Here is a 57,014-nt window from a genome sequence, read left to right as displayed (position 1 = left end):
ACACTGGCGAACTCAATACTCGCTCGATGCGGGTCGAAAGGACGCTGAATTCGTTGGCGTGGCCTCGCAGCCGTGAATCAAGAAAATCCAGCGCCTGCTTGCCGAATCTGCCTTCGGCTTTACTGCCTGATGTCAGGGGTTTCGGTACGAAGGTGGTGATGCCAGCCTGTTCACAGGCAAGGATTTCCAGACCTTTGTAATAGCCTCGGTCGGCTACCACCGTTAGCGACTCAGCCTCGATTTCTTCACACGCCCGGTTCGCCATATTGCTCAGCTGCCCACGATCATTGCCTACGTTAGTCACCTCGTGGGCGATGATCAGATGGTGTTTGTCGTCGACCGCTGTTTGGACGTTGTAGCCAACCGTTCCAGTGCCTCGGCCGCTCGTGGCCATTGAGCCGGTGGTGATAGTCAAAGAACGGCCAGAAGCAGTCATGGGGCAGACTCGGGGGGTAAGGTAGATTCGGCCCCTGCAAAGTGTGGAGACTTTCCGAAGTACTCGATCAGGAGTTCGGTGAGGACACGGATCTTCCGCGCGGGATGCTGACCTGGAGGGCGGACCAAATACGCTCCCGCGGGAGGCGGTGGATAACTCGTCATGATTGGCACCAGTGCCTCCGAGGCGAGGCTGTCATGGGTGAGGCTATCGGGCAGGTAAGCGACCCCCAGCCCTGCTAAGGCGGCGGCGACAAGCGCGACGCCGTTGTCGGCCTTGAATCGCCCCTGAGGGCGAACCGAAATAACCTTGCCGCCATCCATAAACTGCCAGGCCTCAGTGCTCTGCATCAGGGCTTGATGGGAGGCCAGTTCCTCCGGCCGTTGCGGTGATCCAAAGGCCTTGATATAGCTTGGGCTCGCGACCAGCTGGACTCCGATCGGGCCCACACGTCTGCCGATAAGGTTGGAGTCAGGAAGGTAGCCAACCCGTATGCCACAGTCGTATCCCTCGGCAATGAGATCTACAAAGCGATCGCTATAGCAGGTCTGGATATTCAGCTGTGGGTGTCGGCGCGCCATCTCTGCCACCACCGGGGCAAAATGCGTCGGTCCGAAAGACAGCGGTGCGGCAACGCGCAGACGACCACGCAGGGGACCCGCGGGCAGAATTGCTTCCCGTGCTAATTCAATCTCGGCACACACCTTGGCGGCATGTTCGCGAAACGTAGCACCGGCTTCTGTAAGCGCTGCGCCACGGGTGGACCGTGTCAGCAGCTGCACACCAAGCTCCGTTTCCAGGCGCGCCAGCCTGCGACTGACGATCGACTTGGATATTCCAAGCCGAAGCGCAGCAGGCGAAACGCCTCCGGCATCGGCAACCTCGACAAATGTCCGTAGCTCTTCGATATCCAACTCGGCGTTCCTCTATTCGCGACACAGCTAGTCGAGCGATGCTACTACCGGTGCGCTTAAGGGAACAGCAAAATGCCGCTCACAGGCAACGACGCCTCTGACGCATGGCTTGTTAACGGCCCGCCCCTTACTCGCAGCAGTGTCAGGTTCGTGATCGTCGCCTGAGCGCGCGCGATATCCAGCCCTACTGCACGCGTGGATCACATTCATAACGAGGACCAGCTATGACGAGCGAAACGATCCGTAACCCCCACACCGACCAACTCCTGACGCCCGATAACTCGGTTTTTATCATCATCGACTACCAGCCAGTCCAGGTGTCCTCGATCCGCTCGATGCCGCGCGAGGAGCTTGTGTTCAACATCACAAGCGTCGCCAAGGCGGCGGTTAACTTCAATCTCCCCATCATCCACTCGACCGTCAACGTCGGCACCGGTCGCAACAAGCCGCCTGTTCAGGAACTGCAAGACGTGCTCGGCCACTTGCCTACCTACGACCGCACCTCGATCAATAGCTGGGAGGACAGCGAATTCAAGCAGGCGGTTAAAGCCTGCGGGCGCCGCAAACTGATCATGACCGCGCTGTGGACCGAAGCCTGTCTGGCCTTCCCGGTACTCGACGCGATCCAAGAAGGTTATGAGGTCTATATTCCGGTCGATGCGGTCGGTGGAACCTCCCTTGCCGCGCACGAAGCAGCATTGCGCCGCATGGAGCAGGCGGGTGCGAAACTGATCAGCCGCGTACAGATGTACTGCGAACTGCAGCGCGACTGGGCGCGTGAAGCGAGCGTTCCGGGCTTTATGGGCGTGTTCGATAATTTCGACGGCTTCAACGCCGAAAAAAAGGCCATCTAAACAAGAGCGCAGGCTCCAGCATCGCTAACGAATGAAGGTGACACTCAACGCGACCGTCACCTTCATTGCAGCAAGACATGCGCTTTCCACCCTTGGGGTTGTATGCCTGGCGAGTTCGAGATCTGATTGGCTGGCCGTCCACTGTTCGATCAAGCCGGCCCGGATGCGATGCGTCGCCTGGATATCCTGTTGTTCGATCGTCTTGATGGCGACGAAGCGCATGCTGGGACGGCTCAACGCTTCGCAGATCGCCTCGGCATCGTTCGCGTCGTTCTTGTTGCTTTTGACATAAGGTTTAACGAACTGAGGGCGATCAGCTTGACTCGAAATCCGAGAGCTTCGAGTTGCCGCGCCCAATGATGGGCCCAACCGCAACTCTCCATGCCGATCTCACAACCAGGTTCGACCTTTTCCAGCACCGTTTGAAGCCAGAGATCACGTGGTAGCCGCTGCCGCCAGATCGGCTTCTCATGACAATCCACGCCATGGATCTGAAACACGTTCTTGGTCAGGTCGACCCCAATTCGCATAAGCTTCATGTGTGGACTCCTTCTCACTGTTGACTGTGGTTCACACTTTCAGTCTGGCACTCAAGATGCCGAAGTGAGGAGGAGTCCATCCCATTGCTTTTGGCCGAGGCTGTGCAAAAACGTTTTTGAGCGCGACAGCTACTCAAAACCGGACTGGAAATCGCGCTTCTACGCGTAATCCACATCTGCTGACGTGCCGATAAATTTCAGATTTAACGTAGACGCGCACACTTCAATTTTGGCGAAGCGTTTTTACACACTCTGGGCCGATTGCTGCCGGCCGCAAACGGACCTGGGCGACCCTCAAACAGGCCTTTCGGGCGCGACATGTTGTTGAACAAAAGCCATTTTCTCCAGAATTTCGTACAGAACCTAAAGATTAAAAAATTGGTTTCTACCCCGTTCTTTAGCTATGTAGAGAGCTTTATCGGCTCGGGCCAGTAGTACGTTATACGGGTGCAGTGGAGCAAATGTATGCACTGAAAAACCAACGCTTATAGTTAAGTATCCCGTGCTGGAAGCGGAGTGCGGTATTCTCAAGTCTCGCACTAGTTGGCATAGAGTTTCGACGTGCCGAGCTGATTGGTCTATCGTCATGCCGCTGGAAAGAATTACAAACTCTTCACCGCCATACCTGGCTGCAAAATCAGAGCCTCGCTGGAAAGACTTATTCAAACTATCAGCGACACGTATTAATGCTTCGTCGCCAGCTTGATGCCCATAAATATCATTGAACGCTTTGAAGTTATCAACATCAATTATGGCAAGAGTCAATGAGTCGCTGTTGCGGCATGCAATTTTACATTGAATTTCGAACTGTGTATCAAAAAAGCGACGGTTGTAAATTCCTGTCAGTCCATCTTTTATGGATAATTGTTCGAAGTGTGCTTTCATTTCCTCGAGGGACTGATGCTCATCGCGAAGTTGCTGTTGTATTAGCATGCGAGATGTTACATCTTTTTGTATACCCAAAAAATTGGTTACAACTCCATTTTCATCATGAATTGGAGATATGCTTAGCTCATTCCAAAACATCGTTCCATCCTTGCGGTAGTTTCGCAAGGTTACGAGGCAGTACTCACCTTCTTTAACGGCTTTGTGAACAATTTCAAGTTCAGGCTGTTCTTGATCGTTTTTTTGTAGGTATCGGCAGTTAATGTTGGTGATTTCTTCAAACGAGTAACCGGTCATGCGCTCAAAAGCAGGATTTACAAAAATCAGCGGATTGTCGTCAATACAATTATCGGAGATGGTGATGCCGTCTCGCGAATCCATAACTGCCTGTTTAAGAATTTCAATCTTCATGCAAATTCCGTTAGTAGGATTGAATGGAGGAGCGCTGCTTTAAAAGGGTATAACATCTAGATAGTGCAGTTAACTAACTTGCTTATGTGTAAGTGTAGTCGTTAGAGAAATACAACGGTTGTTTTTTTATGCTTTCGATAGCCGTTGCGATTGATTTCAGTCAAAAGCTCCGCAGAAATAGCCTTGGCTGGCTGATTGCGTCAGAAATGACCTGCGTCAGGGCATAAGTATTAAAGGCTTAACTGGTCACTTCTTTTTCGCGCGACTGCTTGGTGACCGGTAGCTTTTGGCCGGTTGTTGCCTGTCGCGAAGGGCTGAGTGGCTAAGAATCGTCTGCAACAATGACTTAGACTCATTCAGCGCCAGCAGAATACTTTGTTACAAAGCTGTTGGTGTCTTTTTGATATGCGCCTGCTGCGCTGATCTATACCCACTTCAGCGCATGGCTCTTGTTGGCTCTTCATCGCAAGAGTCGCATTGGTTGCAGCCCGCTAGCTGTTCGAACACCCTAAATGGCCGATTCAGCTTGTCCATCGCGCATACACTCACCAAACACTTTTATAACAACGCCCCTAACTCCACCGGGAGGCATCATGAGTGCATTGCAGAAGCTACAAGACCGAATCAAACAAAAAGGCCTGCGTCGCACCGTCAATACTCTGTGGGAGCGCTATGTGTTTTTCCACTGGGAGTTACTGTGGATGGAGCGTGACTTGGTCACGTCGGTTCCACCTCACAAGCTCAGGCCCTATTCGGGATTACGGTTGGTCGACATCGATACCCATAACGCGGATGCGTTCGCCAAGCACTTTGGCGACCGAGTGGAAACCATGCGTGAACTGGCAGCCGAAGGGCATACCGGACATATGTACCTGGACGACAAGGGCGATGCCGTGGCCTTTATTTGGGGTAGCAAACGCAATTACCATGATCGTCACTATTACGGCTGCTGGTTCCCGGTCAAAGAAGGTGAGTTCTTCGAGTTCGGGGGCGAGATGACGCGACCGTACTTCGGTACGGCACTTTCAGTCGATGCCCAAATCTGTCTGTGGCAGGCCATGCAAGCACAAGGCTGTAACAAAGTGGTGGACGTCTGTGAGACGCACAACATTCCAGCCCTCAAATTGCACATTCGCATGGGGTATCACGAGCAGGGTCGGGTCATGCATGTCTACGGTTTATTCGGGCGCTGGCGTTTATTCCGCGAATCCCGCTACAGCGGCTCGCGACTCGATATCCTGTGCAAACCCGGGTGTCCCACGGTGGCCGCGCCAGCGTGAGATGCGAAAGCTGAGACCGATTGCTTCCACATGATCACCTCCTTGTCGATCCCGCCACCGGTTGTTGTTTTTTAAGATCTAACAACCGGTGGTTGAATTCGACCCTCCCTCGACGACTCTGAAGTTTCCGCACCGAGGATTCCGCTTGTTTGATGCTGTCAGGGCGTCATGCACCAGTACATAGAAAACTCAGCTCAGACCGATGTGGTGCTTAAGTGTCCGGAAAAATCAAGGTTGGATCTGCCGTAAAATTTTTACGCTTTCTTTACGGTAGATGATTTTGCCCGCAACGATACTGGCCGCGATTTTGTCGATAGTCCATGCGCCTTGCTTTTCCGATGGCTCCTGGAAATGTATTGCCCAAGGATGGCGTGCAGTAACTCCCCGTGAATTGAGAGAAGCGCCCTTTGAGTCAGACAGCTACCGTTGCAAACGAAGAGTCCCAATCCAAAACCTCAGGAGTGGGCTTGCTCGTCGCTGCTGTCGGCGTGGTCTACGGGGACATCGGCACTAGCCCCCTCTACACGCTGAAAGAAGTATTTTCCGGTCACTACGGCGTCCAGGTGAATCACGACGGCGTGCTAGGCATTCTGTCGTTGATCTTTTGGTCACTGATCTGGGTCGTTTCGATCAAATACGTGCTTTTCATTCTTCGTGCCAACAACCAGGGTGAAGGCGGGATCATGGCGCTGACGGCGTTAGCCCGCCGCGCGGCCACTCCTTATCCGCACATGAGCAAGGTACTGGTGCTGCTCGGCCTGTTCGGCGCGGCACTCTTTTACGGCGACAGCATGATCACCCCGGCGATTTCGGTGCTCTCTGCGGTTGAAGGGCTACAGCTGGCGTTTGACGGAATCGAGCACTGGGTCGTGCCCTTGTCAGTGATCGTGCTGGTGGCGCTGTTCTTGATACAGAAACATGGCACAGCTCGCATTGGCATTCTGTTTGGCCCGGTCATGGTGCTGTGGTTTGTGGTGTTGGGTGCGCTCGGGGTCTACGGCATCTTGCAGCGCCCCGAAGTGCTGCAAGCACTTAACCCTGCTTGGGCAGTGCAATTCTTTGTGGTTCATCCGGGAATGGGTGTGGCGATTTTGGGCGCCGTCGTGTTGGCCTTGACCGGTGCTGAAGCGCTGTATGCCGACATGGGCCACTTTGGTCGCAAACCGATTTCCCGTGCCTGGTTCATTCTGGTGTTGCCAGGGCTGGTGCTCAATTATTTTGGCCAGGGTGCCCTGATCCTGGAGAATCCGGAGGCTGTGCGCAATCCGTTCTATCTGCTCGCGCCGAGTTGGGCACTGCTGCCGATGGTCGCGCTTTCCACACTTGCGACCATCATTGCTTCTCAAGCCGTGATCTCCGGTGCTTTCTCCCTGACACGCCAGGCGATCCAGCTAGGGTACGTCCCTCGCATGTTTATCCAGCACACCTCCAGCCAGGAGCAGGGGCAGATTTACATCGGTACGGTTAACTGGGCATTGATGGTCGGTGTCGTGCTGCTGGTGATCGGTTTCGAGTCGTCCAGTGCCTTGGCTGCTGCCTATGGGGTCGCGGTGACGGGCACTATGTTGATCACCACCATCTTGTCTTCGGCTGTCGTCCTACTGCTTTGGAAAACCCCGCGCTGGCTGGCCATCCCGATGTTGCTTGGTTTTCTGCTGGTCGACAGTCTGTATTTCGCCGCCAATGCGCCGAAGATTTTCCAAGGTGGTGCGTTCCCTGTGATCGCTGGCATTGGCCTGTTCATCTTGATGACCACCTGGAAGCGGGGCAGGAAAATCATTGTTGAACGACTGGATGAAACCGCGCTGCCTTTGCCTCTGTTCATCAGTAGTATCCGTTCACTGCCACCCCATCGTGTGCAGGGCACCGCAGTGTTTCTGACGGCCAGAGCCGACGCTGTACCGCATGCTTTGCTGCACAACTTGCTGCATAACCAGGTCTTGCATGAGCAAGTCGTGCTGCTCACCGTGGTGTCTGAAGACAGCCCTCGCGTTGATGCTGACAAGCGGTTTGAGGTTGAAGCTTATGGCGAAGGGTTTTTCCGGGTAAGTCTCCACTTTGGTTTTATGGAGGAGCCTGACGTACCCATGGCGCTGAGTCTCTGCCACTTGAATGAGCTGGATTTCAGTCCGATGCGCACGACCTATTTCCTCAGCCGGGAGACAGTGATTCCCACCAAGCGTATTGGGATGGCGCGCTGGCGGGAGAGTCTTTTCGCGTTTCTGCTGAAGAACGCCAACAGCAACCTGAAGTACTTCAAATTGCCACTGAACAGAGTGATTGAACTGGGAACTCAGGTAGAGATGTAACAGATAAACAAGGCCGCCTCTGCGGCCTTTTCATCCAACGGCTTATGGTCAGATCACTTTAACGGCCCGTCCAATGAACTGCACCGGTCCTGTGGGTTTGCCGGTCTGCGATCCATTGGGATTCTCCAGAGTCAATTCAAAGAGCTGGTTGGGTTCCAGCGGAGGTAATTTATCCAGAGGGACTGAAAGCGTCTGCCCAGGTTTGACCAATCCAAGGGACACCGGTCCTTGCCAGCCGTCCGCTTTTGTCCAGAACTCAAGTGCTTTGTCGGTTGGGACTTGCGCTACCCCCAAAGGTATCAGTTGGATTTCCTTTGGGTTGCTCGCTTGAATGACCCAGCCGGGTGCCTGGTTCTGCGGAGCCACTAGAACGACCAGGTAGGTGGTCGGATTCACCGGCGCGGTTCGTGTCAGCATTACTGTTCCGAGCAAAAGCGTTGCGACGAGACCTGCTCCCGCGAGCCCACGCCATAGTGGAAGTAGGTTCCACCACGAGATTGGCTGCGCGGCGGCCATCGCTCGTGGTGCTCGCTGTTCATTGCTACTCAAGCTGCGCTCGATTCGCCCCCATAGCAGCGGAGTAGGGGGTTGCGGTTCAGCCAGTTCGGTCAACGCAAACAATCGCTGTTCCCACGCATCTACAGCAGCTCGCAAATCGCCCTCCTGAGCGAGGCGCTTTTGTATCTCGATGCGTTGCTCGGCCGGCAACGTGCCTAACACATACTCACTCGCCAGTTCGTCAATATTGTCGGGGTTGTCCCCCTCTGGGCCTAAGGTCATCCCATGCACTCCCGCAATGCCACCAGACTGCGCTTGATCCAAGCTTTGACGGTTCCCAGCGGGGCGCCCAGTTTCTGCGATATTTCTGAATGCGAATAGCCGTCTACATACGCATAAAGTATGCAGTTGCGACGAACCGGTTCCAGTTGCTCAAGGCACAGATAAATACGTCCTGAACGGGCTCGACAATCGAAGGAGTCCGAACTCTCTGCCGATGTCTCTATGGACGCTAAAGCTTGCAGTGCCATTTCGCTGTGCTCGCTAACTTGAGCCTCCCGGGCGTTATCTCGTATGAAGTTGAGCGCCAAATGCCGCGTAACGCTGAAGATCCAGCCACGCGCAGAGCCTCGTGCCGGATCGAAACTGGCGGCACGGGTCCATATCTTGATATAGACATCGTGCACGATGTCTTCAGCCAAGGCGTTATCGCGGGCGATTCGCTTGGCAACTCCCAAAAGACGAGCACTTTCCTGCTCATACAAGTCCCGCAATGCTTGCCGATCGCCTCGGGCGCACGCAAGCAGGCAGGCTTCATAGTCAAAACAGAGCTCTGGTAAGGACAAGGTTTTCAGCCGCCAGCAGGTGGTAAATACCCCAGCCATAAGGCTGGGGTTCCCATCGGAGCAGAGTAGACGACTTTGTGCGCTAACAACCTGTTCTGAATCGTCGGCTTAATTGACGGCCCAAAAAATATAGTCGGCCTGATATTTGACTACCTCACGTTTGCCTTTGTTTGCGGCGGTGCATTCGGTCATGGGCGCTACGCCGCCTTTAACGGCCACCCGCTGGATGTAGCTGACGCCGTTCATCGCGCCTTTGCCTTCAGCAGGGTTGGCCTTGACCAACTGATAAGGGAGGTCGCCGGTACCTGAGGGTGCAACCGCCAGTTGCGTCCCGGTGATTTTAGAGCCGTCTTTGGCTAGCCAGGTGGCAGGCGGTCCGAAGTAGGTGCCGACCTGTTTGCCACTGCGATCATTCAGCACCGCTTTAGGTCCGACAAAAACCCATTCAGTCTGGCCGGCGGAGTTAGCCTTGGCGCGACACTCATACGTGATTTCGCCCACGCCCACGGTCTCCAGCGCGACCTTATGACCATCCGGGACCTTGATGCTGTCGGGCAGATCTGTTTGCGCATAGGCAGTTGGCACTGTGACCAACAAGCAGGTGGCGGTTAGCGTAGTACTGACAATGCTCAGGAATCGTTTAGCGTTCATGCAAATCTCTCCAGAAAGGTAATCAGTTCAGCAGCTGTGGCTACTACCTGTACTACCCGCTGGAGGACGAACTGGATGCAGCTGATTGAAAAAATATCAGTACTGGAAGGGTTGCAGCGTTTTCGTTAAATCATTTGACTGTGCGAGTGTCAGCTGATGGCCGATATCCGCCGTCCGAGAAAGGCAGCAATGCGTGGTTCTCCGCCAGTCTCTTATTCGGCATGCAGCGGTCAACCCAGGTAATAACGGCTGTCAGCACAAAATCAATTGGATGTTGGTCGCCCGCCCCGAGTGGGCTATGCCTTAGACAGGTCGCTTGGTGATGGTCTACGCGCGCGCGTACTGCTCCGAAAACTATCAAATCCCCTCGCCCGTTAGGGCTTTCCTAAATCGTCAATTTCTTTTTGGCGACTGCTGAAAACAGCTCAATGGTTCTGAATTCGAACCACGGTGCCAGTTTCTTTTTGTCGGTGATCAGCACGGCGGCGCCCATATTCGGGAACCCACATAGCACCGGCTCCGGAGTGCGAGCGAATCACTCACAACTCCCAGAGCGACGAATGGGTTGACTCCATTCGTGTGTTGTCATGTTCCTAATGAGGTGTTTCTTTTAAGGTGCACCTAAGGTGCTACACGTAACCGGATTTAACCCGCAAAATATACCGTAACAAGGAGTGGGGGTAGGTGTAGGGCCTCCACCGGTACAGCCGTCAGCATTACAGGGGGGGAATTTTGGCCCCTCTGGTGGTGTTGGTGTTGGTGGCGGAGTCGGATCTGGAAATTCAGCTTTAGAGGCTGAGGGCTTTTTCAGGACAGTCGGGAGCGGCTACTCATCGAGGGTCGAGCGTTGTTACAGCAACGCTCACAACGAGCCCGGATACATTAGCGCAAGCCAGCTTTACCGAAAACAGCCAATGAGGTTGCAGGAGATGGGCTGACCATACATTTTTGTTGCCGGTCACCCGACGATCTACATTGGAAACTCTGTCATAGCTGTGCCTTACTCCACGGACATCTCATGGAGCGAAGTCGATGCGACGCCGAGGCGCAAAATTCTGGTTATGGACCAACACACGGCTGCCTCTTCACATCCACGATGAAGTGCTGAGTAATGGTGTACAGATCGACGTTCAGACGCGTGTCAGTCAGGAGGGCGTTACCCAGGTATTTGTGGGTGTTTACGGGACGGATGGCTGGGCGATTTGCGAGGAGTTTCATGACCGGCATGTCGGTGAGCATTACTGCATGGCGTTGAAGTGGGGAGCTCAGAGGGCGAGGGAGGTTGTGGCGGATAGTCAGACGTTCGTTGCGCCACATCGGGTGCAATTGACCTTGAGTACGGTCATCACCGATGAGTCGGTGCTGGCGCTGCGACGGATGGAAATGACTGAGCGCGAGTCGTTGAAACTCAGGACTGAAGACGCTTGGGCGGAGTACCAGGCCGCCAAGGCGGCCATGCTCGCTCTGATGCGCTCAACCAAAGTCGATCCCAAGGCCTGGACAGACCACAAGGATCGTCTGAGGCAGGCAATTGATCGGCGAGCCAGCGTGCAACGTGCCTATCTGTGCTGACGCTGTCTCAGCTCTGCGTGCGCCGTAGGGCCTCGATGGTCTCGATCAAATCATCGTAGGAAACCGGCTTTCCAATATGCTGATCAAAGCCTGATTGCCGCGATTTTTGAATGTCGCTATGGGCGCCATAACCGGTCAGCGCGATGGCCGGGACATCTTTGACGTGCGGTAGCTGACGCAATGCGCTCATCAACTCGTGACCGTTCATGACCGGCATGCCCAGGTCCGAAATGATCAGGTCGAACCGCGTGCTTTTTGCGGCATCCAAGGCAGCCACCGGACGGTCGAACGCCACCACGTGCGCGTCCTCCATCTCCAGCAGCATTTTCAAGGTTTCCAGCACGTCGGCGGAGTCGTCGACCAGCAGGATTGTCAAGCCGCTCAATCTTCCAGAGGCTTCGTCGATCTGACCCGCGGATTGAACCTCGCCCTTGGTTTTGGCCAGTGGCAAATACACCGTGAACGTACAGCCCGTTCCCACCCCGGCAGAACTCACCTCGACCGTGCCCCGTTGCGCCTCGGTCAACTGGCGCACCAGTGACAAGCCAATTCCCAGACCTTCACGGTTGTGAGTGGCGTGCTGTTTTTCAGCCTGGCCAAACAGGTCGAACACATGCTCGAGGTTCTCGGGCGCGATGCCGGCACCGTTGTCTTTGATGTCCAGCCTCGCCATGTTTCCGGCCTGGCTGATGATCAGTTGCACGCGGCCCTTGGGTGGCGTGAATTTCAGTGCGTTATTGACCAGGTTCCAGATGATTTGCTCAAGGCGCGTCGGGTCGGCATAGATCATCAGCGTGTCGCCAGGCACCAGCAATTCAACCGTCACGTCGTGTTGATCGCTGAGTACGACGGTGTGGATATCGCGCATCACGCCGATCAGATCCACGGCGACCGGTTTCAGCTTGAGCTTGCCGGTGCGGATTCGCGCGACATCCAGCAGGTCATCGATGATGCGAGCCTGACTGTTGACGGCGTCGCAGATCGTGTTGACAGCCTTGGCTGCCGGCGCTGCGGATTTGGTCATGGGCAGGCGCCGCAGCAGTTCCGCATTGAGCTGGATCAGGTTCAGCGGATGCTTGAGTTCGTGGGACATGACCGCGAAGAACTCATCCTTGAGGTAATTGGTATTGCGGGTCTCGGCCAGTTGCAGGCTCTGCTCTTCATGCTGGCGTTTATGGCCGGTCAGGTCCCGGGCGATTTTCACGTAGCCTTGAAGATTGTCGCCACGGAGCAAGGTCACTTCGCCGCTGCAAAAGAAGCGGCTGCCGTCCTTGCGCAGATGCCAGCGCTCATCTTCGGCGCGGCCATGGGTGCGTGCTGCCAGCAGTTCGTTTTCAGGCACACCGCTGGCACGATCCTCAGGCGAGAAAATGAAGTCGTAATAAGCACTTTCGGCCTGGGCCTTGCTGTAGCCGAAGATCAACTCGGCACCTTTGTTCCAGCTGGTGATCACGCCCAGTTCATCGAGCGTGATGATCGCGTAGTCGCGGGTGCTTTCCGCCACCAGGCGCATGCGTTCTTCGCCCAGGCGCAGTTCTTCTTCGGCCGCACGACGTTTGGTGATGTCGATGAACGTCAGCACGGTGCCGTCGATGTGGTCTTCGCTGGAGCGATAGGGCAGTAGGCGGGCGATGTACCAGCGGTTGTCGGTGCTGCTGACTTCGCGCTCGATCATGTTCAGCGATTCGAACACCAGCGCCGCGTCACCCGCCAGGTTGTCGTAATCCAGGCGATGGGTGATGTCGAGCAAGGAGCGGCCGGTATCCACGGGCAACATGCTGAAGATGTCGGTGGCGCGTGGGGTGAACCACTTGATGCGCATGCTGCGGTCGACAAACACCGTGGCGATGTCGGTGGAGGCGATTAGGTTGGTCAGGTAGTCATTGATCTTGTCGGTTTCTTCGACCTTGGATTTCAACTCGAAGTTGACCGTCAGCAACTCTTCGTTGATCGACTGCAGTTCTTCCTTGCTGGTTTCCAGTTCTTCGGTGGCCGAGCGCAGTTCTTCGTTGATCGCCTGCATTTCTTCGTTGGAAGCCTTGAGCTCTTCGCTGGAGACTTCCGATTGTTCGATGGTGTCCTGCAAGTGCAGCTTGGTGCGTTGCAGTTCGCGCTCCAGGTTGGACAGCACCTGGTTTTCGGTCTGTAGCACGGTGGTGGCCGCCTGCTCTGAAGGGTCGACCTCAACCTCCTCGAAAATCACCAGTACGTATTCGCCATCCGACTCTTCATCCTTGTAAGGATGGGCCACCAGATCAATCAGGTAGCGTCGCTCTCCGCGTTTGATCGGTACTTCGCGAGACTTGACCGACGACCCGATCTGCTGGACCTGGAACAGTGTCGTGCGAATTTCCAGGCGCAATTGCGGAAGAATCAGCGTCAGCAGGTTGCGCGACAATTCACCGCCGACATGCCGCAGGAAACGCCCGGCACTTTCACTCATGTGCAGGATGTCGGCGTTGGCATCGACAATCACGCTGGGTGGTGCAGACTGTTCGAGGGCGCGTTGATGGATGTCGGCAAATGACAGTTTGCGCTGCACGCTGTTTTGCGGGGCCTCGCGCGAAACATTGCTGCGCACATAACCGCCGCGCGGCATGGTCGGCGTACGCCGGCTGGTGGTGGTGCCGGTCTTGGCGCGGAATATCCGGTGGCGCTTATCCACTGGAGCGAACAGTTCGTGGCAGGCATCCGCGCTCTCGGAAGAGCCAAGAAACAGGAAGCCGCCAGGGCGCAGGGCGAAGTGGAACATCTGCAGGATTTCGCGCTGCACTTCGCGATCCAGATAGATCAGCAGGTTGCGGCAAACAATCAGGTCAATTTGCGAGAAGGGCGGGTCGGACAACAGGCTGTGTTTGGCGAACAGCACCTTGTCGCGGATTTCCTTGCGAATCCGATAGTGATCGTCTTCCTTGATGAAGTAGTGCCGCAGTCGCGTTGGCGGTACGTCGGTGATGATCGCTTGCGGATACAAACCGGACCGGCCGACGCTGATGGCGCGCTCGTCGATATCGGTGGCGAACAGTTGCATCGACGCCATGCTGGCGTCCAGTTGCAGTTGGTCGTTGAGCAGCATCGCCAGGCTGTAGGCTTCTTCGCCCGTGGAGCAGCCGGCAGACCAGACGCGGATTTCTTCTTTTTCTGGATAGGCCGACACGGCGGCACTGACCAGTTGCGGAATGACGTCCCGTTCCAGGGCTTCGAAGGCTTCGCGGTCGCGGAAGAAGTTGGTCACACCGATCAGCATGTCCCCCAGCAGCGCCTTGGTTTCTTCGGGGTTGCTTTGCAGATACTGGTAGTAGGCGCGCAGATCCGGCTGGGCCGTGACCTGCATCCGGCGTTCGATCCGGCGCAATACGGTGGCGCGTTTGTAGTGTTTGAAGTCATGGCCGGTACCCGTGCGCAACAGGATCAGGACGTCGTGCAGCAGTTGCTCGGCAAATACCGCTTCGCGCTCGGACACCGCGGCAATGGTTTGCAGTTCCGGATCGTTGGCGGTGGGCAAGCTGATTTCCTGGGAGTTGCGCCACAGTTCCAGCAGCTTTTGCGGCATTTCTACGACCGGTAACACCAGATCGACCATGCGGGTTTCGATGGCCGCGCTCGGCATGCCGTCAAACTCGGCGTCCTCCGGTGCCTGGGCCAGGGTGATGCCACCCTGTTCCTTTATCCGAGACAAACCGACCGCACCGTCCGAGCCAGTGCCCGACAGCACCAGGCAGAAGGCGCGCTCGCGGTGCACGTCGGCCAGGTTGCGGAAGAACAGATCGATGGAGGCATGGCGACCCTGATGCGGGTCGGAATTGCTGACTTCAAGAAAACCGTCATTCATCGTCAGCTGTTGCGCCGGTGAAATCACGTACACCCGGTTTTTCTCGATGGGCACCGTTTCGGTGACCTGCAGGACCGGCATCTTGGTCGATTCCTGGATGATCTTGTCTGCGATGCTTTCGTGATCCGGCGACAGATGAAGAATGATCACAAACGCCATGCCGTTGTCCTGGGGCATGTTTTCAAAGAACAGCTTGATGGCTTGCAACCCTCCCGCCGACGCGCCGATGCCGACCACCGGAAAGTCCAGGGTACTGGGGCTCTGGGTCTTTCGCGTGGGAGCAATGGTCGAGTGCGGGGGTAGGGTGGTCATAACTACTGCCTTTGGCGACGAACGGAGGGCTCGGCGCCTTGAGTTAACCGGTTGGTGTGTACCTGCAATGGATCAGGATAATCCCGTTTTTCAATAACGCCTTCAAATATTTAGCTCGCTGCCAAGGGGTCCATGATTTCTTTGACCGCCAGATGCACATTTGCGCTCCCATGCCTTCAAGGGAACGTCACTACTGGCCGATAACCCGAACGGTCTTCTTAAATTGCCTGGAAATCCTCGATGCTGTCGTATCACCAAAAGCGTTTTCTGATCGTCGATGATTTCTCGGATTTCCGCAGTTCCGTCCGGTCCATGCTGCGCGAGTTGGGCGTCAAGGACGTCGATACCGCTGACACCGGTGAACAGGCGCTGCGCATGTGTTCGCAGAAGGCCTACGATTTCATCCTGCAGGATTTCCACCTGGGCGATGGCAAGAAGAACGGTCAGCAGGTGCTCGAAGACTTGATGATCGAGAAGCTGATCAGCCATGAGGCGGTGTTTGTCATGGTCACCGCCGAGACGAGCCAGGCCATGGTGCTCAGCGCCCTGGAGCACGAGCCCGATGCGTACCTGACCAAACCCTTCAACCGTTCCGGCCTGGCCCAGCGCCTGGAGCGGCTGGAGCAGCGCAAGACCTTGCTCAAGCCGATCCTGCAGGCCCTCGACCGGGGCAAACCGGTTGAAGTGCTCAATGCCTGCATCGCCCTGTGCAAGCAAGACATCCGCTACTCGCCGTTGTGCCTGCGCTACCGCGCCGATGCCCTGCGCGACCTCAATCAGAACGAGGCGCTGGAGCGACTCTACGACAGCATCATTGCCGATCGACCGTTGCCGTGGGCGTTTTCCGGGCTGGGCAAGTTGCTGTTCAAGCGTGGCCAGGTCGCTCAGGCCAAAGGCGTCTACGAAAAAGCCCTGAAAGTGTTCCCGTTGATGCCGGCACTCTACGACGGCATGGCTGATGTGCTGGTGGCCGAAGGGGACACCAAGGCGGCGCAGAATATATTGGAAGAGGCGATTCGCTTGTCGCCATTGGCCGTGCGCCGGCAAGCGCTGCTGGGTAAGTTGGCGATGGCCAACGAAGATTTTGACACCGCCTCCAAAGCCTATCGGCAGGCGGTGACCCAAGGTGCCCAGTCACGTTTCAAGGACGCTGAAAGCAACCTCGGCCTGGCCCACGCCTTGATCAGTAAAGGCAGTGAGAAGGGGCTGGATACCCGGACTCGACTGGAAATCAACACGACACTGAGTGCGGTAGCCAAGGAGAACCCGACCGATCCAGGCTTGCAGATTCGCGCGCGGCTGATGAAGGCCACCAGTCTGTTGCTCAACGATGCCGAAACCGCCGAGAAGCTCACCGAGCAAGCGATGATGCGCCTCGATGGCATGGAGCAGTTCATGAGCGCCGAAGCGGCGCTGCTGGTGGCCAAGCAACTGCAGATGCTCGGGCAGGCCGGCGCTGGTGCCTCGATGCTGAAAAATTGCGCGGAAATCTACGGCGACGACCCGGTGGTCATGCAGGGCATCGCCAAGCTGACTGATGACCCGACGATCCTCAATTCCAGCAACGCGGCGGCTGACCTCAACCGTCAAGGTGTGCGGGTGTACAAGACCGGCAACCTGGTGGAAGCCCGGGATGTGTTCCGCAAAGCCCTGGCGCTGCAAGCGAAGAACATCAGTATCGCCCTGAACCTGGCGCAGTCGCTGCTGCACGGCACCGATACCAGTGTGCCGTCGGCGGAACTGGAGGAATGTCGGGCTTGCCTGAAAATGGTCGGTCTGATGCCCGACACAGACGCGCGATACGCGCGTTATCAAAAACTGAAAATCAAGGCATTCGGCGGATGAGCCAAGACAACCCGGCACTGGATTTTTCCACGGTTATTGCTTCCACCGTGCACGACATGAAGAACTCCCTGGCCATGCTGATGCAGGCCCACAGTCAATGGTTGGCGCGTTTGCCCGACCCTGCGCGGCAGACCCCGGAGCAGGGTTTGATCGACTTCGAGTTCGCCCACCTCAACGGCATGCTGGTGCAGTTGCTGGGGTTGTACAAACTCGGCGTCAATCAGATGCCGTTGCAGCCGGCCTACCATGAATTGGATGATTTCATCGAAGCGCAACTGGCCTGCCACCAGGACGTGTTCGCCAGCCGCGGCATCATGGCGAGCTATGAAGTGGACCCGCTGAGCCCCTTGGGTTTCTTCGACCGGGAGCTGATTGCTTCGGTGCTGGCCAACAGCATCAACAACGCCATTCGCTACGCCCGCCACGCAGTGTTGATCAGTGTCAGCGATGATGCCGGGCAACTGGTGCTGACCATCAACGACGATGGCGAGGGTTACCCGCCCGAGATGATCGAGCGTCAGGCCGATTACGTGCAGGGCATCAATCACAGCAGTGGCAGCACCGGGCTGGGCCTGTACTTTGCCGGACGCATCGCCGCGCTGCATCAACGCAATGGTGTGGGTGGCCGCACCGAAATCAGCAATGGCGGCCCATTAGGCGGCGGCGTGTTCAGCCTTTACCTGCCCTGACGTTCTTTTTGTTGGCCGCTGCTTGATATTCCGAACAGGCGGAGCCTATTTTGTACGGGTCGCCGTTCGCGGCTCGCACAACAACAAGGATTGCGTCATGACAACCGATGGCCATCGTTCACTCGCGCAGCGATTGACGGGCATTGATGAGATTGAATGTGTCACGCCGGACTTGAATGGCGTACCCCGTGGCAAGGTCATGACCTCCGAGGGTTTTCTCGAAGGGCGGCGCTTGCAGATGGCGCGGGGCGTGCTGTTGCAATGCATCATGGGCGGATATCCGCCAGCACGCTTTTACGGCAGTGACGATGGCGATCTGGCATTGATTCCCGATCCTGCGCAGATCCACCGCTTGCCCTGGAGCAAGCAGCCACGAGCCTTCGCCATTTGCGATGCCGATGAGCTGACCGGTGAAAGCTCAAGCCTGTCGACCCGTGGCCAGCTCAAAGCCGTCATCGCGCGTTATGCGGCCCAGGGCCTGGCACCCGTGGTGGCGACCGAGCTGGAGTTCTTTGTCTTCGCGCCGAACTCCGACCCGACTCAACCCTTCCAGCCGCCGGTGGGCCTGGACGGGCGTCGCGAGGACGGTCATTCGGCGTTCAGCGTCAGTTCCAATAACGGTCTGCGGCCGTTTTTCAGTGAAGTCTACGAATGCATGGCGGCCCTGGGTTTGCCGCGCGATACCTTCATGCACGAGATGGGCGTCAGCCAGTTCGAGATCAACCTGCTGCATGGCGATCCGCTGCTGCTGGCCGACCAGACGTTCCTGTTCAAGCACCTGCTTAAAGAAGTCGCGCTCAAACACGGGCTGACCGTGGTGTGCATGGCCAAGCCACTGGCGCATACGCCGGGCAGTTCGATGCATATTCACCAGAGCCTCGTCGAGATCGGCAGCGGGCGTAACGTGTTCAGCGACAAGGCCGGTGAGCCGACCGCGATCTTCCGTCATTTCATTGGTGGTCAACAGGCCGGCATGGCGGACTTCACCGCGCTGTTCGCGCCGAACGTGAACTCCTATCAGCGCTTGTGCCATCCCTTCGCATCGCCGAATAATGCCTGCTGGTCCCACGACAACCGTGCGGCCGGTTTGCGCATTCCGGCCAGTTCGCCGGTCGCTCGTCGGGTCGAGAACCGTTTGCCGGGAGCCGATGCCAACCCGTATCTGGCGATCGCCGCGAGCCTGGCGGCCGGGTTGTATGGCATTGAACACAAACTGGAGCCGAGCGAGCCGATCCAGGGTGAGTTCGACGTGCCGGATAAACTTTCATTGCCGTGTACCTTGCATGCCGCTCTTGAGCGTCTGAAACGTAGCCAATTGGCGAAGGAACTGTTCGGCAAGGAATTCATCGAAGGCTACGTCGCTTCGAAGACCATGGAGTTGACCAGCTTCTTTGATGAAATTACTCCCTGGGAGCGGCGTGTTCTAGCAGCCCAGGCCTGACGAACCGTCGACATCGGGCTATCTTTTCGGATAGCCCGTTTCTCACTGCAAGGAGCCGCTCGGAACGCCGATGCGCCAAATCTGGAAACCCTTTCGAGCGCTTTATTTCGCCTCGCTGATGATGTTGATCGGCTCCGGCTTGCTGAGTACTTACCTGGGCCTGCGCCTGGCCGCCGACAATGTCGACAGCCTGTGGGTGGGTGCGTTGATGGCGGCCAACTATTTCGGCCTGGTGCTGGGTGGCAAGATCGGCCATCGGCTGATTGCCCGGGTTGGGCATATTCGAGCCTATTCGGCCTGCGCCGGGATTGTCGGCGCGGCGGTGCTCGGCCATGGGCTGGTGGACTGGCTGCCCGCCTGGCTGTTCCTGCGGGTCATCGTCGGCCTTGGCATGATGTGCCAGTACATGGTCATCGAAAGCTGGCTCAACGAGCAGGCGGAAGCCAAGCAACGGGGCATCGTTTTCAGCGGCTACATGATCGCCTCCTACCTGGGGCTGGTGTTGGGTCAGCTGATTCTGGTCATGCACCCGGCGCTGGGCCTGGAACTGTTGATGTTGGTCGCCCTGTGCTTTGCGCTGTGTCTGGTGCCGGTGGCCCTGACTCAACGGATTCACCCGGCGGCGTTGCACCCCGCGCCGATGGAGCCGAGGTTCTTTATCAAGCGCGTGCCGCAATCGTTGAGCACGGTGCTGGGGGCGGGGCTGATCGTCGGTTCGTTCTACGGTCTGGCGCCGCTGTATGCCTCGCAGCAAGGCTTGTCCACGGAGCAAGTCGGTCTGTTCATGGGTAGCTGCATTTTCGCCGGCCTGGTGGTGCAGTGGCCGCTGGGTTGGCTGTCCGATCGTTATGACCGGGCGCTGTTGATCCGCTGTTTTGCATTCAGCCTGGCGCTGGCTGCATTGCCACTGGCGATCATCAAGCAAGTGCCGCTGGAGGTGCTGTTCGTCGCCGGGTTCCTTTGCTCGTTGGTGCAGTTTTGCCTGTACCCGCTGGCGGTGGCGTTTTCCAACGACCACGTCGAGGGCGATCGCCGGGTGTCACTGACAGCCATGTTGCTGGTGACCTACGGCGTTGGCGCCAGTATTGGGCCGTTGGTGGCCGGGGTACTGATGAAGCTGTTTGGCAGTCAGATGCTTTACGCCTTCTTCAGTTTCTTCGCGTTGGTGCTGGTGTGGCGGATTCGACCGAAAGCGGTCACCAACCTGCATCAGGTGGACGATGCTCCGCTGCATCACGTCGCCATGCCGGACAGCATGTCGAGTTCGCCGCTGGTGGCTTGCCTTGATCCGCGGGTCGATGAGCAAGTGGTGCAGGAGCAGATGCACAACCCGGTCAACCCAGAGCCGGACCCTGAACCGGAACCTGAGGCCGACACCGATACCGACACGCCTCCCGATGATCCTGATTCGGGGCGCGAGCAAAGTTTTACCGAGGCCAGGCCTTAAAACCAACGCATAAAAAAACGGGCAGTCACCGCAAGGGACTGCCCGTTTTTTATTGACGCATCGTATTACATGTCGTCTTTGTCGAAGCGCCGCGCTTCGCGCTGAAGCTGATAGACAAATCGCTCGACCTGGCGCTGTACCTGCCCGCTCATGTTATGGAAGCGAATACCGGCAAAGGTGGTGGAGATTCTTTCTTCGAAATGCAGGTAACGCAGTTCGACCGGTGCCGTCATGTTGCCGAAGGGCAGGGCGGCGACGAAGCGGTCGTAGACCTGGCCCAGCTGCAGGCTGCCTGTGATGTCGCCTTCAAAGCGCAATTTGCAACCGGTGGCGGAAATGTCCAGCAATTTGCCATTGATCGGGAACTTGAGTTTTTCACCCCCCAGTTCGACATTGACCAATTGCGCCAGCTTCAACGCTGCGCGGAAGGCATTGCGGCGCTGGTGGTAAACCACCTCGTCGGGCAACGTTCCATGATAGCAGCGGGCGTCGCCCGACTCGTCGATGGTCAGGGGCCCGTTACTATCCCAGGCAATGCGCACGCCGTCGTGGAAGCCTTCGATCCGAAACGACTCGCCTGCCAGCAGATAGCGTTCGCCGTCGCGGGGCACCATCTCGTCCAGGGCAATCATGTTGCCTTCACGGTCGATGTCTACCAGATAGGTCTGGAAGCGTTGATTCCGTTCGTGGAACGTAATGATCAGCGGGTCATGGCTTTCTTGCAGCTGTCGCAGAGTGCCAGCAATCTCCATTGGCGTGGATAGCACCTTGGGTGGTTGCGGAGCATCATCCGCGTTTAAGGCATTGAACACGGTTCATCCTTCTCCAGACAAAATATGACTGCAATAAGCCAGCATACTGCCAGCATGTGACGCGTCTTGAAAGAGTGTGCTCACGGACAGGTTCAAGCCTGACTGAGCGGACGCGGCTTCGCTAGCCTGGAGGTTGACCCGCGGGCATCGTAAAGCGCTGGCGGTTCTCCGCCGGTGAGGATTTTCAGCTGATTGGCCGTGGCGGCCTGCTGGGCCAGGATGGACTGGCCATTATTGATATTGGCGTTCTGGCATTGAGCCAGGAGGTCATTCAGCACATCGCTCTGCGCCAGCAACTCTTCGCCAATGCTCGAATGACTGGCCAGTTGCTCCAGACCGTTGCGATTGGTTGGCAGATTGAGGCTGGCGAGGACTTCACTGCGCTTGCGGCCATGCTGTTCGAGCAGAATGATCAATGCCTGTTTCTGCGCCAGAATCTCTTCGAGCAGTGGCATGTCGCGACCGTGCAAGGCGAGGGATTCGGTTTGCAGTAACTCCAGCAGTTGTTGCGCTGGAGCAAAGTCGTCGGTGATCAGTTGCAGTAAATTAGTGTCGTGCATGGCTGGCCTTGGGTTTTAAGCGTCCAAAAGCCTGGCGCAGGCCGTGGTGGCCTAGCGCTGGGCTTCGAAGTTGAGCAGTTTGCTGGCTACACGGTTGCTGTCGACTTTATAGCTGCCATCGGCAATCGCTGCTTTCAACTCGGCCACGCGGGCTTTGTCGACGGCAGGCTGATCGCGCAGCTTGTCAGTGACCTTCTGCAACTGCTGAGCCTCATTGCTGAGGTGTACCGATTCCCCGCTTTTGACGGTACTGGCCTGTTCGGCCGGGGTATTCAGCGGCGCGGATTTGCCGGCTTCGGCGGTTTCCTTGGCAACGCTGGTACGTGTACTGCCCGTAAGTGACGAGGAGCTGTTCAAACGGCTGAAATCGATGACCATGATAAAAAACCTCTGGGTATTTGGACGCTTGCCATGTTTTCGGCCATACCCTGAAAAACTTTAGGCCCATTTATCAATGAGCTTGCGCGCGTCAGCGCTTGCCCTGCATGGGGCACAGTTTAGGGAACAGTCGAGCGGGGCGCCATATTTTCGCCAATAGAGGTTTCTACATAGCCACTTCCACCTGGCCCGGCGCAATGACTTGCGCCTTGATGACCCGCTGGGAGTTAAGGTTTTTGACCCGAATCTGTTCGCGCAACCCGCCATTGGACAGCGCTTCGCCCGGCATACGCACACTGAGCGTACCACTGCGGGCGGTAATCACTACCTGATCACCCTTGCTGACTACTTCTGCCTGTTCCATGTGCACCAAGGTCACGACCTGGTCGGCGACCATTGGTCGGGTAAGTTTCTGCCCGATCGCCTGGTCGACGGAAGTCAGGTAACCCTGGTTGATCAGGCCGATGTCGCGCTCGCGCAGGGTCACGTCCTCGGGCTCGACAATGTCGGCGCGGCGCAGCGGCCGGGTGGTCGTCACGATGTCGCGAAACAGCCGCACTTGAGCGGGTACGAACACGGTCCAGGGGGAGGTGCCTTCGCAGCGAACCTTCACCGTGACCCGGCCCATGGGCTTGGCCGGACTCTCGAGGGTCGCTGTCAATTCCTTGTCGCACATCGGCATGCGCAGGCGCGGATCGAGCTGGTTGACCTGGATTTCATAACGGCCTTCCGTTTGACTGGTCGCCAAATAGTCTTCTACGGTGAATTCAAGAAAGCCCTGAGTGACGCCGATAAGCATGTCAGGCAAGGTAACCGCGTCAGCAAGGGCAGGGCTGCCAGCGTTGAACAGGCAAACGGCCGACATCACGCAAAGCAATTTGCGCAAGTTTGATGTCAGGCGTCGGAAAAATGTCGGTTCTGTGTTCATAAGAGTTAAAAAGCAAGCGCCGTGCCGTTTCGTGATGAATGCGCGTCGCAACACACTTAAGCGTTGGTGTAGGAGTCTGTGCATGGCTGGTGTAATGGATGCGGTAAACCAGCGCACGCAACTGGTTGGGCAGAATCGCCTTGAGCTGTTGTTGTTCCGTCTCGACGGCCAGCAGCTGTATGGGATCAACGTGTTCAAGGTTCGGGAGGTGCTGCAATGCCCCAAGCTGACCCTGATGCCCAAGTCCAGTCCTGTTGTGTGCGGTGTGGCGAATATCCGGGGGGCGACCATTCCGATTCTTGATCTGGCAATGGCGACCGGCTCCGGTGCCTTGAAAGACAAGAACAACCCGTTCGTGATCATCACGGAGTACAACACCAAGACCCAGGGTTTCCTGGTGCGCTCGGTGGAACGCATCGTCAACATGAACTGGGAGGAGATTCATCCGCCACCCAAGGGCACGGGACGCGATCATTACCTGACGGCTGTGACTCGGGTCGACAATCAGTTAGTCGAAATCATCGACGTCGAGAAAGTATTGGCCGAGGTGGCACCGACACCGGAAGCGATCTCCGTCGGCGTGGTGGATGTCGAAACCCAGCACAAGGCGCTGTCCCTGCGAGTGCTGACGGTCGATGACTCGTCGGTGGCGCGCAAGCAAGTCACGCGTTGCCTGCAAACGGTCGGTGTCGAAGTGGTTGCGTTGAACGACGGTCGGCAAGCGCTGGATTACCTGCGCAAACTGGTCGACGAAGGCAAGAAGCCGGAGGAAGAGTTCCTGATGATGATTTCCGACATCGAGATGCCGGAAATGGACGGGTACACCCTCACGGCCGAGATCCGCAACGACCCGCGCATGCAAAAGCTTCATATCATCCTGCATACTTCGTTGTCGGGTGTGTTCAATCAGGCGATGGTCAAGAAGGTCGGTGCCGATGACTTCCTGGCCAAATTCCGTCCTGATGACCTGGCATCCCGGGTAGTCGACCGGATCAAGGCAGCAGATATCAGCTAGGGGCCTTCTGCCCCTGGTGGTTAACACGATTTAAGAGGCGGCATCTTTGTCTACGGGTAATTTGGATTTCGAACAGTTCCGGGTGTTCCTGGAAAAAGCCTGTGGCATTTTGCTCGGTGAAAACAAGCAGTACCTGGTCTCGAGCCGTCTCAACAAACTGATGGAACAGCAGGGCATCAAGTCCCTGGGTGAGCTGGTCCAGCGCATCCAGACCCAGCCGCGCAGCGGTTTGCGCGAAATGGTGGTGGATGCGATGACCACCAACGAAACCTTGTGGTTTCGTGACACCTATCCGTTTGAAGTCTTGAAGAACAAGGTGCTGCCCGAAGCGATCAAGGCTGCCCCCGGTCAGCGTCTGCGCATCTGGTCGGCGGCGTGCTCGTCGGGTCAGGAACCGTATTCGCTGTCGATGTCGATCGATGAGTTCGAGCGGGTCAACATGGGCCAGTTGAAGATGGGGGTGCAGATCGTTGCCACCGACCTGTCCGGCACCATGCTGACCAACTGCAAGACCGGCGAGTACGACAGCCTGGCCATCGGCCGTGGTCTGTCGCCCGAGCGTCTGCAGCGTTACTTCGACCCGAAAGGGCCGGGGCGATGGGCAATCAAGGCGCCGATCAAGAGCCGGGTGGAGTTTCGCTCGTTCAACCTGCTGGACAGCTACGCGAGCCTCGGCAAGTTCGACATCGTGTTCTGCCGCAACGTGCTGATCTACTTCTCCGCCGAGGTGAAGAAAGACATCCTGTTGCGCATCCATGGCACGCTCAAGCGTGGTGGTTACCTGTTCCTCGGCGCTTCCGAAGCGTTGAACGGTTTGCCGGATCATTACCAGATGGTCCAGTGCAGCCCGGGGATCATTTACCAGGCGAAGTGATTCGTTGGCGGCATCAAAAAACGGGAGTCCTCAGGGGCTCCCGTTTTTTTTTGCCGATTTTTCGGCATCACAAGCGGCAGAAAAGCGGCAGACGGCGGAAACCGGTTGCCGCTTTTCTGGCATTGCCGCGTTGCCACTGCCCGCAAAGCCCCGGTTTACGGGCTTTTTTATATTGGCACGACGCTTGCTATGTTCATCGTACGAAAAATCAGGTCACCCGAAGGTTTCCCGACATGAGCATCAGCTTCGATAAAGCGCTCGGTATCCACGAACAAGCCCTGGGCTTCCGCGCTCAGCGTGCCGAAGTCCTGGCCAACAACATCGCCAACGCCGACACCCCGAACTACAAGGCTCGGGATCTGGACTTCTCGAAAGTGCTCGCCGAGCAGAGCGAGAAAACCAAGAACGGCACGTTCGCCCTGAACAAGACCAACAGCCGTCACATCGAAGCTGAAGGCCTGGGAAATGGCGACGAGTCGCTGATGTATCGCACGCCGATGCAGCCGTCGATCGACCAGAACACCGTGGACGCCCAACTGGAACAGTCGAGTTACGCGGAAAACGCGGTCAACTTCCAGGCCAGCTTCACCCTGCTCAACAGCAAATTCAAAGGGCTGGTATCAGCCCTGCGCGGAGAGTAAGTCATGTCCCTTGCCAGCGTTTTCAACATTGCCGGTAGCGGCATGAGTGCCCAGACCACTCGCCTGAACACCGTCGCCAGTAACATCGCCAACGCCGAGACCGTCTCGTCGAGCATCGACCAGACCTATCGCGCGCGCCATCCGGTGTTCGCCACCATGTTCCAGGGCGGCCAGAGCGGCGGCAGCGATTCGCTGTTCCAGAACCAGGACGCGGCCGGTCAAGGCGTGCAAGTGCTGGGCGTGGTCGAAGACCAGAGCAACCTTGATGCACGCTATGAGCCGAACCATCCGGCTGCCGACGCCAAGGGCTACGTCTACTACCCGAACGTCAACGTAGTGGAAGAAATGGCCGACATGATTTCCGCGAGCCGTTCGTTCCAGACCAACGCCGAAATGATGAACACCGCCAAAACCATGATGCAGAAGGTCCTGACCCTCGGTCAGTGATAAGGGGCGACTCAGATGAGTGTTACCGATACCACCAGTGGCCTGAGCCTCAAAGACATCCTGGCCAACTCCTCGATCAAGACCAACACCAGTGCCGATGGCATTGCGTCGGCAGCCAACAGCGCCACCGGCAAAAATGCCCTGGGCAAGGACGCGTTCCTGCAGTTGCTGGTGACCCAGCTGAAAAACCAGAACCCGCTGGAACCGCAGGACAACGGCGAGTTCGTCGCCCAGTTGGCGCAGTTCAGTAGTCTGGAAGGCATTACCACGCTCAACGACACCGTGACCGGCATTGCCAGCAACTACAACTCGTCCCAGGCCTTGCAGGCTTCTTCGCTGGTGGGGCGTTCGGTCATCGCGCCGGGCGACAAAGCCGTGGTCGATACCTCCAAGAGCCTCACCGGGACGGTCGTGGTACCCGCGTCGGCAGACCCGGTCAAAATCAAGATCACCGACGCCGATGGCAAGACCGTTCGCACCATCGACCTGGGCAGCCAGAAAGCCGGCGACGCCACTTTCATCTGGGACGGCAAGAACGATGCCGGCGAAGTGGCCAAGGCTGGAACGTACACCTTCGCCGCCACAGCGACCTACGACGGTCAGGCGACCGCGTTGATCACTAACCTGCCAGCGACGGTCAGCAGCGTGACCATCAGCCAGACCGGCGGTGAGTTAATGCTCAACCTCGCAGGCCTGGGCAGCATCGCCCTGTCCAAAGTACAAACCATTGGTATGTAGAGCCGGCTAACACGGCACAAAGGAGTGGAATATGTCTTTCAATATCGGCCTTAGCGGTCTCTATGCAGCCAACAAACAACTGGACGTGACCGGCAACAACATCGCCAACGTCGCGACCACCGGTTTCAAATCGTCCCGTGCGGAATTCGAAGACGTTTACTCGGCGACCAAGTTGGGCACGGGCAGCAAGACCATCGGCAACGGTGTGCGTCTGTCCAACGTTTCCCAGCAGTTCACTCAGGGTGACATCAGCAACACCGGCAACGTGCTGGACATGGGCATCAACGGCTCCGGTTTCTTCGTACTGAACACCAACGGCTCGCTGTCCTACACCCGTGCCGGTACGTTCAAGGTCGACAAGGACGGTTTCGTTACCAGCTCCGACGGCTCTGCACGTCTGCAAGGCTACGGTGTGGACGCCAATGGCAAAATCATCAACGGCATTCTGACCGACCTGCGCATCGATACATCGAACCTGGCGCCGAAATCCACCAGCACCGTTTCGTCGACGATCAACCTGAACTCCACCGCTTTGGTCATCGACCAGACTGTGGTCGCGAACAAATTCGATCCGACTAACAAAGACACCTTCACCAAGCAGTTCAGCACCCCGATTTTCGACAGTCAGGGTAACCAGCACACCATGGATCAATACATGGTCAAGACTGGCCCGAACACCTGGGACACCTACACCTTGATCGATGGTCGCAACCCGGACGGTAGCGACCCTAAAGCTGTTGCAACCCCTCCAGTCGCTTCGACCATGACGTTCGATACGTCGGGCAAGCTGGTTTCGGTCAGCACTCCGGCCGTACCGGCGCCGATCATTAGTCCTGATCTGTTGATCACGGGCTGGGTTCCGGGCACCGTGACCAATGGCGTGTGGACAGCCAACGGCGCCGCCGCCAACCCGGCAGGCGTGACCATCTCCATGGCCAACACCACCCAGTACAACGCCGACACTGCGCGTTCGATCCCTGCGCAGAACGGTTACGCCACAGGCCAGATTACTAACCTGACCATCGACACCACCGGTGTGATGCTGGCCAACTTCAGCAACAACCAGACCAAAGCCATTGGCCAGATCTCGCTCGCCAGCTTCACCAACGAACAAGGTTTGCAGCCAGTAGGCGGCACCAGCTGGAAAGAAACCTTTGCCTCAGGTATCCCGGGCTACGATGCGCCGGAAACCGGCACCCTGGGTGAAGTCCACTCCAACGCCCTGGAAGAGTCCAACGTCAACCTGACCAGCGAACTGGTCGAGCTGATCAAGGCGCAGAGCAACTACCAGGCGAACGCCAAGACCATCTCCACCCAGAGCACCATCATGCAGACCATCATTCAGATGACCTGATGACGGTTGGCTGAAAGCGCTGCACAAGGAGCCCCTCGCAAGAGGGGTTTTTTTGTGGCTGGGATTTGCGTTGTCGGTCAGGGCGTCTTCGCGAGCAAGCCCGCTCCCACATTGGATCTCCGGTGTTCACAGGTTGGGGGCTCACAGCAGATTAAATGTGGGAGCGGGCTTGCTCGCGAAGACGTCAGACCAGTCGCCACTTTCCTCCAGGCAAAAGAAAACCCCCGACAAGCCAGAGACTCATCGGGGGTTTCGAGTAAGTGCCTTGCGGCGCCTACCGGTTCAGCTTATTGGCAGGCTTCGCAATCCGGCTCGTCGATGGCGCAAGCCTTCGGCACTGGAGCAGGACCGGCCGGAGCCGCCAGGACCGAATCTTCACCGTGGTTGCCGCCGCTGGAAACAGCGTTCAGCTTGCCGGTGTTGATGGTCGACTTCTCGGTGCTGGTCGCGGCCAGGGCACGGAGGTAGTAAGTGGTTTTCAGACCACGGTACCAAGCCATGCGGTAGGTCACGTCCAGCTTCTTGCCCGAAGCGCCGGCGATGTACAGGTTCAGCGACTGAGCCTGGTCGATCCACTTCTGACGACGGCTGGCCGCGTCAACGATCCACTTGGTGTCCACTTCGAAGGCAGTCGCGTAGAGCTCTTTGAGTTCTTGCGGGATGCGCTCGATCTGCTGCACGGAACCGTCGTAGTACTTCAGGTCGTTGATCATGACCGAGTCCCACAGGCCGCGAGCCTTCAGGTCGCGAACCAGGTACGGGTTGATCACGGTGAATTCGCCCGATAGGTTCGATTTCACATAGAGGTTCTGGTAGGTCGGTTCGATCGACTGCGATACGCCGGTGATGTTGGCGATGGTCGCGGTCGGTGCGATGGCCATGATGTTGGAGTTACGAATGCCTTTCTGCACACGGGCACGAACCGGTGCCCAGTCCAGGGATTCGTTCAGGTCAACGTCGATGTACTTCTGGCCGCGCTGTTCGATCAGGATCTGTTGCGAATCCAGCGGCAGGATGCCCTTGGACCACAGCGAACCCTGGAACGTCTCGTAGGCGCCGCGCTCGTCGGCCAGGTCGCAGGAAGCCTGGATCGCGTAGTAGCTGACCGCTTCCATGGACTTGTCGGCGAACTCGACGGCAGCGTCGGAACCGTAAGGGATGTGCTGCAGGTACAAAGCGTCCTGGAAGCCCATGATGCCCAGGCCGACCGGACGGTGCTTGAAGTTGGAGTTCTTCGCTTGTGGCACCGAGTAGTAGTTGATGTCGATAACGTTATCGAGCATGCGAACGGCGGTGTTCACGGTGCGTTCCAGCTTGGCGGTGTCCAGCTTGCCGTTGACGATGTGGTTCGGCAGGTTGATCGAGCCCAGGTTGCAAACGGCGATCTCGTCCTTGTTGGTGTTCAAGGTGATCTCGGTGCACAGGTTCGAGCTGTGGACCACGCCGACGTGCTGCTGCGGGCTGCGCAGGTTGCACGGGTCTTTGAACGTCAGCCAAGGGTGGCCGGTTTCGAACAGCATGGACAGCATCTTGCGCCACAGGTCTTTGGCCTGGATGGTCTTGAACAGCTTGATCTTGCCCGGGTACTGGGACAGGGCTTCGTAGTACTCGTAACGCTCTTCGAAGGCCTTGCCGGTCAGGTCGTGCAGGTCCGGAACTTCGGATGGCGAGAACAGGGTCCACGGGCCGTCATCGAAGACGCGCTTCATGAACAGGTCAGGGATCCAGTTGGCAGTGTTCATGTCGTGGGTACGACGACGATCATCACCGGTGTTCTTGCGCAGTTCGATGAACTCTTCGATGTCCATGTGCCAGGTTTCCAGGTAGGCACAGACAGCGCCTTTGCGCTTGCCACCCTGGTTAACGGCGACGGCGGTGTCGTTCACTACTTTCAGGAACGGCACAACGCCCTGGGATTTGCCGTTGGTGCCCTTGATGTACGAACCCAGTGCACGAACCGGCGTCCAGTCGTTGCCCAGGCCGCCAGCGAATTTCGACAACATGGCGTTGTCGTGGATCGCGTGGTAGATGCCCGACAGGTCATCCGGCACGGTGGTCAGGTAGCAGCTCGACAGCTGTGGACGCAGGGTGCCGGCGTTGAACAGGGTTGGGGTCGAGGACATGTAGTCGAAGGACGACAACAGGTTGTAGAACTCGATCGCACGGTCTTCTTTCTGCTTCTCTTCGATCGCCAGGCCCATGGCCACGCGCATGAAGAAGATCTGCGGCAGTTCGAAGCGGATACCGTCCTTGTGGATGAAGTAACGGTCATACAGGGTTTGCAGGCCCAGGTAGGTGAACTGCTGGTCGCGCTCGTGGTTGATCGCCTTGCCGAGTTTTTCCAGGTCGAAGGTGGCCAGGACCGGGTTCAGCAATTCGAATTCGATACCCTTGGCGATGTACGAAGGCAGGGCCTTGGCGTACAGGTCGACCATCTCGTGGTGGGTCGCGCTTTCGGCTACTTCCAGGAAGCTCAGGCCTTCGGCACGCAGGGTGTCCATCAGCAGGCGAGCGGTCACGAACGAGTAGTTCGGCTCACGCTCTACCAGGGTACGAGCGGTCATCACCAGGGCAGTGTTGACGTCGGTCAGGGCCACGCCGTCGTACAGGTTCTTCAGGGTTTCGCGCTGGATCAGGTCGCCGTCGACTTCTTCCAGGCCTTCGCACGCTTCGGTGACGATGGTGTTCAGGCGACCCATGTCCAGCGGCGCAAAGGTACCGTCGGCGCGGGTGATACGGATCGACGGGTGAGCCTGTACCGCTTCATCGGCCGGTGCGCGTACGGCGCGTTCCTTGGAGCGGGCATCGCGATAGATCACGTAGTCGCGTGCGACTTTCTGCTCGCCGGCACGCATCAGGGCCAGTTCGACCTGGTCCTGGATTTCTTCGATATGGATAGTGCCGCCCGAAGGCATGCGACGCTTGAAGGTCGCGGTGACTTGTTCGGTCAGGCGGGCAACGGTGTCATGGATTCGCGACGAGGCGGCTGCGGTGCCACCCTCAACTGCGAGAAACGCTTTGGTGATAGCGACGGTGATCTTGTCATCGGTGTAAGGAACGACAGTGCCGTTACGCTTGATCACGCGCAGTTGGCCAGGCGCGGTGGCGGACAGATCCGAAGTCGAATCAGCGGCCTGCGGCAAGGTGCCCTGCGGGTTCTCGCGAGTTGTGTCGGTTTGCATGGGGGGTTGTCTCCACATTCTCTATGTTTGTTTGGGCACCATCACGGTGCCCACCGTTCCGTCCTGAAGCACTACAACCGGCGAGCGCCGGGCATACCAACTTCGGGACAGATCAGGAAGGGGCTATTAGGTGCCGCTTCCATGCCGAAGTCTTTGGTGTCACGCCTTGGGCCTGAAACCGAATTCCGTTTTGGGTGGCAGTTATTGACTGCAACACCCGTACCGTTATCGCCGTTTCGGGCTCAAAAACAGTAGCCATCCGCATGCGCGGTTTGGTCTTTCGAAAATACGTTTGGTTCAACCGGACAGAGGCAATAAAAGCGCTTGAAATTGGTGTCTGGTTTGTGTTTGGTTTTTTGCGCAAAACCCTACATGTAGGGTTTTTTTGGCGCCGTGCTACAAGATAATGCGTTTTGGAGGGTGTTGCAACGTACTGCCTGTGGATAAACCTGTGCGTAAATTGTGTGTGAAAGATGGAACAGGCGTGTAGGCCGCGACCTAGCTGGAGCGCACCGTTTTTCACTGATTTTCAGCGCTTGAAAACAGTCATTCGGATTTTTAAGGGCGCGAACCCTATCACAAAAAACCGGCTTGTCCGAACGCATTTGCCGGCTTGTGTTCTCGGCGAGCGACGTTTATACAATCGGCCAGTGCATACGCATTCTTATCCTCCCCAATCATTACAAAAAGACGGGCGGATCCTTCCTTATCAGTGTTGTTGGCAAGTAGAGGTCACCGTGGAGCAAGAAGCCTGGCAGGTATTGATTGTCGAGGACGACCAGCGTCTGGCCGAACTGACCCGCGACTACCTGGAAGCCAATGGCCTGCGCGTATCGATCGAGGGCAATGGCGCCCTGGCCGCGGCTCGCATCATTAATGAAAAGCCGGACCTGGTGATCCTCGACCTGATGCTGCCCGGCGAAGACGGCTTGAGTATCTGCCGCAAGGTCCGCGACAAGTATGACGGCCCGATCCTGATGCTCACCGCGCGCACCGACGACACCGACCAGATCCTCGGCCTGGACCTGGGCGCCGACGATTACGTGTGCAAACCGGTGCGCCCGCGCTTGCTGCTGGCGCGCATCCAGGCGTTGCTGCGGCGCAGCGAAACCCCTGAAGTCGCCCCGGAGAAACAACGACGCTTGCAGTTCGGACCGCTGGTGGTGGACAACGCGTTGCGCGAAGCCTGGCTGCACGACAACGGCATCGAGCTGACCAGCGCCGAGTTCGACCTGCTGTGGCTGTTGGTGGCCAATGCCGGGCGCATTTTATCCCGGGAAGAAATCTTCACCGCGTTGCGTGGGATTGGCTATGACGGCCAGGACCGTTCCATCGACGTGCGCATCTCGCGCATCCGCCCCAAGATCGGCGATGACCCCGAACATCCGCGGCTGATCAAGACCATCCGCAGCAAAGGTTACCTGTTCGTACCTGAAGCTTGCGTAGACCCGTCCCTGTGAACTCGATCTTCCTGCGCATCTATGGCGGCATGTGCGCGGCGCTGATTCTGGTGGCAGTGCTCGGTGTGCTGGCCTTGCACATGCTCAACCAGGTGCGCAGCGAGCAGTACCGCGAACGCCTGGCCCACGGCACGTTCTCGCTGATGGCCGACAACTTGCAACCGATGAACGAGACCGAGCGCCACCGTGCCTTATTGGTGTGGGAGCGTCTGCTCGGCATTCCGCTGGCGCTGAAGACCTTTGCCCAGACCGACCTCGACCTCACCCAGCGCACCCGCGTGCTGCGCAGCCAGGCACTGGTGGAACAGACCGGTCCGCATGCGGCAAAGGTTTACCGGTTGGTCAGCGACAAGGAGCAACTGGTGCTCACGGGGGAGGTGCAGCAGATCAGCGAGCAATTGGCCCGGGCGACCATTTACCTGCTGGCCGACGAGTTGGTGCGTGTCCCGGTGGCCGAGCAGCCCAGGCGACTGGCGCAGATAAAGGAAGAGAAGGGCTTTGGCTTTGATCTGCGGCTGGTCACGGTCGATGAAGCCGACATGGACGAAGACCAGAGCCGCCGCGTTTCCGAAGGCGACACGGTGATGGCGCTGGGCAAGGGCGGCGATTCGATCCGGGTATTTGCCGGCATGGTCGGTACGCCGTGGGTGCTGGAAATCGGCCCGCTGTACCAGATGAATCCGTATCCGCCGGAGTGGCTGGTGCTGATCGCGGCCCTCGGTTTGAGCCTGATCGGTTTGATCGTTTATCTGTTGGTGCGTCAATTGGAGCGCCGGTTACGCGGCCTGGAAGCGGCCGCCACGCGCATTGCCAAGGGCAGCCTGGAAACCCGCGTGCCAGCGCGCGGTGCGGACTCGGTAGGGCGCCTGGCCTCGGCGTTCAACGGGATGGCCGAGCACTTGCAGCAGTTATTGGCGATTCAGCGAGAGTTGGTGCGTGCGGTATCCCACGAGTTGCGCACACCGGTGGCGCGCTTGCGGTTTGGCCTGGAGATGATTGGCTCGGCCACCACCCCGCAAGCGCTGGAAAAATACCGTGAGGGCATGGACCACGACATCGAGGACCTCGACAAGCTGGTGGACGAGATGTTGACCTACGCGCGGTTGGAACAGGGCTCGCCGGCGCTGAATTTCCAGCGGATCGATCTCGATGCGCTGGTCAATCAGGTGATCGAGGAGCTGGCACCGTTGCGGGCCGAGGTCACGGTTCAGCGCGGATTGTGCCTGTCGGCCGCCGATTGCGACGATGCCTGGGTCGAGGCCGAACCGCGCTACCTGCACCGGGCGTTGCAGAACCTGGTGAGCAACGCCATGCGCCACGCATCGTCGAGGGTGACGGTCAGTTATCAGGTGGGGCAGCAGCGCTGTCGGGTGGATGTCGAGGACGACGGACCGGGCGTGCCGGAGTCGGCATGGGAGAAAATCTTCACCCCGTTCCTGCGCCTCGATGACAGCCGTACCCGCGCTTCCGGCGGGCATGGATTGGGGTTGTCCATCGTGCGGCGAATCATCCATTGGCATGACGGACGCGCATTGATCAGCAAGAGCAAGAGTTTGGGTGGGGCTTGCTTCAGTTTGAGCTGGCCGAGGAATCAGGAGAAGCGATGAGATTTTCGGTGAATGTGCCACCGCTTTCGCGAGCAAGCCCGCTCCCACACTGGATATGTGTCACGGCGAAGATCCCTGTGGGAGCGGGCTTGCTCGCGAAGAGGCCCTTACAGATGCCGAAAATCTTCAGGCCTTGATGCTGACCAGACTCAACAACTGTCCATCCATCACCCCAAACTGCGCATCCAGTTCGGTGCCGTTACGCCATTCGCTGGACAGGTCGGTTAGAAGCCGCAGTCGCACTTCACCACGCTCGCTCCACTCCAACACTTCGGCGTGTTCGAAGTAGAAGCGCTGCTGCACGATGGGGTAAAGCGCCTTGAACAGGCTTTCTTTCACCGAAAAGGTCAGGGTCACTAGCATCGCCAATTGATCGCGACTGCCCGCGGCCATGCGCTGCAACTCAGGCCCGGTGAGGATTTCTCCGGCCAGACGTTCAGCCCGTTCAGGGTTGAGCAGGTTTTCCAGGTCCATCCCCAATCCGCGCCAGTGGACTTTGTTCGCGACAATTGCCGCGGCCCGACCGGTGCTGTGGGTGATCGAGCCGGTGATATGGGGTGGCCACACGGGCGCCCGGTCTTCGCCGATGGCCGGACTGAAACTCAGCCCTTCCAGTTGTTGCAACGCCGCCCGTGCGCAGACCCGTCCGGCCAGAAACTCCGCCTGACGCTTGGCGACTGAGCGCTGGATGCTGGCGGGTGCCTCGATGGCGCTGCGTTGAAAGTCATCGCTGGCCAGTTGCGAGGTCGTGAAGTGGGTACCCAGCAATACCGTATCGGGCAGCACAAACGGCAACGGCCAATGGGCATCGAGCGGGGTGCAGCAGACGGGTAGGTCGGGGGCGGGATTCATGACGGGCATTTTGCCGGGTTGCATTGACGCTGGGTAGTGCAAGGGTTCAGATCGCGCGCGGCCATTCGCGAGCAAACCCGCGCCCACAGGGGATCTTCGGTGTGAAATAGATCCAATGTGGGAGCGGGCTTGCTCGCGAAGGCAGCGCCACGGTCTACCTGCTCAACCAAAAATCTGCTTGAAGAACGCCTGCATGTCCGCCCAGGACTGTTCATCCGCAGCCTTGCTGTAACCGATGTCCGGCCCACCGTGCTCGCCATGGCCCAGGCGATCCGCCTCAGGATTACTGAACCCGTGCTTGGCCCCTTCGAGGTTGACGAACTTGTAGTCGGCACCGGCCTTGTCCATCTCGGCCTTGAAGGCTGCGACGTTATCCGGGGTGATCATGCTGTCCAGCGAACCATGCTCGACCAGGATTTTCGCTTTCACGCTACCGGGTGTCGCGGGCGACTTGGTCGCCAGCGCACCATGGAAACTCACCACGCCGGCCAGTGGCACGCCCTGACGCGCCGCGTTCAGTACCACGCCGCCGCCGAAGCAATAACCGATGGCGGCGATTTTATTCGGGTCGGTTTGCGCCTGTTTTTTCAGCAAATCGAGCCCGGCCTGGAAGCGTGCGCTGGACGCCGCGCTGTCTTTCAATGCGGTCTGCATGAAGGCCATGGCGTCCTTGGGATGTTCGGTGTTCTTGCCATCGCCATACATGTCGATGGCCAGCGCGCTGTAGCCCAGGCCGGCCAGATCACGGGCGCGGCGCTTGGTGTAGTCGTTTAGTCCCCACCATTCATGCACCACCACCACGCCCGGGCGTTGGCCTTTGATGGCGTCGTCGTACGCGTAGTAACCGATCAGCCGGGTGCCGTCGGCGCTTTGGTAGGGAATTTCCTGGGTCTTGATGGCGGCCTGGGTCAGCCCGCTCAGGGCCAGTAAGACGAAAGCAAGGAATACGCGCATGGTCGATCTCCTTAACAAAGTCGTTAAACCGCCGAGTCGATTTGATTCAGCTCAGGTTCAGAGTGCGTTCAGGGGGAGTTCAGGGCGGGGTGAGTAATCTTGCCCCGTACCCAAAACGCCAACAGCGCATGAGGAAACTCCCTATGACTCGCTTCACAAAACTGCTTCTGGCTTTCACTGTCCTGGGCGCGAGTGTTGCAGCCCACGCGGCCGACGACAATTTTGCCAGCCTTACTTTTGGACAGACCAGCGACAAGGTCAAAAAGTCCAACGCCTTGAACACAAACCTCAACAACCCGAACGCCGACGGGGTGATCGGCAAGGACAACACCTGGGGTGTGCGTCTGGGTCAGCAAAACAGCCAGGGCCGCTACTACGCCACTTACGACAACGTGTCGGGCTCGCACAATGGCATTAAACTGCGACAGGAAAACCTCCTGGGCAGCTACGATTTGTTCTATCCGGTGGGCGGCAGCACCAAGTTGTTCGGTGGTGCCACGGCCGGATTGACCAAAATGACTCAGGATTCTCCAGGCTTCAGTCGCGACAGCGACATTGGCTACGCCATCGGCGGGCAGATGGGTGTCTTGCAACAAGTTTCGCAAAACACCTCGGTCGAGCTGGGTTACCGTTACTTGCGCAGCAACGCCAGCACCGAGATGAGCGAACGCGGCGGCAGCAAACAGGGATCGCTGGACCTGACCAGCAGCGCCCAGACTTACCTGTCTGCCAACTACGCTTTCTAAAAAGGGCATGCGTCAGTTAAGCGAAATCCCTGTGGAAGCGGGCTTGCTCGCGAAGACGACGGCACAGTCAACATTGATGTCGCCTGACACTCCGCTTTCGCGAGCAAGCCCGCTCCCACAGATTCCGCTTATCTGACTGGCATTAGTGCACAAGACGGATTGCCTTTGGAGATGATGATTTGCCCTGGAGATCGTTATGAAACTGCTGGTCGTCGAAGATGAAGCGCTGTTGCGCCATCACCTGCAAACCCGCCTGACGGATAGCGGCCACGTGGTCGAGTCCGTCGCCAATGCCGAAGAGGCGCTGTACCAGGTCGAGCAGTTCAACCATGACCTGGCGGTGATCGACCTCGGCCTTCCGGGCATGGGCGGGCTCGACCTGATCCGCCAGCTGCGCCAGCGCGGCAAGAGCTTTCCGATCCTGATCCTCACCGCGCGCGGCAACTGGCAGGACAAGGTCGAAGGCCTCGCCGCCGGTGCCGACGATTACGTGGTCAAGCCGTTCCAGTTCGAAGAGCTGGACGCCCGGCTCAATGCCTTGCTGCGCCGCTCCAGCGGTTTTACCCAGTCGACCATCGTCGCGGGTCCCTTGCTGCTGGACCTCAATCGCAAACAGGCGTCCCTCGACGACCAGCCTTTGGCACTGACCGCGTATGAGTACCGAATCCTCGAGTACCTGATGCGGCATCACCAGCAGGTGGTGGCCAAGGATCGCTTGATGGAGCAGCTCTACCCGGACGACGACGAGCGCGATCCGAACGTGATCGAAGTGTTGGTCGGCCGACTGCGCCGCAAACTCGAAGGCCCGGCCGGCTTCAAGCCGATCGACACCGTGCGTGGCCTCGGCTACCTGTTCAATGAGCGCTGCACTTGATTCGGTCTCTTCGTGTCCGCTTGATGCTTGCCGCCACCCTCCTGGCGGTGTTGTTCATGCTGGCGTTGCTGCCGGCGATGCAGGGCGCGTTCAGCCTGGCGTTGCAGGACTCCATCGAGCAGCGCCTGGCGTCGGACGTCACTACGCTGATCTCCGCCGCCCGGGTGGAGAACAACCGCTTGCAGATGCCGGCGCAGTTGCCTGATGAGCGCTTCAACCTCACCGACAGCCGTTTGCTTGGCTACATCTATGACCGCGACGGTCATCTGGTGTGGCGCTCCAAAGGCACCCGGGAAGAGAACATCAATTACAAACCGCGTTACGACGGGCGCGGTAACGAGTTCGCGAGAATCAGGGAGGCCAACGGTCAGGAGTTCTTCGTCTATGACGTCGAGGTCAAACTGTTGGGTGGCAAAAGCGCAGCCTTCAGCATCGTCGCGCTGCAACCGGTTCGTGAGTACGAAGTCACCCTCGAAGGCCTGCGGGAGAACCTCTACCTCGGTTTCGGCGCAGCCTTGCTGGTGTTGCTGGCGTTGCTCTGGATCGGCCTGACCTGGGGCTTGCGCGCATTGCGCCGGCTGAGCCAGGAACTGGACGAGATCGAAAGTGGCGCCCGCGAAAGTCTCAGCGAACAACACCCGCGCGAACTGCTGCGCCTGACTGGCTCCCTCAACCGCTTGCTGCACAGCGAGCGTGAACAGCGCAGCCGTTATCGTGACTCCCTCGACGATCTGGCCCACAGCCTGAAAACCCCGCTGACGGTGTTGCAAGGTGTCAGCGAAGACATGGCCCAGCGCCCGGCAGACCGCGACCAAGCCAGGGTGCTGCAAACCCAGATCGAACGCATGAGCCAGCAGATTGGCTACCAGTTGCAGCGCGCCAGCTTGCGTAAAAGCGGTCTGGTGCGCCATCAGGTGCGCCTGCGTCCGGTGTTGCAAAGCCTCTGCGACACCCTGGACAAGGTCTACCGCGACAAACGCGTGCGGGTCGCCTTCGATCTGCCGGAACAGTGTTACGTGCCGATCGAGCAGGGTGCCTTGCTGGAGATGATGGGTAACTTGCTGGAAAACGCCTATCGCCTGTGCCTTGGCGAAGTGCGCATCAGCGTGCGCGAGAGCTTGAACGGCGTCGAGTTGTGCGTCGAGGACGACGGCCCCGGTGTGCCGCCGGACCAGCGTGCGCGGATCCTGCAACGCGGCGAACGGCTGGACCGCCAGCATCCGGGGCAGGGAATTGGCCTGGCGGTAGTGAAGGACATTATTGAAAGCTACAGCGCCAAGCTGACCCTGGGGGATTCGCCGATGGGCGGGGCGGCGTTCAGGATTCATTTTCCGGAATAAATCTGCGGTGTAATTACTGGCCTCTTCGCGAGCAAGCCCGCTCCCACAGTGGATCTTCGCTGAACACAAGATTTGTGACCGACAGAGATAAAATGTGGGAGCGGGCTTGCTCGCGAAGGGGCCACACCATTCAACCCAGAAATCAGCTCTCCTGAGCCCGATAAGCCCCAGGCGTCAACCCGGTCCACTTCTTGAACGCCCGGTGAAACGCCGACGGTTCGGAAAACCCCAGCTGTTCGGCAATCTGTTGCAACGACAGGTCGGCGCGGCTCAGGTGATAAATCGCAATGTCGCGGCGCAATTGGTCCTTCAATTCCTGAAAACTCGAACCCTCTTCACGCAGATGCCGACGCAACGTCTGCGGGCTGATGTGCAGGTGCGCGGCAACCGCTTCAAGGTCCGGCCAGCGCGAACTGTCGCGGCTGAGCAGACGGCGCAACTGGCTGCTCAGGCTGTCGCCGTCATCCGGGCGTGACAGCAAGTCGGCGGGGGAATGTTCGAGGAAATGCTTGAGGGTCCGTTCGTCCTGCAACAGCGGCATGCCGAGGTAGCGACTGTGGAACAGCAGGCTGCTCTGCGCCGTGGAAAACTCGAGCGGGCAGGGGAACAGCAAGTCATATTCGGCGCCGTGTTCGGGGCGTGGGTAGCTGAAGGTCACCTGCTCCAGTCGAATGCGCTGGCCGATCAGCCAACTGCCGAGCCGATGCCAGACCATCAACTGGCTCTCGGTGAGGAAATGGTCCGGGTCCCACAACTGCGCATCGTCCAGGCTCAGGCGGATCATTTCGCCTTCGCGAGTCAGGTTCAGCCGCGGCGCTCCGGGGAACAGGCTGTAAAACAATACGCCGCGATGGAGTGCTTTCTCCAGATTGCGGCAATGAATCACCGCGTGACACATCATCGCGAAGCTTCCCGGTTTGCTCGGCGCCTGCCCGAAACCCAGGTATTCGTCATCCAGTGCCAGCCACAGGCCCTGGATCAACCGGGTGAATTGCTCTGGCGCGATGCGCGCACGCGGCTCGTCGAGCAATTCGGGGCTGATGCCCAGTTGCTGCAGCAGGCTCGAATAGTCGTAGCCACGCCGGCGTGCGCCACCGAGGGCGGCACGGGCGAAATGACTGGCGATGGTGCGTTCGCGCATAGATGACAGGTCCGTCCATTGAACGGCAGATGGTAGCCGCGATGCGTTTCAATGAACAAGGCGGATATCCGCCAAATTGTAGGGCGAGGTCTGACTGATGGGCGGGAATCCGCCACTCTTCTGTAGAGGCTCAGTGACCTATAAAAACCAGCAGCCCTGATGTCGAAAGGCTTGCAGACGATTCGGCAAAGGTGGCACGCGGTTTGCGATACAACGAGCAGATGCCTGCCCGCGCGCAGCTCGACAAAACAAATCCCTCCAGTGCAGGAGGGTTCGCAAATGAGGTGTCGTTGATAACAGTTGGATGTTATCGCGGGACACTCTTGAGGAACTTTGCAATGACGACTCGTCAGCCACTGTACAAATCCCTGTATTTCCAGGTGATCGTTGCCATCGTTATCGGCATCCTGCTCGGTCACTTCTATCCGCAGACCGGTGTAGCCCTCAAGCCGTTGGGTGACGGGTTCATCAAACTGATCAAAATGGTCATCGCACCGATCATCTTCTGTACCGTCGTCAGTGGTATCGCTGGCATGCAGAACATGAAATCGGTCGGCAAGACCGGCGGCTACGCGCTGCTGTACTTCGAAATCGTCTCCACCATCGCCTTGCTGATCGGCCTGATCGTGGTCAACGTCGTGCAACCGGGTAACGGCATGCACATCGACGTGTCGACCCTCGATGCTTCCAAAGTCGCTGCTTATGTCACTGCCGGTAAAGACCAGAGCATCGTCGGCTTTATCCTCAACGTGATCCCGAACACCATCGTCGGCGCCTTCGCCAACGGCGACATCCTGCAAGTGCTGATGTTCTCGGTGATCTTCGGTTTCGCCCTGCATCGCCTCGGCGCTTACGGCAAGCCGGTTCTGGACTTCATCGATCGCTTTGCGCACGTGATGTTCAACATCATCAACATGATCATGAAGCTCGCGCCAATCGGTGCCTTCGGTGCCATGGCGTTCACCATCGGTGCCTACGGTGTCGGTTCGCTGGTGCAACTGGGCCAGTTGATGATCTGCTTCTACATCACCTGCGTCCTGTTCGTGGTTGTCGTGCTGGGCGCCATCTGCCGCGCGCACGGTTTCAGCGTACTGAAGCTGATCCGCTACATCCGTGAAGAACTGCTGATCGTGCTGGGTACTTCCTCTTCGGAATCCGCCCTGCCGCGCATGCTGATCAAAATGGAACGCCTGGGTGCACAGAAATCCGTTGTCGGTCTGGTGATCCCGACCGGTTACTCGTTCAACCTCGACGGTACGTCGATCTACCTGACCATGGCGGCCGTGTTCATCGCTCAGGCGACTGACACCCAGATGGACATCACCCACCAGATCACCCTGTTGCTGGTGCTGCTGCTGTCCTCCAAAGGCGCTGCGGGCGTGACCGGTAGTGGCTTCATCGTGTTGGCGGCTACCCTGTCTGCCGTTGGCCACCTGCCGGTTGCCGGCCTGGCGCTGATCCTGGGTATCGACCGCTTCATGTCCGAAGCCCGTGCGCTGACCAACCTGGTGGGTAACGCGGTAGCGACCCTGGTCGTAGCCAAGTGGGTGAAAGAGCTGGACGAAGACAAACTGCAAGTCGAGCTGGCTTCTGGCGGTCGCGGTATCTCCGACGAGCGTGAAGAAGACGACCTGGGCGTGGCCGAAGGCCCGACCCCAACCAACGTCAAGTAAGACTGCCTGAAATGAAAAACCCGCTTCGGCGGGTTTTTTCATGCCTGCGATTTGAGCGTAACGGTCACCGTCACTGGCGCAAAAGGTGATTGCTGCAATGTCATTGGCCAGCCTAGGCTGCAGGCATCGTTTACGGAGAACGCGCATGTTCGGTCCACTGGCATCACTCAAGGTTCTGGATTTTTCGACACTGTTGCCGGGGCCGTTTGCCTCGTTGTTGCTGGCGGACATGGGCGCCGAAGTGCTGCGCATCGAGTCGCCGAGCCGCATGGATTTGCTGCGGGTACTGCCGCCGCACGATCAGGGTGTGTCGGCCAGCCACGCCTACCTCAATCGCAACAAGCGCAGCCTGGCGCTGGACCTCAAGCAGCCTGAAGCGCTGGAGGTGATCAAGCAGTTGCTGCAGGACTACGACATCGTGCTGGAGCAGTTCCGTCCCGGTGTGATGGATCGGTTGGGCCTGGGTTACGAAGCCTTGAAGGCAATCAATCCGAAGCTGATCTACGTCTCGATCACCGGTTACGGGCAAACCGGGCCCTACAAGGACCGCGCCGGTCACGACATTAATTACCTGGCGCTGGCGGGGCTGGCGAGCTACACCGGCCGCGCCGACAGTGGGCCGCTGCCATTGGGCATGCAGGTGGCGGATGTCGCCGGTGGTTCATTGCACGGGGTAATCGGCCTGCTGGCCGCGGTCATCGCCCGGCAGCAATCCGGTGTAGGGCAACACCTGGATGTCAGCATGACCGACTGCGTGTTCAGCCTGAACGCCATGGCCGGCGCCGGTTATCTGGCCTGTGGCGCAGAGCCGCACGGGGATGACCAGATGCTCAATGGTGGCAGTTTCTATGACTATTACCGTTCGCGGGATGGCCGCTGGTTATCGGTGGGCAGCCTGGAGCCGGCGTTCATGAAACAGTTGTGTACGGCGTTGGGGCTGGAGGAGCTGGCGACGTTGGGCCTGTCGCCGCAACCTGCCCAGCAGAAGAAACTCAAGGAGGCGCTGAAGACCGAGTTCGAAAAACACGACTTTGCCGAGTTGTGCGCGCTGTTTGCCGAGCTCGATGCGTGTGTCGAGCCGGTATTAAGCCTGGGGGAGGCTGTGCGGCATCCGCAGTTGAAGGCGCGGGAACTGGTGACGCAAGTGCCACGAGGTGATGGAACGAGCCAGGCGCAGATGGCTTGCCCGTTGAAGTTTTCTGAGGGTTTGCCTGAGCCTAAACACATCGGTGCGGCGCTGGGTCAACATACCGATCAGGTGTTGGGGGAGTTGGGGTTCAGTGCGCAGCGGATTGAGGCATTGCGGCGTGCCAGGGTGGTTGTTTAGCGCCTCATCAGATGCCTTAGCGAGCAAGCCCGCTCCCACAGGGATCTTCGCTGTGACACATATCCAGTGTGGGAGCGGGCTTGCTGGCGAAGAGGCCGGCCCAAACACCACAGATCTGACCTACTCGACCCGCATCTCCCCACTGAACACCAACGTGCTGCGGCAACGCCGGCACAAATACCGCCGCCCCTGCCGCACCAGGCTATGGCGCTGCGCTGAAAACGGGAAATCGCTGTCAACGCACGGGCATTTGTAGATGTAGCGGGTGACGCTGCGGCGTTTCACATCGTAGGTGTGGCAGCGGTTGGGCGGCAGCTCGTACACACCGCGCATGATCAGTTGCCACTCTTCGCCATGGGGCTGGATGCGATCGCCGAACAGCTGGTGGGCGATCAGGTGCGCCACTTCATGGGCCACGGTCTGCTTCAGGAAATCTTCGGTGTTTTCCCGGTACAACTGCGGATTGAAGCGCAGCAGGTTCTCGTGCAAATGCGCGACACCGGCTTTTTGCCCACGCAGCTTGAGGCTCACCACGGGGCGTTTGAAAGGTCGTTTGAAAAAAGATTCGGCTAATTGGTAACAGTCTTCGACGCGGGTATTGAGTTGCTCGGGCATGCTTGATGGATCTCCAGAGGCGTCGAGTATGCCGCAACCCTCGGGACTTGCGAATCGTCGAAGCGCCGAATGGTCACCCATTAAAAGGCCGCCTTACGGCGGCCTGTATTGGCAGATCTTGATTTTATAGAAGCGGTCAGTTGGTATAGACGGGCCCCACGCCCAGTCCCCAGACAATCACGGTGAACGCCATGATCGCCACCAGTACTACCAACCCGACAGCAAGTACCGAACTTGAAAACAGAAAACCCTCGTCAGATGGAATGTTCATGAATGTCGGTAGCCCCACATACAACAGGTACACCGTGTAACAGATCGCCGCGGTACCGACGATCATTCCCAGCCACATGTGCGGGTACAGCGCCGCCAGGCCGCCAATGAACAGCGGAGTCGCGGTATAGGTGGCAAACGCCACGCAACGCGCCAGGCTCGGGTTGGCGTCATAGGTGCGGGCCATCCAGTGAATGAACGCGCCCATCACCGCGACGCCGCCGAGCATCGCCAGGTACGACATGATCGTCATCCATAGCGCACTCTCTGTCGTCAGCATCACCGGCGCTCGATTGCCGATGACCCAGCCGACCTGCGTGGTACCGATAAACGCTGACACCGCAGGGATCGCCGCCAGGATCAGGGTGTGGGTGAGATACATGTGGCTGATGCTTTCCTCCTGGTCGCCACGGATCTCTTTCCATTCTTGGTCGGGGTGGGTGAAGAGCCCCACTACGTGATGGATCATGCCATGCACTCCTCTTGTTTTTACCGTCGCCCCCCAGTGGAGCGCTTACAGGCCAAAGTGGCCAAGTAAGTAAAGGTCTGGATATGTGTGCGACCTTATGTCGCAGTATAGAAAGTACTTACCCGCGCAGGTGATAGGGGCTTAGAGCAAATTGCGCTGTAAACACTTCTGCTAATCGCCGCAGGGTCTGTGGTCAGCAATCCTTGTGGGAGCACTTCGCCCGCGTGGGGTTTTTGCGTAAAATGCGGGCCTTTCGTCACACCTCACGGATTTCGCGTCATGGGCACTCTTACGGTCAACCAGAACAAACTGCAAAAGCGCCTGCGCCGCCAGGCCGGTGAAGCGATTGCCGACTTCAACATGATTGAAGACGGTGACAAGGTCATGGTCTGCCTGTCCGGTGGAAAGGACAGCTACACCATGCTCGACGTGCTGATGCATTTGCAGAAGGTCGCTCCGATCAAGTTCGAGATTGTGGCCGTGAACATGGACCAGAAGCAGCCGGGCTTCCCCGAACACGTGCTGCCGGCGTACCTGAAGCAACTGGGCATTGAGTACCACATCGTCGAGAAAGACACCTATTCGGTGGTCAAGGAGCTGATTCCGGAAGGCAAGACCACCTGTTCGCTGTGCTCGCGCCTGCGTCGCGGCACGCTGTACACCTTCGCCGACGAAATCGGCGCAACCAAGATGGCCCTCGGTCACCACCGCGACGACATCGTCGAGACCTTCTTCCTGAACATGTTTTTCAACGGTTCGCTCAAGGCCATGCCGCCGAAGCTGCGAGCCGACGATGGCCGCAACGTGGTGATCCGCCCGCTGGCCTACTGCAATGAAAAAGACATCCAGGCCTACTCGGACCTCAAGCAATTTCCGATCATCCCGTGCAACCTCTGCGGCTCCCAGGAAAACCTGCAACGCCAGGTGGTCAAGGACATGCTTCAGGAGTGGGAACGCAAGACCCCGGGCCGTACCGAAAGCATTTTCCGCAGTTTGCAGAACGTGATCCCCTCGCAACTGGCCGACCGCAACCTGTTCGACTTCACCAACCTGCGCATCGACGAAACCGCCGCTTCGCGGTTCGTCAATGTAGTGAACCTCTAAACAACATTGTGGGAGCGGGCTTGCTCGCGAAGGCGGTGTGTCAGCCAACATCAATATTGATTGGTACACCGCCTTCGCGAGCAAGCCCGCTCCCACTTTAGTTTTTCGTTTCAATCCTCAGGAGAGGGCATGCGTGATTACAAGTGGCTGCACGAGTACTGTCTGAACCGTTTCGGTTCGGCGGCTGAACTGGAAGCCCATCTGCCCGTTCCCAAGACCCCGGCTCAATTGCGCAAGATCAGCGACGACCGCTACCTTTCGACCATGGCGCTGCGTGTGTTCCGCGCCGGGCTCAAGCACAGCCTGGTGGACGCCAAGTGGCCGTCCTTCGAAGAAGTGTTCTTCAAGTTCGACCCGGAAAAAGTCGTGCTGATGAGCGCCGAGCACCTGGAGCGCTTGATGCAGGACGCGCGAATCATCCGCCACCTGGGCAAGCTCAAGAGCGTGCCGCGCAATGCGCAATTCGTGCTGGACGTGGCCCATGAGAAGGGCAGCTTCGGCGCGTTGATCGCCGATTGGCCGGTGACGGATATCGTCGGTTTGTGGACTTACCTGAAAAAACGCGGCCATCAATTGGGCGGGTTGTCGGCGCCGCGCTTCTTGCGCATGGTCGGCAAGGACACGTTTGTGCCGAGCTACGACGTGGTAGCGGCGTTGAACGCGCAAAAGATCGTCGACAAGGTTCCGACCAGTCAGCGGGATCTGGCCACGGTGCAGGGTGTGTTCAATCAGTGGCATGAAGAGAGCGGTGGGCGGCCGATGAGCCAGATTTCGATGATGCTGGCATATACCGTCAATCATTGAGACCGAGTCGTCCCATTCGCGAGCAAGCCCGCTCCCACAGGATTTACGCTGTCCTTGTGGAAGCGGGCTTGCTCGCGAAGACGTCAGATCAGGCGACGGAAGTCTCTCCTTCACCCGCCAACTTGCGATTCAACTGAAACCGCCAGCGCACATACAGCAACGCCGAGCAGAACACGGCCAGGCTCGCGCCCATCTCCAGCAAACCGAACAGCTGCCGGTTCGGGTCATACGCGGCCAACGCGCCCTTGATGAAATACAGGTTCACCACAAAACACATCCACGAATGCCCGCGCGCGCTGCCGACGATCATCCCCGGCGCCAGTATCAGCAGCGGCACCAATTCGATCAGCAGGATCACCCAGGGCCGCGCGCCATGCAGGTCGGCGACCAACAGGTAATAAGCGCAGAGCAGCCCCACCAGCCCGAAATAGCACAGCAGGCTGATGACGCGCATTGCCCGTACTCGAGGCTCCAACCACTCGATGGAGGGCAGAATCTTTGGCTTCTTGGCCACGTTAGCTCTCCAGTTTCTGCGCGGTTTTCGCCAAGCGAAGGCCCAGGGCCCGGCACAGCGCCACTTCATGTTCATTCAAACCGCTTTTGCCATCGGCCCCGGCGTGATGACTGGCGCCATACGGCGTGCCGCCGCCACGGGTTTCCAGCAGGGCGGACTCGCTGTAAGGCAGGCCGGTGATCAGCATGCCGTGGTGCAACAACGGCAACATCATCGACAACAGCGTGGTTTCCTGGCCACCGTGCAGGCTCGCGGTGGAGGTGAAAACCCCGGCCGGCTTGCCCACCAGCGCGCCGGTCAGCCACAGGTTGCTGGTGCCGTCGAGAAAGTACTTGAGCGGCGCCGCCATGTTGCCGAAGCGGGTCGGGCTGCCCATGGCCAGGCCTGCGCAGTTCTTCAGATCATCGAGACTGGCGTACAACGCGCCTTCGTCCGGAATGTCCGGGGACACGGCTTCGCATTCAGAAGAGATCGCCGGCACCGTGCGCAGCCGGGCTTCCAGGCCGGCCTGTTCGACGCCTCGGGCAATCTGCCGGGCCATTTCATTGGTCGAGCCGCTGCGGCTGTAATACAGAACCAGAATGTACGGCGCGCTCACGGCAGCAACTCCAGCACATTCTCCGGCGGACGGCCGATGACGGCTTTGTCACCGACTTCGAGAATCGGGCGCTCCATGAGTTTGGGGTGGGCGGCGATGGCAGCGATCAATTGCGCCTCGCTCAAGGAGCTGTCGGCCAGGTTGAGGGTTTTGTACTCGTCCTCGCCGGTGCGCAGCAGTTGCCGGGCGCTGATGCCGAGCTTGGTCAGCAGACCCAGAAGTTGCGCGGCGTCCAGCGGAGTTTCCAGGTAGCGGACCACGGTCGGGGTCAGGCCACGGGCTTCGAGCAGTTCGAGCGCACCGCGGGATTTCGAGCAGCGCGGGTTGTGATAAAGCGTCAGATCGGTCATGTGCGGGTCGCATCTTGCGTAAGGTGGCGGCTATTCTAACTGTGCGGCGCGTAATCCAGAACCTTGGGAGGCAATGGGTCGCGGCAGTATTCTTTTTTCGACAAGGATCACGACATGACAAGGCGACTGGCAGCGGCATTGGCGATCATGGGGACGTTGGTGCTGGGGGGCTGCGGCAACGACTATGGTATCGATCAGAACGGCCAGAAAGTCGCCGCCGAGCGCCTGGACAAGCAATGGCTGGTGCTCAATTACTGGGCCGAATGGTGCGGCCCGTGCCGCACCGAGATACCGGAGTTGAACGCCCTGGCCGAACAGCTCAAGGCCAAGAAGGTTGGTGTGTTCGGGGTCAACTTCGACAATGTGCAGGGTGAGGAACTCAAAAACGCCAGTGAGACACTGGGGATCAAGTTCACCGTGCTGGCCCAGGACCCGGCCGATCTTTTCGAATTGCCGCGCAGTGAAGCATTGCCAGTGACGTACATCATCGACAACAAGGGCAAGGTGCGTGAGCAACTGATGGGCGAGCAGACAGCGGCAGGGGTGATGGCGAAGCTTGAGGCGTTGCAGGCGACTAACTGATCGTTCCCACCTTTTGATGATTGTTCCCACGCCGCTCTGTGTGGGAACAATCAGGTAGAGGATTAACCCTCTTCAAGCCACCAGCGCAACGGCTTGCCTTGCGCCGGCCAGAAGCGCATCTGGTCGATCGGCGAAACGTCCCAGCGCTGCACGTGTTCCAGCGCCTGCAGGAAACGCTTTTCCTGTTCCATCAACGCTGGCGCGCACAGTTTGCGGGTGCTGCCGACCTTGCCGAAACTCAACTTGTCGCCTTCCAGGGTGTACGGTGCGAACCAGTGGTTGCAGCCACCGTTGCCGTAGGCCCGACCGTCGTCACCGAGGGTGATGGTCAGGTGGCTGTAATCCATCAACGGACGTTCGCCGATCCACTCCAGAATGTAGCTGCGGTTATGTTGCAGTTGCACCGGTTCGGCGGCGCAGCCCAACAGACTGGCGCCAGCCATCGCAGTCAAAGCGAGGCGTTTCATCACGCGGGCTCCTGGCATTTCGGGCACAGGTGCTTCTCGCCAACGGTGGTCCAGCTCAATTCGGTGATCCGCGCAGTGGCAGCCGGCTTTTCTGCCTTGTTGCCCAGCTTGGCGTCGACCGCGAATTCGAAGCTCAGCTCTTTGGCGCAGCTGTCGCAATTCACTTTCCAGGTGTGGATCGCCAGTTCGCCGAACACCGGACCACTGGCCACCGCGACCCATTGGCCGGGCGGGTTGATCAAGTGGCGAACCGTTTCGACGGTCAGGCGCATGGACAGGTCCTTGCTACCTTTAAGGGTCACGATCAGCACGTCGTTATTACGAATCGAGCCGCCGTTGCCGGTGACCTGATAACGCCCCGGCACAAGGGCGCGGCATTCGGTGAGGGTGTGTTGCGGGTTCATCAGGCTATAGCGGAAATCGTGTTCGACCATGGGTCCTCCAAATATGCGCGGTATGCTATCACGGGCCTGCACGCAGCATGGCGCGGGCATATGACCTTCGATCAGGTTCAAATTGCCTGCCGAGTCATGGCACACTGCCGCTTTTGCATTTCTAAGGAATGGACATGGCGTTAATCGAATGTTTTGAATGCAAGCAAAGCATCAGCTCCATGGCGCCAGCTTGCATTCATTGCGGTGCACCGGCGGGGACGGTGAAAGCGACCACTTCGCAGGCAGCGTTGAAGGAAGCGCCTCTTTCTTTCGGGCGTTTACCGGCGGATGAGAAGGTGGCCAGGGTGACGCCTGCCGCTTTCGGGCGTCGGCGTAAAGCCGAAAGCGATGTCGCGCCAGAGGTCGAGGCACCAGCAGGGGCACGCCCGGTGGAGCTGTGGCTGAAGATCATGGTGTTTTTGCTGCCGCCGTTTTTTGTCTGGTTCCTGCTGCGTCGCGGGCATTCCCTGCAACAGCGCCTGATCGGTTTCGGCTGGTTGGCACTGATGATCATTTTGTCCAAGGCCTGAATCGGTCAACCCTCGACCCGATTCTGCGCCGTACCGGCCGCCCAGGCAGCGATGTTCTGCAGGGTGGTCGCGGCAATCGCGCCCAGGGCTTCGCGGGTCAGGAAGGCCTGGTGAGCGGTAACGATTACGTTAGGAAAAGTCAGTAGCCGCGCCAGCACATCGTCCTGCAGTGGCAGGTCGGAGCGGTCCTCGAAGAACAATTGCGCCTCTTCTTCATACACATCCAGCCCCAGATACCCCAGTTGACCGTCTTTCAACGCGTCGATCAGCGCCGGCGTGTCCACCAGGCCGCCACGTCCGGTATTGATCAGCATCGCGCCGGGTTGCATGTGGGCCAATGACTCGCTGTTGATCAAGTGTTTGCTCTGCTCGTTGAGCGGGCAGTGCAGGCTGATGATCTGCGACTCGGCCAGCAGTTCCGGCAAGCTCAGGTAGCGGGCACCGAGAGCCTCGACTTGTGGGTTGGGGAAGGGGTCGTAGGCCAGCAACTGGCAGCCAAAACCGTTCATGATTTTCGCGAAAGTCGCGCCGATCTGCCCGGTACCGACCACGCCGACGGTTTTGCCCACCAGGTCGAATCCGGTCAGCCCGTGCAGGCTGAAATCCCCTTCGCGCGTGCGGTTATAGGCGCGGTGCAAGCGGCGATTGAGCGCCAGGATCAGCGCCACCGCATGCTCGGCCACCGCATGCGGCGAGTAGGCCGGGACCCGGACAATCGACAGTCCCAACAGCTTCGCAACCGCAAGATCGACGTGGTTGTACCCAGCCGAACGCAGGGCGATCAGGCGTGTACCGCCCGCTGCCAGGCGTTCGAGCACCGGCGCGCTGAGATCGTCATTGATGAAGGCGCAGACCACCTCGTGATACTCCGCCAGGGCCACGGTATCGAGGCTCAGTCGCGCCGATTGAAAGTGCAACTCGATGCCGGCCGGTAGCTCGGCCGCGAGAAAACTGTCGCGGTCGTAGGTCTGGCTGCTGAAAAGAATCGTGCGCATGGCGTCCTCCTGGAAAGCTCACCTACTTTAGCCTTCATGACGCGCGGCGTTATTGCGCTGAATCAGGCATTGATACGGGCATGGGCCGCCAGGCGATTGATGGCCCGGTCGAGCTCTTCGAGTGCGCTGTAGGCCTTCGCGTCCTGTTGCTTGAGCAAGGTTTCGCTGCGTTGGCAGGCGGCGCGCAGTTGCGGTACGCCGCAATATCGGGTCGCGCCGTGCAGACGATGGACTCGCTCGATCAGCGCGTTCTGGTCGTTGGTTTCCCGGGCGAAGCGAATGGCTTCGCGGTCGGCTTCAAGCGAGGCCAGCAGCATTGCCAGCATGTCCGCCGCCAGATCAGCCTTGCCGGCGGCCAGGCGCAAACCTTCTTCGTGGTCGAGCACCTGCAATTCGTGGCTGCCGCTGTGGCTGTCGCTGGCACGCTCCGGGCCATGATTGCGCAGCGCCAGGCCGGTCCACTTCAACACCACCTGCGCCAGTTGCCGTTCGCTGATCGGTTTGGTCAGGTAGTCGTCCATGCCGCTTTGCAGAAGTGCGCGTTTTTCGTTGGCCATCGCGTGGGCGGTGAGGGCCACGATCGGCAGTGGCGTGCAATGCCGTTCGCTTTCCCACGCGCGGATCGCTTCGGTGCTCTGGCGCCCGTCCATGCCGGGCATCTGCACGTCCATCAACACCAGATCGAAGGTTTCGCTTTGCACGGCTTTGACCGCGGCGTAACCGCTTTCCACCGCGAGTACCTTGGCGCCCATGTCTTCGAGCAGGGTTTGCACCAGCAACAGGTTGGCCGGATTGTCGTCGACGCACAGGACCTTCGGCGCCCGACTGGACAGCGGTTCGCCGGGTTCGCTGCGCTGCTGGCGCGGGTTGACCAGATCGGACAAGGCCCGCCGCAGCTTGCGGGTGCAGGCGGGTTTGGCCTGGAGCTGACTGTGGGGGTTGGGCACCGAGAGATGGAACAGCGTCTGTTCGGTGGTCGGGCACAGCACCAGCACTTTGCAGCCCAGGTGTTCGAGGTCCCAGATGTGCTGGTTGAGACGCTCCGGCGGCATGTCATTGCTGGTGATGCCGAGCACCGCCAGGTCGATCTCCTGATCGGTCTGGTGGGCGCCGGTGACACCATTGGTCAGGCTTTCCAGCGTACTGAACGGGGTGACTTCGAGGCCGCAGTCTTCCAGTTGATGCTGCAGCGCCTGACGGGCCAGTTCATGGTTTTCCAGCACCGCCACCCGGCGCCCGAGCAACGGTGGGCCGGGCAGGTCTTCGGCGTCGTCGCGGGTTTTGGGCAGGCTCAGGCTGATCCAGAATTCCGAGCCTTCGCCCGGTGTGCTGTCGACGCCTATTTCGCCGCCCATCTGTTCGATCAATCGCTTGGAAATCACCAGCCCCAGGCCGGTGCCACCAGGCTGTCGGGACAGCGAGTTGTCGGCCTGGCTGAAGGCCTGGAACAGTGCGCGCACGTCCTGGTTCGACAGGCCGATGCCGGTGTCCTGAATGCTGATGCGCAGTTGCACGCTGTCTTCATGTTCTTCTTCGAGCATGGCCCGGGCGACAATGGTGCCTTCGCGGGTGAACTTGATCGCGTTGCTCACCAGGTTAGTGAGGATCTGCTTGAGCCGCAGCGGGTCGCCCACCAGCGACAGCGGCGTGTCGCGATAGACCAGGCTCACCAGCTCAAGCTGCTTGGCGTGGGCGGCCGGCGCGAGGATGGTCAGGGTGTCCTGGAGCAAGTCGCGCAGGTTGAACGGAATATGGTCGAGCACCAGTTTGCCGGCCTCGATCTTCGAGAAATCGAGGATCTCGTTAATGATCCCCAGCAGACTATCGGCGGACTTTTCGATGGTGCCCAGGTAGTCGAGCTGGCGTGGGGTCAGTTCGCTTTTTTGCAGCAGATGCGTGAAGCCGAGAATGCCGTTGAGCGGCGTGCGGATTTCATGGCTCATGTTAGCCAGGAATTCGGATTTGATCCGGCTCGCCTCAAGGGCTTCCTTGCGCGCCAGGTCCAGTTCGATGTTCTGGATTTCGATGGTTTCCAGGTTTTGGCGCACGTCTTCGGTGGCCTGATCGATGCTGTGCTGCAATTCTTCTTGCGCGTTCTGCAGGGTGCCGGCCATGCGGTTGATGCCGGAGGCCAGTTCATCCAGCTCCTGGCTGCCAAGGGGCGGCAGACGGGTTTCCAGATGTCCGTCCTTGAGTTGCGCCACTGCCTGCTTGATCTGGCTCAGCGGCCGATTGATGGTGCGGCCCATGCGCAACGCCAGCAGCGCCGCACCGGCCAGGCCCGCGCCGATCAACAACAGGCTGGCGAACAGGCTGCGGTAACCGCGCAACAGCATGCCGTTATGGGACAGTTCGAGTTCGACCCAGCCCAGCAGACGGTCGGCTTCATCGGGAATCAGGTCGCCGGCCAGGTTGCGGTGTCTGCCGAACACCGGCAGCAAATAGCGAGTGGCGTCGTTGCCGCTTTGGCGCAGCATCTGCGAGCTGTTGCCGATGGGGGCCTTGTTGAGCATGATCGGGCCGGCATGGGCCAGCAGCGTGCGGTCGGGGGCGAGGAAGGTCACGGCGCGCACGTCCGGTTCTTCGAGGGACTGGGTGGCGATGCGTTCCAGCAGATCGGTGTTCTTGTGACCCATGGCCGGGGCCACCAGGGGCGCCAGTTGTTCGGCGATCATCTCGCCACGCTGCATGAGTTGGGTTTGCAGGTCGGACTGCTGCATCCAGGTGAAATAGCCGCCCAGAACCAGGGCCATCAAGCTGGTCGGCAACAGGGTCAGCAACAGCACGCGGCCTTTAATTCCCAGTTTCTTGAGCACGCATCTCTCCCGCATCCAGCTATTTAATGACCTGCACGTACGTCCGGCACGCGCCACCTGCGCAGTGTAGCGATTTGCTTGCGGGCAATCCTCGTAAAATTGATGTCGTCATTCGTCGGTCAGTTCAATGCTTTTGCCTCGTGGGCAAACCGTGGGTTGCCCCTGGCGAAGCAATCTTGAATAATCGCCAACTGAGAATTATTTGCAGATACTCATGACTCCCATCTCTGTTGACCATCCCCGAATTCTTTCCATCGAAGACGATCTTGTCCTGGGTGCCTATGTTCATGAGCATCTGGGCCGCAGCGGTTTTCAGGTGACTTGGTGCCAGAACGGCCAGGAAGGCCTGACGATGGCCCGCCAACAAGCCTTCGATGTGGTGCTGATGGATATTCTGCTGCCGGGCATGGACGGTCTGTCGGTGTTGACCCAATTGCGCCAGAGCCATTCCACCCCGGTGTTGCTGATGTCGGCGCTGGGTGCCGAGGCGGATCGCGTCAGTGGTTTTCGTCTGGGCGCCGATGATTACCTGCCCAAGCCCTTCAGCATGGTTGAATTGCGGGTGCGCATCGAAGCGATCCTGCGGCGCGTGGCGCTCGACCGCCGGCCGTCGCCCGCGCCGATCGCCCCGGCAGTGGACAGCCTGCGATTCGATGATGAACTCTGCGATGTGTTTTACGGCGAGCATGCCGGTCTTACCCGCAGCGAGTACCGGCTGCTGGAAACCCTGAATCGCCACGGCGATGAAGTGCTGAGCAAAGCCTTCCTTTATCAGCATGTGCTGCAACGTGGTTACGCGATGCACGACCGTAGCCTGGATATGCACATCAGTCAGATTCGTCGCAAGCTCAAGGCCATCGGTTATACCGAGCGGGAAGTCCGCACGGTGTGGGGCAAGGGCTATGTGTTGAGCGCTGTCGATGAAATGGTCTGACCTGCCAGGCAGGCATTCGCTGTTCTGGAAGCTGGCCTGCCTGTTGGTGGCATTCTGTCTGCTGATGATCTGGTTGAGCTGGTCTTGGGGTCGCTACATGGAAGAGCGCAACCAATTCCTGTCGGATGACGCCCGAGCCACGCTGACGCGCTATGCCGCCGAAGCCGAGCAGGAATGGCAGCAGCGCCAACGGCCTGGCGTCGATGCCTGGCTACAAGCTATGCATCAGCGCGAAGCGGGCTGGGTGGGCGTGATTGGCGGTGATTTGCAGTCCTTGAGCAGCAGGCCACTGACGGACAAGGACATCGAGCGACTGACCTTTTTGCGCGGCCTGGATTGGCCCATTCACAAGAAGCGCCTGCCGTGGCTGCGCGTGCCGTTTCCCAATGACCCATCCGCCGGCAGCCTGGTGATCGAACTGCCCCAGCGCTTCATGCCCGGTCACTACCGAGTGTTCTGGCGCGTCATCACCAACGGCGTGATTCCCGGGCTATTCACCTTGCTGCTGTGCGTCGGCCTGTATCGGTTGCTGGTGGTCCCTCTCAATCACCTGCGCGAACAGGCCAATGCCTGGCGTGCCGACCAGTTGGGTGTGCGTCTGTCGCGCCGCACGACCAACCGTTCCGATGAACTGGGTGAGCTGGGTCGAGCGTTCGATCACATGTCCGAACGCCTGCAAAGCACGGTGGCGTTGCAACAACAATTGCTGCGCGACTTGTCCCACGAATTACGCACACCGCTGAGTCGCCTGCGCGTCGCCAGCGAAAGCGAGCAGGATCTGGCGCAATTGCGCGAGCGCATTGGCCGGGAGGTCGATGGCATGCAACGTCTGGTGGAAGACACCTTGCAACTGGCCTGGCTCGACACCGAACGCGCGCCATTGCCCGACGAAGCGATCCAGATTCAGGCGCTGTGGGAAATGCTCACGGAAAACGCCTGTTACGAAAGTGGCTGGCCGGCGGCTCAATTGCACTGCGCGGTAGATTCGTCCTGCTGGGTGCGCGGCAATCTCAATACCCTGGCTCAGGCCCTGGAAAATATTCTGCGCAATGCCATTCGTCATTCACCGTGTCGCGGCATCGTCAGTCTAGGTGCACGGCGTGATGGCGACTTCTGGCATGTGTGGCTGGAGGACCAGGGCGGCGGAGTGGCCGAGGTGGATCTGGAGCGGATCTTCTCGCCATTTATTCGGCTTGATGGGTCGCGACCGGGGGGTAGTGGATTTGGTTTGGGGTTGAGCATTGCCAGGAATGCGGTGCAGCGCCAGGGTGGGGAGCTTTGGGCTGAAAACACTGAGACCGGGTTGCGGCTGAATATGCGGTTGGTGGCTGATGAGGGTGGAGTCAGTGAGGACGCCTTCGCGAGCAAGCCCGCTCCCACTGTGGATGTTTGTCGCCCACAAATTGTGTGAACAACCGCCGAACCTGTGGGAGCGGGCTTGCTCGTGAAGAGGTCTGCCCAGCCATCACCACTGTGATCATGCCGGAGCGATCCGGTGTTGTTGTACGACATTTCCTAAAGGGTTTTGCCGGCGCCTTGAAGCCACCTTGACGGTTTAAGCTCTCGCTTTTCCTCGTCTTCAAGGAGTAGGGCATGACTGCAACCGACGTTCCCCGCAGCACATCCGATGATCGTTTCAATGAAGCGCTTGTGCTGATTCACAGTGCCAGGCAACAGGCCATGCAGGCGGTGAATACCCAGTTGATCGAACTGTACTGGCAGGTCGGTGCTTACATCAGTCGCAAGCTGGAACGGGCCGAATGGGGGGACTCAGTGGTCAATCAGTTGGCGGAACACCTGGCTAAAACTCAACCAGGGTTGCGCGGGTTTACGCGGCGCAATCTGTTCCGTATGCGTCAATTCTACGAG

General features: G+C 58.7%; 51 protein-coding genes and 2 pseudogenes (1 of these 53 only partly in view). 28 read left to right on the top strand and 25 right to left on the bottom strand.

The window, feature by feature from the left end:
- Nucleotides 1-91: 91 nt before the first annotated feature.
- Nucleotides 92-397 (bottom strand): annotated as a pseudogene (locus ACA055_RS22735) (transposase); the annotation flags it as partial.
- 35 nt (nt 398-432) lie between these two features.
- Nucleotides 433-1,350, bottom strand: coding sequence for a LysR family transcriptional regulator (locus tag ACA055_RS22730; protein WP_497680683.1), 918 nt, complete (start codon nt 1,348-1,350; stop codon nt 433-435).
- A 224-nt stretch (nt 1,351-1,574) separates the two neighbouring features.
- Here ACA055_RS22730 and ACA055_RS22725 point away from each other — a divergent pair, with 224 nt between their 5' ends.
- A complete protein-coding gene (locus tag ACA055_RS22725) occupies nt 1,575-2,204 on the top strand; it encodes a hydrolase (RefSeq protein ID WP_497680682.1) in 630 nt (209 codons plus the stop codon).
- A 117-nt stretch (nt 2,205-2,321) separates the two neighbouring features.
- On the opposite strand, the pseudogene ACA055_RS22720 reads toward ACA055_RS22725, so the two are convergent.
- Nucleotides 2,322-2,743: pseudogene (locus ACA055_RS22720) on the bottom strand (IS110 family transposase); the annotation flags it as partial.
- Nucleotides 2,744-3,106: 363 nt separating this feature from the next.
- The gene (locus tag ACA055_RS22715) at nt 3,107-4,039 is read right to left on the bottom strand and encodes a GGDEF domain-containing protein (protein ID WP_497680681.1); all 933 of its coding nucleotides are present in this window, start codon (nt 4,037-4,039) and stop codon (nt 3,107-3,109) included.
- Between the two features lie 593 nt (nt 4,040-4,632).
- Between ACA055_RS22715 and ACA055_RS22710 the strand changes: the two genes are divergently transcribed.
- Together ACA055_RS22710 and ACA055_RS22705 are read left to right on the top strand one after the other, a co-directional pair.
- On the top strand, nt 4,633-5,319 hold the full coding sequence (locus ACA055_RS22710; RefSeq protein ID WP_497680680.1) for an N-acetyltransferase: 687 nt from the start codon (nt 4,633-4,635) through the stop codon (nt 5,317-5,319).
- 407 nt (nt 5,320-5,726) lie between these two features.
- On the top strand, nt 5,727-7,628 hold the full coding sequence (locus tag ACA055_RS22705; protein WP_497680679.1) for a potassium transporter Kup: 1,902 nt from the start codon (nt 5,727-5,729) through the stop codon (nt 7,626-7,628).
- 48 nt (nt 7,629-7,676) lie between these two features.
- Here ACA055_RS22705 and ACA055_RS22700 read toward each other — a convergent pair whose 3' ends face one another.
- From ACA055_RS22700 to ACA055_RS22690, 3 genes are all read right to left on the bottom strand, one after another.
- Nucleotides 7,677-8,408 (bottom strand): anti-sigma factor, encoded by a 732-nt coding sequence (locus ACA055_RS22700; RefSeq protein WP_497680678.1) that lies wholly within the window; start codon nt 8,406-8,408, stop codon nt 7,677-7,679.
- A complete protein-coding gene (locus ACA055_RS22695) occupies nt 8,405-8,971 on the bottom strand; it encodes a sigma-70 family RNA polymerase sigma factor (RefSeq protein ID WP_497684469.1) in 567 nt (188 codons plus the stop codon). The genes ACA055_RS22700 and ACA055_RS22695 overlap by 4 nt, the downstream gene beginning before the upstream one ends.
- A gap of 108 nt (nt 8,972-9,079) precedes the next feature.
- Nucleotides 9,080-9,622 (bottom strand): DUF3455 domain-containing protein, encoded by a 543-nt coding sequence (locus ACA055_RS22690; RefSeq protein ID WP_497680677.1) that lies wholly within the window; start codon nt 9,620-9,622, stop codon nt 9,080-9,082.
- Between the two features lie 1,032 nt (nt 9,623-10,654).
- On the opposite strand from ACA055_RS22690, the gene ACA055_RS22685 reads away from it, so the two are divergent.
- A complete protein-coding gene (locus ACA055_RS22685) occupies nt 10,655-11,194 on the top strand; it encodes a hypothetical protein (RefSeq protein WP_497680676.1) in 540 nt (179 codons plus the stop codon).
- A gap of 7 nt (nt 11,195-11,201) precedes the next feature.
- Here the strand turns inward: ACA055_RS22685 and ACA055_RS22680 are convergent, their stop codons facing one another.
- Nucleotides 11,202-15,338: a CheR family methyltransferase gene (locus ACA055_RS22680; protein ID WP_497680675.1), complete on the bottom strand. Its 4,137-nt coding sequence runs from the start codon at nt 15,336-15,338 to the stop codon at nt 11,202-11,204.
- 240 nt (nt 15,339-15,578) lie between these two features.
- Between ACA055_RS22680 and ACA055_RS22675 the strand changes: the two genes are divergently transcribed.
- The 4 genes from ACA055_RS22675 to ACA055_RS22660 all read left to right on the top strand — a co-directional run bounded on the left by ACA055_RS22675 (nt 15,579) and on the right by ACA055_RS22660 (nt 20,760).
- Nucleotides 15,579-17,183 (top strand): response regulator, encoded by a 1,605-nt coding sequence (locus tag ACA055_RS22675; RefSeq protein ID WP_497680674.1) that lies wholly within the window; start codon nt 15,579-15,581, stop codon nt 17,181-17,183.
- On the top strand, nt 17,180-17,872 hold the full coding sequence (locus ACA055_RS22670) for a sensor histidine kinase (RefSeq protein WP_497680673.1): 693 nt from the start codon (nt 17,180-17,182) through the stop codon (nt 17,870-17,872). The genes ACA055_RS22675 and ACA055_RS22670 overlap by 4 nt, the downstream gene beginning before the upstream one ends.
- A gap of 199 nt (nt 17,873-18,071) precedes the next feature.
- Nucleotides 18,072-19,313, top strand: a complete 1,242-nt coding sequence (locus ACA055_RS22665) for a glutamine synthetase family protein (protein WP_497684468.1) — start codon at nt 18,072-18,074, stop codon at nt 19,311-19,313.
- Between the two features lie 70 nt (nt 19,314-19,383).
- Nucleotides 19,384-20,760 carry an MFS transporter gene (locus ACA055_RS22660; protein ID WP_497680672.1) on the top strand — a complete coding sequence of 459 codons (1,377 nt, stop codon included), beginning with the start codon at nt 19,384-19,386 and terminating at the stop codon, nt 20,758-20,760.
- Nucleotides 20,761-20,825: 65 nt separating this feature from the next.
- Here the strand turns inward: ACA055_RS22660 and ACA055_RS22655 are convergent, their stop codons facing one another.
- From ACA055_RS22655 to flgA, 4 genes are all read right to left on the bottom strand, one after another.
- Nucleotides 20,826-21,572, bottom strand: a complete 747-nt coding sequence (locus ACA055_RS22655) for a flagellar brake protein (RefSeq protein ID WP_497680671.1) — start codon at nt 21,570-21,572, stop codon at nt 20,826-20,828.
- Nucleotides 21,573-21,664: 92 nt separating this feature from the next.
- The gene (locus tag ACA055_RS22650) at nt 21,665-22,132 is read right to left on the bottom strand and encodes a flagella synthesis protein FlgN (protein WP_497680670.1); all 468 of its coding nucleotides are present in this window, start codon (nt 22,130-22,132) and stop codon (nt 21,665-21,667) included.
- Between the two features lie 51 nt (nt 22,133-22,183).
- Entirely contained in the window at nt 22,184-22,510 is a 327-nt protein-coding gene (gene flgM, locus ACA055_RS22645) for a flagellar biosynthesis anti-sigma factor FlgM (RefSeq protein WP_497680669.1), read from the bottom strand.
- Between the two features lie 166 nt (nt 22,511-22,676).
- Nucleotides 22,677-23,438 (bottom strand): flagellar basal body P-ring formation chaperone FlgA, encoded by a 762-nt coding sequence (gene flgA, locus ACA055_RS22640; RefSeq protein ID WP_497680668.1) that lies wholly within the window; start codon nt 23,436-23,438, stop codon nt 22,677-22,679.
- 82 nt (nt 23,439-23,520) lie between these two features.
- Here flgA and ACA055_RS22635 point away from each other — a divergent pair, with 82 nt between their 5' ends.
- The 6 genes from ACA055_RS22635 to flgE all read left to right on the top strand — a co-directional run bounded on the left by ACA055_RS22635 (nt 23,521) and on the right by flgE (nt 28,507).
- Nucleotides 23,521-24,453, top strand: coding sequence for a chemotaxis protein CheV (locus ACA055_RS22635; protein WP_123368751.1), 933 nt, complete (start codon nt 23,521-23,523; stop codon nt 24,451-24,453).
- 46 nt (nt 24,454-24,499) lie between these two features.
- Nucleotides 24,500-25,327 carry a protein-glutamate O-methyltransferase CheR gene (cheR, locus tag ACA055_RS22630; protein ID WP_497680667.1) on the top strand — a complete coding sequence of 276 codons (828 nt, stop codon included), beginning with the start codon at nt 24,500-24,502 and terminating at the stop codon, nt 25,325-25,327.
- Nucleotides 25,328-25,560: 233 nt separating this feature from the next.
- Nucleotides 25,561-25,968: a flagellar basal body rod protein FlgB gene (flgB, locus tag ACA055_RS22625; protein WP_497680666.1), complete on the top strand. Its 408-nt coding sequence runs from the start codon at nt 25,561-25,563 to the stop codon at nt 25,966-25,968.
- 3 nt (nt 25,969-25,971) lie between these two features.
- Complete coding sequence (gene flgC, locus ACA055_RS22620) at nt 25,972-26,415, top strand: flagellar basal body rod protein FlgC (protein WP_074879168.1); 444 nt, start codon at nt 25,972-25,974, stop codon at nt 26,413-26,415.
- Between the two features lie 15 nt (nt 26,416-26,430).
- Nucleotides 26,431-27,153 carry a flagellar hook assembly protein FlgD gene (gene flgD, locus ACA055_RS22615; protein ID WP_497680665.1) on the top strand — a complete coding sequence of 241 codons (723 nt, stop codon included), beginning with the start codon at nt 26,431-26,433 and terminating at the stop codon, nt 27,151-27,153.
- 31 nt (nt 27,154-27,184) lie between these two features.
- The gene (gene flgE, locus ACA055_RS22610; protein WP_497680664.1) at nt 27,185-28,507 is read left to right on the top strand and encodes a flagellar hook protein FlgE; all 1,323 of its coding nucleotides are present in this window, start codon (nt 27,185-27,187) and stop codon (nt 28,505-28,507) included.
- 287 nt (nt 28,508-28,794) lie between these two features.
- Here the strand turns inward: flgE and ACA055_RS22605 are convergent, their stop codons facing one another.
- The gene (locus ACA055_RS22605; protein ID WP_497680663.1) at nt 28,795-31,689 is read right to left on the bottom strand and encodes a ribonucleoside-diphosphate reductase subunit alpha; all 2,895 of its coding nucleotides are present in this window, start codon (nt 31,687-31,689) and stop codon (nt 28,795-28,797) included.
- A 737-nt stretch (nt 31,690-32,426) separates the two neighbouring features.
- Between ACA055_RS22605 and ACA055_RS22600 the strand changes: the two genes are divergently transcribed.
- Both ACA055_RS22600 and ACA055_RS22595 read left to right on the top strand, forming a co-directional pair.
- On the top strand, nt 32,427-33,149 hold the full coding sequence (locus tag ACA055_RS22600; protein WP_497680662.1) for a response regulator: 723 nt from the start codon (nt 32,427-32,429) through the stop codon (nt 33,147-33,149).
- Nucleotides 33,146-34,756, top strand: coding sequence for an ATP-binding protein (locus ACA055_RS22595; RefSeq protein WP_497680661.1), 1,611 nt, complete (start codon nt 33,146-33,148; stop codon nt 34,754-34,756). The genes ACA055_RS22600 and ACA055_RS22595 overlap by 4 nt, the downstream gene beginning before the upstream one ends.
- A gap of 126 nt (nt 34,757-34,882) precedes the next feature.
- Here the strand turns inward: ACA055_RS22595 and ACA055_RS22590 are convergent, their stop codons facing one another.
- Nucleotides 34,883-35,608, bottom strand: coding sequence for a 4'-phosphopantetheinyl transferase family protein (locus tag ACA055_RS22590; RefSeq protein WP_497680660.1), 726 nt, complete (start codon nt 35,606-35,608; stop codon nt 34,883-34,885).
- 162 nt (nt 35,609-35,770) lie between these two features.
- Nucleotides 35,771-36,562, bottom strand: coding sequence for a dienelactone hydrolase family protein (locus tag ACA055_RS22585; RefSeq protein ID WP_497680659.1), 792 nt, complete (start codon nt 36,560-36,562; stop codon nt 35,771-35,773).
- Between the two features lie 143 nt (nt 36,563-36,705).
- On the opposite strand from ACA055_RS22585, the gene ACA055_RS22580 reads away from it, so the two are divergent.
- The 3 genes from ACA055_RS22580 to ACA055_RS22570 all read left to right on the top strand — a co-directional run bounded on the left by ACA055_RS22580 (nt 36,706) and on the right by ACA055_RS22570 (nt 39,522).
- A complete protein-coding gene (locus ACA055_RS22580; RefSeq protein ID WP_497680658.1) occupies nt 36,706-37,308 on the top strand; it encodes a hypothetical protein in 603 nt (200 codons plus the stop codon).
- 196 nt (nt 37,309-37,504) lie between these two features.
- On the top strand, nt 37,505-38,182 hold the full coding sequence (locus tag ACA055_RS22575; RefSeq protein ID WP_497680657.1) for a response regulator: 678 nt from the start codon (nt 37,505-37,507) through the stop codon (nt 38,180-38,182).
- The gene (locus ACA055_RS22570; protein ID WP_497680656.1) at nt 38,179-39,522 is read left to right on the top strand and encodes an ATP-binding protein; all 1,344 of its coding nucleotides are present in this window, start codon (nt 38,179-38,181) and stop codon (nt 39,520-39,522) included. Before ACA055_RS22575 ends, ACA055_RS22570 begins: the two co-directional genes overlap by 4 nt.
- 142 nt (nt 39,523-39,664) lie before the next feature.
- Here the strand turns inward: ACA055_RS22570 and ACA055_RS22565 are convergent, their stop codons facing one another.
- A complete protein-coding gene (locus ACA055_RS22565; RefSeq protein WP_497680655.1) occupies nt 39,665-40,663 on the bottom strand; it encodes an AraC family transcriptional regulator in 999 nt (332 codons plus the stop codon).
- Nucleotides 40,664-41,001: 338 nt separating this feature from the next.
- Between ACA055_RS22565 and ACA055_RS22560 the strand changes: the two genes are divergently transcribed.
- Together ACA055_RS22560 and ACA055_RS22555 are read left to right on the top strand one after the other, a co-directional pair.
- Complete coding sequence (locus ACA055_RS22560) at nt 41,002-42,336, top strand: dicarboxylate/amino acid:cation symporter (protein WP_497680654.1); 1,335 nt, start codon at nt 41,002-41,004, stop codon at nt 42,334-42,336.
- A gap of 145 nt (nt 42,337-42,481) precedes the next feature.
- Nucleotides 42,482-43,663, top strand: coding sequence for a CaiB/BaiF CoA transferase family protein (locus ACA055_RS22555; protein ID WP_497680653.1), 1,182 nt, complete (start codon nt 42,482-42,484; stop codon nt 43,661-43,663).
- A gap of 120 nt (nt 43,664-43,783) precedes the next feature.
- Here the strand turns inward: ACA055_RS22555 and ACA055_RS22550 are convergent, their stop codons facing one another.
- Both ACA055_RS22550 and ACA055_RS22545 read right to left on the bottom strand, forming a co-directional pair.
- Entirely contained in the window at nt 43,784-44,278 is a 495-nt protein-coding gene (locus tag ACA055_RS22550) for a SprT family zinc-dependent metalloprotease (RefSeq protein ID WP_497680652.1), read from the bottom strand.
- Nucleotides 44,279-44,414: 136 nt separating this feature from the next.
- Entirely contained in the window at nt 44,415-45,017 is a 603-nt protein-coding gene (locus tag ACA055_RS22545) for a Yip1 family protein (protein WP_017340184.1), read from the bottom strand.
- Nucleotides 45,018-45,296: 279 nt separating this feature from the next.
- Between ACA055_RS22545 and ttcA the strand changes: the two genes are divergently transcribed.
- Nucleotides 45,297-46,121 carry a tRNA 2-thiocytidine(32) synthetase TtcA gene (gene ttcA / locus ACA055_RS22540; RefSeq protein WP_497680651.1) on the top strand — a complete coding sequence of 275 codons (825 nt, stop codon included), beginning with the start codon at nt 45,297-45,299 and terminating at the stop codon, nt 46,119-46,121.
- A 129-nt stretch (nt 46,122-46,250) separates the two neighbouring features.
- The gene (locus tag ACA055_RS22535) at nt 46,251-46,925 is read left to right on the top strand and encodes a DNA-3-methyladenine glycosylase I (protein ID WP_497680650.1); all 675 of its coding nucleotides are present in this window, start codon (nt 46,251-46,253) and stop codon (nt 46,923-46,925) included.
- 88 nt (nt 46,926-47,013) lie between these two features.
- Here ACA055_RS22535 and ACA055_RS22530 read toward each other — a convergent pair whose 3' ends face one another.
- From ACA055_RS22530 to arsC, 3 genes are read right to left on the bottom strand one after another with little or no spacing between them, the layout of a single operon-like run.
- Complete coding sequence (locus ACA055_RS22530; RefSeq protein WP_497680649.1) at nt 47,014-47,439, bottom strand: DUF2069 domain-containing protein; 426 nt, start codon at nt 47,437-47,439, stop codon at nt 47,014-47,016.
- A gap of 1 nt (nt 47,440) precedes the next feature.
- Nucleotides 47,441-48,037, bottom strand: coding sequence for an NAD(P)H:quinone oxidoreductase (gene wrbA / locus ACA055_RS22525; protein WP_462004457.1), 597 nt, complete (start codon nt 48,035-48,037; stop codon nt 47,441-47,443).
- Nucleotides 48,034-48,387: an arsenate reductase (glutaredoxin) gene (gene arsC, locus ACA055_RS22520; protein ID WP_497680648.1), complete on the bottom strand. Its 354-nt coding sequence runs from the start codon at nt 48,385-48,387 to the stop codon at nt 48,034-48,036. The genes wrbA and arsC overlap by 4 nt, the downstream gene beginning before the upstream one ends.
- 114 nt (nt 48,388-48,501) lie before the next feature.
- Here arsC and ACA055_RS22515 point away from each other — a divergent pair, with 114 nt between their 5' ends.
- Nucleotides 48,502-48,969 (top strand): TlpA disulfide reductase family protein, encoded by a 468-nt coding sequence (locus ACA055_RS22515; protein WP_497680647.1) that lies wholly within the window; start codon nt 48,502-48,504, stop codon nt 48,967-48,969.
- A 62-nt stretch (nt 48,970-49,031) separates the two neighbouring features.
- Here ACA055_RS22515 and ACA055_RS22510 read toward each other — a convergent pair whose 3' ends face one another.
- Nucleotides 49,032-49,436 (bottom strand): META domain-containing protein, encoded by a 405-nt coding sequence (locus ACA055_RS22510; RefSeq protein ID WP_497680646.1) that lies wholly within the window; start codon nt 49,434-49,436, stop codon nt 49,032-49,034.
- Nucleotides 49,436-49,870, bottom strand: a complete 435-nt coding sequence (locus ACA055_RS22505; RefSeq protein ID WP_497680645.1) for a hypothetical protein — start codon at nt 49,868-49,870, stop codon at nt 49,436-49,438. Before ACA055_RS22505 ends, ACA055_RS22510 begins: the two co-directional genes overlap by 1 nt.
- Nucleotides 49,871-50,004: 134 nt before the next feature.
- Between ACA055_RS22505 and ACA055_RS22500 the strand changes: the two genes are divergently transcribed.
- Complete coding sequence (locus ACA055_RS22500) at nt 50,005-50,400, top strand: hypothetical protein (protein ID WP_497680644.1); 396 nt, start codon at nt 50,005-50,007, stop codon at nt 50,398-50,400.
- Nucleotides 50,401-50,405: 5 nt separating this feature from the next.
- On the opposite strand, the gene ACA055_RS22495 is transcribed toward ACA055_RS22500, so the two are convergent.
- Both ACA055_RS22495 and ACA055_RS22490 read right to left on the bottom strand, forming a co-directional pair.
- Nucleotides 50,406-51,395 carry a 2-hydroxyacid dehydrogenase gene (locus ACA055_RS22495; protein ID WP_497680643.1) on the bottom strand — a complete coding sequence of 330 codons (990 nt, stop codon included), beginning with the start codon at nt 51,393-51,395 and terminating at the stop codon, nt 50,406-50,408.
- A gap of 62 nt (nt 51,396-51,457) precedes the next feature.
- Nucleotides 51,458-54,211 carry a response regulator gene (locus tag ACA055_RS22490; protein ID WP_497680642.1) on the bottom strand — a complete coding sequence of 918 codons (2,754 nt, stop codon included), beginning with the start codon at nt 54,209-54,211 and terminating at the stop codon, nt 51,458-51,460.
- 214 nt (nt 54,212-54,425) lie between these two features.
- Between ACA055_RS22490 and ACA055_RS22485 the strand changes: the two genes are divergently transcribed.
- From ACA055_RS22485 to ACA055_RS22475, 3 genes are all read left to right on the top strand, one after another.
- Entirely contained in the window at nt 54,426-55,145 is a 720-nt protein-coding gene (locus tag ACA055_RS22485) for a response regulator transcription factor (RefSeq protein WP_497680641.1), read from the top strand.
- Nucleotides 55,132-56,556, top strand: a complete 1,425-nt coding sequence (locus ACA055_RS22480; protein WP_497680640.1) for a sensor histidine kinase — start codon at nt 55,132-55,134, stop codon at nt 56,554-56,556. Before ACA055_RS22485 ends, ACA055_RS22480 begins: the two co-directional genes overlap by 14 nt.
- Before the next feature lie 182 nt (nt 56,557-56,738).
- Nucleotides 56,739-57,014, top strand: the 5' portion of a protein-coding gene (locus ACA055_RS22475) for a PDDEXK nuclease domain-containing protein (RefSeq protein ID WP_497680639.1). 747 nt of this gene lie beyond the right edge of the window; 276 of the gene's 1,023 nt are visible here — the first part of the coding sequence; the start codon lies at nt 56,739-56,741; its stop codon lies off the right edge, out of view.

It is taken from the genome of Pseudomonas sp. LBUM1657, from assembly GCF_059716075.1.
This window is presented reverse-complemented; position numbering and strand designations above follow the sequence as displayed.

What these genes read in the sequence shown, in the direction of transcription:
- ACA055_RS22575 (WP_497680657.1), top strand. Translation starts at nt 37,505, where the DNA reads ATGAAACTGCTGGTCGTCGAAGATGAAGCGCTGTTGCGCCATCACCTG.
- ACA055_RS22500 (WP_497680644.1), top strand. Translation starts at nt 50,005, where the DNA reads ATGGCGTTAATCGAATGTTTTGAATGCAAGCAAAGCATCAGCTCCATG.
- ACA055_RS22685 (WP_497680676.1), top strand. Translation starts at nt 10,655, where the DNA reads ATGCGACGCCGAGGCGCAAAATTCTGGTTATGGACCAACACACGGCTG.
- ACA055_RS22665 (WP_497684468.1), top strand. Translation starts at nt 18,072, where the DNA reads ATGACCTCCGAGGGTTTTCTCGAAGGGCGGCGCTTGCAGATGGCGCGG.
- ACA055_RS22480 (WP_497680640.1), top strand. Translation starts at nt 55,132, where the DNA reads ATGAAATGGTCTGACCTGCCAGGCAGGCATTCGCTGTTCTGGAAGCTG.
- flgB (WP_497680666.1), top strand. Translation starts at nt 25,561, where the DNA reads ATGAGCATCAGCTTCGATAAAGCGCTCGGTATCCACGAACAAGCCCTG.
- ACA055_RS22585 (WP_497680659.1), bottom strand. Translation starts at nt 36,562, where the DNA reads ATGCGCGTATTCCTTGCTTTCGTCTTACTGGCCCTGAGCGGGCTGACC.
- ACA055_RS22565 (WP_497680655.1), bottom strand. Translation starts at nt 40,663, where the DNA reads ATGCGCGAACGCACCATCGCCAGTCATTTCGCCCGTGCCGCCCTCGGT.
- ACA055_RS22660 (WP_497680672.1), top strand. Translation starts at nt 19,384, where the DNA reads ATGCGCCAAATCTGGAAACCCTTTCGAGCGCTTTATTTCGCCTCGCTG.
- ACA055_RS22495 (WP_497680643.1), bottom strand. Translation starts at nt 51,395, where the DNA reads ATGCGCACGATTCTTTTCAGCAGCCAGACCTACGACCGCGACAGTTTT.
- ACA055_RS22670 (WP_497680673.1), top strand. Translation starts at nt 17,180, where the DNA reads ATGAGCCAAGACAACCCGGCACTGGATTTTTCCACGGTTATTGCTTCC.
- ACA055_RS22505 (WP_497680645.1), bottom strand. Translation starts at nt 49,870, where the DNA reads ATGGTCGAACACGATTTCCGCTATAGCCTGATGAACCCGCAACACACC.
- ACA055_RS22700 (WP_497680678.1), bottom strand. Translation starts at nt 8,408, where the DNA reads ATGACCTTAGGCCCAGAGGGGGACAACCCCGACAATATTGACGAACTG.
- arsC (WP_497680648.1), bottom strand. Translation starts at nt 48,387, where the DNA reads ATGACCGATCTGACGCTTTATCACAACCCGCGCTGCTCGAAATCCCGC.
- ACA055_RS22515 (WP_497680647.1), top strand. Translation starts at nt 48,502, where the DNA reads ATGACAAGGCGACTGGCAGCGGCATTGGCGATCATGGGGACGTTGGTG.
- ACA055_RS22580 (WP_497680658.1), top strand. Translation starts at nt 36,706, where the DNA reads ATGACTCGCTTCACAAAACTGCTTCTGGCTTTCACTGTCCTGGGCGCG.
- flgC (WP_074879168.1), top strand. Translation starts at nt 25,972, where the DNA reads ATGTCCCTTGCCAGCGTTTTCAACATTGCCGGTAGCGGCATGAGTGCC.
- ACA055_RS22510 (WP_497680646.1), bottom strand. Translation starts at nt 49,436, where the DNA reads ATGAAACGCCTCGCTTTGACTGCGATGGCTGGCGCCAGTCTGTTGGGC.
- ACA055_RS22605 (WP_497680663.1), bottom strand. Translation starts at nt 31,689, where the DNA reads ATGCAAACCGACACAACTCGCGAGAACCCGCAGGGCACCTTGCCGCAG.
- ACA055_RS22550 (WP_497680652.1), bottom strand. Translation starts at nt 44,278, where the DNA reads ATGCCCGAGCAACTCAATACCCGCGTCGAAGACTGTTACCAATTAGCC.
- ACA055_RS22715 (WP_497680681.1), bottom strand. Translation starts at nt 4,039, where the DNA reads ATGAAGATTGAAATTCTTAAACAGGCAGTTATGGATTCGCGAGACGGC.
- ACA055_RS22545 (WP_017340184.1), bottom strand. Translation starts at nt 45,017, where the DNA reads ATGATCCATCACGTAGTGGGGCTCTTCACCCACCCCGACCAAGAATGG.
- ACA055_RS22675 (WP_497680674.1), top strand. Translation starts at nt 15,579, where the DNA reads ATGCTGTCGTATCACCAAAAGCGTTTTCTGATCGTCGATGATTTCTCG.
- flgA (WP_497680668.1), bottom strand. Translation starts at nt 23,438, where the DNA reads ATGAACACAGAACCGACATTTTTCCGACGCCTGACATCAAACTTGCGC.
- ACA055_RS22590 (WP_497680660.1), bottom strand. Translation starts at nt 35,608, where the DNA reads ATGAATCCCGCCCCCGACCTACCCGTCTGCTGCACCCCGCTCGATGCC.
- ACA055_RS22710 (WP_497680680.1), top strand. Translation starts at nt 4,633, where the DNA reads ATGAGTGCATTGCAGAAGCTACAAGACCGAATCAAACAAAAAGGCCTG.
- ACA055_RS22535 (WP_497680650.1), top strand. Translation starts at nt 46,251, where the DNA reads ATGCGTGATTACAAGTGGCTGCACGAGTACTGTCTGAACCGTTTCGGT.
- ACA055_RS22680 (WP_497680675.1), bottom strand. Translation starts at nt 15,338, where the DNA reads ATGACCACCCTACCCCCGCACTCGACCATTGCTCCCACGCGAAAGACC.
- ACA055_RS22635 (WP_123368751.1), top strand. Translation starts at nt 23,521, where the DNA reads ATGGCTGGTGTAATGGATGCGGTAAACCAGCGCACGCAACTGGTTGGG.
- flgE (WP_497680664.1), top strand. Translation starts at nt 27,185, where the DNA reads ATGTCTTTCAATATCGGCCTTAGCGGTCTCTATGCAGCCAACAAACAA.
- ACA055_RS22485 (WP_497680641.1), top strand. Translation starts at nt 54,426, where the DNA reads ATGACTCCCATCTCTGTTGACCATCCCCGAATTCTTTCCATCGAAGAC.
- ACA055_RS22560 (WP_497680654.1), top strand. Translation starts at nt 41,002, where the DNA reads ATGACGACTCGTCAGCCACTGTACAAATCCCTGTATTTCCAGGTGATC.
- ACA055_RS22725 (WP_497680682.1), top strand. Translation starts at nt 1,575, where the DNA reads ATGACGAGCGAAACGATCCGTAACCCCCACACCGACCAACTCCTGACG.
- flgM (WP_497680669.1), bottom strand. Translation starts at nt 22,510, where the DNA reads ATGGTCATCGATTTCAGCCGTTTGAACAGCTCCTCGTCACTTACGGGC.
- ACA055_RS22555 (WP_497680653.1), top strand. Translation starts at nt 42,482, where the DNA reads ATGTTCGGTCCACTGGCATCACTCAAGGTTCTGGATTTTTCGACACTG.
- ttcA (WP_497680651.1), top strand. Translation starts at nt 45,297, where the DNA reads ATGGGCACTCTTACGGTCAACCAGAACAAACTGCAAAAGCGCCTGCGC.
- ACA055_RS22650 (WP_497680670.1), bottom strand. Translation starts at nt 22,132, where the DNA reads ATGCACGACACTAATTTACTGCAACTGATCACCGACGACTTTGCTCCA.
- ACA055_RS22690 (WP_497680677.1), bottom strand. Translation starts at nt 9,622, where the DNA reads ATGAACGCTAAACGATTCCTGAGCATTGTCAGTACTACGCTAACCGCC.
- flgD (WP_497680665.1), top strand. Translation starts at nt 26,431, where the DNA reads ATGAGTGTTACCGATACCACCAGTGGCCTGAGCCTCAAAGACATCCTG.